The 57,671-nt window shown below is 37.0% G+C and carries 47 protein-coding genes (1 of these 47 running past the window's edge); 21 read left to right on the top strand and 26 right to left on the bottom strand.

The annotated features are described in order from the left end of the window. The 3 genes from treZ to B154_RS0111095 form a co-directional block, all read right to left on the bottom strand. On the bottom strand, window positions 1-1,578 hold the 5' portion of the coding sequence (gene treZ, locus B154_RS0111105; RefSeq protein ID WP_018614228.1) for a malto-oligosyltrehalose trehalohydrolase. Its footprint begins 264 nt before the window's first position; 1,578 of the gene's 1,842 nt are visible here — the first part of the coding sequence; the start codon lies at window positions 1,576-1,578; its stop codon lies off the left edge, out of view. After that, window positions 1,575-3,710: a glycogen debranching protein GlgX gene (glgX, locus tag B154_RS0111100; protein WP_033411617.1), complete on the bottom strand. Its 2,136-nt coding sequence runs from the start codon at window positions 3,708-3,710 to the stop codon at window positions 1,575-1,577. The genes treZ and glgX overlap by 4 nt, the downstream gene beginning before the upstream one ends. Window positions 3,711-4,149: 439 nt before the next feature. Beyond that, window positions 4,150-4,350, bottom strand: coding sequence for a hypothetical protein (locus B154_RS0111095; RefSeq protein ID WP_018614224.1), 201 nt, complete (start codon window positions 4,348-4,350; stop codon window positions 4,150-4,152). Between the two features lie 315 nt (window positions 4,351-4,665). Between B154_RS0111095 and B154_RS0111090 the strand changes: the two genes are divergently transcribed. Both B154_RS0111090 and B154_RS28320 read left to right on the top strand, forming a co-directional pair. Continuing rightward, the gene (locus B154_RS0111090) at window positions 4,666-5,979 is read left to right on the top strand and encodes an ammonium transporter (RefSeq protein ID WP_018614223.1); all 1,314 of its coding nucleotides are present in this window, start codon (window positions 4,666-4,668) and stop codon (window positions 5,977-5,979) included. A gap of 753 nt (window positions 5,980-6,732) precedes the next feature. Next, the gene (locus B154_RS28320; protein ID WP_018614221.1) at window positions 6,733-9,948 is read left to right on the top strand and encodes a CBM96 family carbohydrate-binding protein; all 3,216 of its coding nucleotides are present in this window, start codon (window positions 6,733-6,735) and stop codon (window positions 9,946-9,948) included. A gap of 26 nt (window positions 9,949-9,974) precedes the next feature. On the opposite strand, the gene B154_RS0111075 is transcribed toward B154_RS28320, so the two are convergent. Beyond that, window positions 9,975-10,991: a glycosylasparaginase gene (locus tag B154_RS0111075; protein WP_018614220.1), complete on the bottom strand. Its 1,017-nt coding sequence runs from the start codon at window positions 10,989-10,991 to the stop codon at window positions 9,975-9,977. A 341-nt stretch (window positions 10,992-11,332) separates the two neighbouring features. Between B154_RS0111075 and B154_RS0111070 the strand changes: the two genes are divergently transcribed. Further along, window positions 11,333-11,854, top strand: a complete 522-nt coding sequence (locus tag B154_RS0111070; RefSeq protein WP_018614219.1) for a GNAT family N-acetyltransferase — start codon at window positions 11,333-11,335, stop codon at window positions 11,852-11,854. Here the strand turns inward: B154_RS0111070 and B154_RS0111065 are convergent. From B154_RS0111065 to B154_RS28315, 5 genes are all read right to left on the bottom strand, one after another. Beyond that, entirely contained in the window at window positions 11,851-12,606 is a 756-nt protein-coding gene (locus tag B154_RS0111065; RefSeq protein ID WP_018614218.1) for a CHAD domain-containing protein, read from the bottom strand. The genes B154_RS0111070 and B154_RS0111065 overlap by 4 nt on opposite strands. Before the next feature lie 122 nt (window positions 12,607-12,728). Then, window positions 12,729-13,202: a CYTH domain-containing protein gene (locus B154_RS0111060; RefSeq protein ID WP_018614216.1), complete on the bottom strand. Its 474-nt coding sequence runs from the start codon at window positions 13,200-13,202 to the stop codon at window positions 12,729-12,731. A gap of 111 nt (window positions 13,203-13,313) precedes the next feature. After that, window positions 13,314-13,979, bottom strand: coding sequence for a porin family protein (locus tag B154_RS0111055; RefSeq protein ID WP_018614214.1), 666 nt, complete (start codon window positions 13,977-13,979; stop codon window positions 13,314-13,316). A gap of 349 nt (window positions 13,980-14,328) precedes the next feature. Further along, on the bottom strand, window positions 14,329-15,204 hold the full coding sequence (locus tag B154_RS0111045; RefSeq protein WP_018614211.1) for a hypothetical protein: 876 nt from the start codon (window positions 15,202-15,204) through the stop codon (window positions 14,329-14,331). Window positions 15,205-15,551: 347 nt separating this feature from the next. Further along, complete coding sequence (locus tag B154_RS28315) at window positions 15,552-16,703, bottom strand: MFS transporter (RefSeq protein WP_018614209.1); 1,152 nt, start codon at window positions 16,701-16,703, stop codon at window positions 15,552-15,554. Between the two features lie 424 nt (window positions 16,704-17,127). Here B154_RS28315 and B154_RS0111035 point away from each other — a divergent pair, with 424 nt between their 5' ends. From B154_RS0111035 to B154_RS0111025, 3 genes are all read left to right on the top strand, one after another. Further along, window positions 17,128-20,196, top strand: a complete 3,069-nt coding sequence (locus B154_RS0111035; protein WP_018614207.1) for a PVC-type heme-binding CxxCH protein — start codon at window positions 17,128-17,130, stop codon at window positions 20,194-20,196. A 44-nt stretch (window positions 20,197-20,240) separates the two neighbouring features. Next, a complete protein-coding gene (locus B154_RS0111030; RefSeq protein WP_018614205.1) occupies window positions 20,241-21,137 on the top strand; it encodes a hydroxypyruvate isomerase family protein in 897 nt (298 codons plus the stop codon). A gap of 83 nt (window positions 21,138-21,220) precedes the next feature. Further along, a complete protein-coding gene (locus B154_RS0111025; protein WP_018614202.1) occupies window positions 21,221-21,646 on the top strand; it encodes a hypothetical protein in 426 nt (141 codons plus the stop codon). Window positions 21,647-21,721: 75 nt separating this feature from the next. Here B154_RS0111025 and B154_RS0111020 read toward each other — a convergent pair whose 3' ends face one another. Together B154_RS0111020 and B154_RS0111015 are read right to left on the bottom strand one after the other, a co-directional pair. Next, window positions 21,722-22,654 (bottom strand): c-type cytochrome, encoded by a 933-nt coding sequence (locus B154_RS0111020; RefSeq protein ID WP_018614200.1) that lies wholly within the window; start codon window positions 22,652-22,654, stop codon window positions 21,722-21,724. 246 nt (window positions 22,655-22,900) lie between these two features. After that, window positions 22,901-23,917, bottom strand: coding sequence for a LacI family DNA-binding transcriptional regulator (locus B154_RS0111015; protein WP_018614198.1), 1,017 nt, complete (start codon window positions 23,915-23,917; stop codon window positions 22,901-22,903). A gap of 241 nt (window positions 23,918-24,158) precedes the next feature. Here B154_RS0111015 and B154_RS0111010 point away from each other — a divergent pair, with 241 nt between their 5' ends. Continuing rightward, window positions 24,159-25,040 carry an inositol oxygenase family protein gene (locus B154_RS0111010; RefSeq protein WP_018614196.1) on the top strand — a complete coding sequence of 294 codons (882 nt, stop codon included), beginning with the start codon at window positions 24,159-24,161 and terminating at the stop codon, window positions 25,038-25,040. A 295-nt stretch (window positions 25,041-25,335) separates the two neighbouring features. Beyond that, a complete protein-coding gene (locus B154_RS0111005) occupies window positions 25,336-27,021 on the top strand; it encodes a sodium:solute symporter family transporter (RefSeq protein WP_018614194.1) in 1,686 nt (561 codons plus the stop codon). Window positions 27,022-27,260: 239 nt separating this feature from the next. On the opposite strand, the gene folP is transcribed toward B154_RS0111005, so the two are convergent. Further along, window positions 27,261-28,085, bottom strand: a complete 825-nt coding sequence (gene folP, locus B154_RS0111000) for a dihydropteroate synthase (protein WP_018614192.1) — start codon at window positions 28,083-28,085, stop codon at window positions 27,261-27,263. A 235-nt stretch (window positions 28,086-28,320) separates the two neighbouring features. Here folP and B154_RS0110995 point away from each other — a divergent pair, with 235 nt between their 5' ends. The 3 genes from B154_RS0110995 (at window position 28,321) to B154_RS0110985 (ending at window position 31,007) form a co-directional block, all read left to right on the top strand. Beyond that, entirely contained in the window at window positions 28,321-29,442 is a 1,122-nt protein-coding gene (locus B154_RS0110995) for a BT_3928 family protein (RefSeq protein ID WP_018614190.1), read from the top strand. A 33-nt stretch (window positions 29,443-29,475) separates the two neighbouring features. Then, on the top strand, window positions 29,476-30,522 hold the full coding sequence (locus B154_RS0110990) for an ABC transporter permease (RefSeq protein ID WP_018614188.1): 1,047 nt from the start codon (window positions 29,476-29,478) through the stop codon (window positions 30,520-30,522). Window positions 30,523-30,596: 74 nt separating this feature from the next. Then, a complete protein-coding gene (locus tag B154_RS0110985) occupies window positions 30,597-31,007 on the top strand; it encodes a CBS domain-containing protein (RefSeq protein ID WP_018614186.1) in 411 nt (136 codons plus the stop codon). A 19-nt stretch (window positions 31,008-31,026) separates the two neighbouring features. Here the strand turns inward: B154_RS0110985 and B154_RS0110980 are convergent, their stop codons facing one another. Together B154_RS0110980 and hemW are read right to left on the bottom strand one after the other, a co-directional pair. After that, window positions 31,027-31,308: a DciA family protein gene (locus tag B154_RS0110980; protein ID WP_018614185.1), complete on the bottom strand. Its 282-nt coding sequence runs from the start codon at window positions 31,306-31,308 to the stop codon at window positions 31,027-31,029. A gap of 155 nt (window positions 31,309-31,463) precedes the next feature. Beyond that, complete coding sequence (gene hemW / locus B154_RS0110975) at window positions 31,464-32,588, bottom strand: radical SAM family heme chaperone HemW (RefSeq protein WP_018614183.1); 1,125 nt, start codon at window positions 32,586-32,588, stop codon at window positions 31,464-31,466. 36 nt (window positions 32,589-32,624) lie between these two features. Between hemW and B154_RS0110970 the strand changes: the two genes are divergently transcribed. From B154_RS0110970 to B154_RS0110960, 3 genes are all read left to right on the top strand, one after another. Then, on the top strand, window positions 32,625-34,418 hold the full coding sequence (locus B154_RS0110970) for a POTRA domain-containing protein (RefSeq protein WP_026260113.1): 1,794 nt from the start codon (window positions 32,625-32,627) through the stop codon (window positions 34,416-34,418). A 79-nt stretch (window positions 34,419-34,497) separates the two neighbouring features. Further along, window positions 34,498-35,538, top strand: coding sequence for a DUF4271 domain-containing protein (locus B154_RS0110965; protein WP_169337659.1), 1,041 nt, complete (start codon window positions 34,498-34,500; stop codon window positions 35,536-35,538). Between the two features lie 2 nt (window positions 35,539-35,540). Next, the gene (locus tag B154_RS0110960; protein ID WP_245542587.1) at window positions 35,541-36,371 is read left to right on the top strand and encodes a uroporphyrinogen-III synthase; all 831 of its coding nucleotides are present in this window, start codon (window positions 35,541-35,543) and stop codon (window positions 36,369-36,371) included. Between the two features lie 194 nt (window positions 36,372-36,565). Here the strand turns inward: B154_RS0110960 and B154_RS0110955 are convergent, their stop codons facing one another. From B154_RS0110955 to B154_RS0110920, 8 genes are all read right to left on the bottom strand, one after another. After that, complete coding sequence (locus B154_RS0110955; RefSeq protein ID WP_018614174.1) at window positions 36,566-37,639, bottom strand: phosphotransferase enzyme family protein; 1,074 nt, start codon at window positions 37,637-37,639, stop codon at window positions 36,566-36,568. A 121-nt stretch (window positions 37,640-37,760) separates the two neighbouring features. Next, window positions 37,761-39,707 carry a pyrroloquinoline quinone-dependent dehydrogenase gene (locus B154_RS0110950; protein ID WP_018614172.1) on the bottom strand — a complete coding sequence of 649 codons (1,947 nt, stop codon included), beginning with the start codon at window positions 39,705-39,707 and terminating at the stop codon, window positions 37,761-37,763. A gap of 46 nt (window positions 39,708-39,753) precedes the next feature. Beyond that, entirely contained in the window at window positions 39,754-41,835 is a 2,082-nt protein-coding gene (locus B154_RS0110945) for a glycoside hydrolase family 20 zincin-like fold domain-containing protein (RefSeq protein ID WP_018614170.1), read from the bottom strand. A 57-nt stretch (window positions 41,836-41,892) separates the two neighbouring features. Beyond that, on the bottom strand, window positions 41,893-43,101 hold the full coding sequence (gene nagA / locus B154_RS0110940; RefSeq protein ID WP_018614168.1) for an N-acetylglucosamine-6-phosphate deacetylase: 1,209 nt from the start codon (window positions 43,099-43,101) through the stop codon (window positions 41,893-41,895). Window positions 43,102-43,155: 54 nt separating this feature from the next. Further along, window positions 43,156-44,481: a sugar MFS transporter gene (locus B154_RS0110935; protein ID WP_018614167.1), complete on the bottom strand. Its 1,326-nt coding sequence runs from the start codon at window positions 44,479-44,481 to the stop codon at window positions 43,156-43,158. Between the two features lie 84 nt (window positions 44,482-44,565). Beyond that, complete coding sequence (locus B154_RS0110930) at window positions 44,566-45,315, bottom strand: glucosamine-6-phosphate deaminase (protein ID WP_018614165.1); 750 nt, start codon at window positions 45,313-45,315, stop codon at window positions 44,566-44,568. A 173-nt stretch (window positions 45,316-45,488) separates the two neighbouring features. Next, window positions 45,489-46,799, bottom strand: a complete 1,311-nt coding sequence (locus B154_RS0110925; RefSeq protein WP_018614163.1) for a dienelactone hydrolase family protein — start codon at window positions 46,797-46,799, stop codon at window positions 45,489-45,491. Between the two features lie 469 nt (window positions 46,800-47,268). After that, entirely contained in the window at window positions 47,269-47,769 is a 501-nt protein-coding gene (locus B154_RS0110920) for a response regulator (protein WP_018614162.1), read from the bottom strand. A gap of 781 nt (window positions 47,770-48,550) precedes the next feature. Between B154_RS0110920 and B154_RS0110915 the strand changes: the two genes are divergently transcribed. Genes B154_RS0110915 through B154_RS0110885 form a run of 7 tightly spaced genes read left to right on the top strand, consistent with a single transcriptional unit; the run spans window position 48,551 to window position 54,468 of the window. Continuing rightward, window positions 48,551-48,877 carry a HesB/IscA family protein gene (locus B154_RS0110915; RefSeq protein ID WP_018614159.1) on the top strand — a complete coding sequence of 109 codons (327 nt, stop codon included), beginning with the start codon at window positions 48,551-48,553 and terminating at the stop codon, window positions 48,875-48,877. A 30-nt stretch (window positions 48,878-48,907) separates the two neighbouring features. Further along, window positions 48,908-50,353: a Fe-S cluster assembly protein SufB gene (sufB, locus tag B154_RS0110910; protein ID WP_018614157.1), complete on the top strand. Its 1,446-nt coding sequence runs from the start codon at window positions 48,908-48,910 to the stop codon at window positions 50,351-50,353. 20 nt (window positions 50,354-50,373) lie between these two features. Further along, window positions 50,374-51,141 carry a Fe-S cluster assembly ATPase SufC gene (sufC, locus tag B154_RS0110905; protein ID WP_018614155.1) on the top strand — a complete coding sequence of 256 codons (768 nt, stop codon included), beginning with the start codon at window positions 50,374-50,376 and terminating at the stop codon, window positions 51,139-51,141. Window positions 51,142-51,144: 3 nt separating this feature from the next. Next, window positions 51,145-52,461 (top strand): Fe-S cluster assembly protein SufD, encoded by a 1,317-nt coding sequence (gene sufD, locus B154_RS0110900; protein WP_018614153.1) that lies wholly within the window; start codon window positions 51,145-51,147, stop codon window positions 52,459-52,461. Window positions 52,462-52,464: 3 nt separating this feature from the next. Then, a complete protein-coding gene (locus B154_RS0110895; RefSeq protein WP_018614151.1) occupies window positions 52,465-53,718 on the top strand; it encodes an aminotransferase class V-fold PLP-dependent enzyme in 1,254 nt (417 codons plus the stop codon). Between the two features lie 13 nt (window positions 53,719-53,731). After that, window positions 53,732-54,157 carry a SufE family protein gene (locus B154_RS0110890; RefSeq protein ID WP_018614150.1) on the top strand — a complete coding sequence of 142 codons (426 nt, stop codon included), beginning with the start codon at window positions 53,732-53,734 and terminating at the stop codon, window positions 54,155-54,157. A gap of 5 nt (window positions 54,158-54,162) precedes the next feature. Further along, a complete protein-coding gene (locus B154_RS0110885; protein WP_018614147.1) occupies window positions 54,163-54,468 on the top strand; it encodes an iron-sulfur cluster assembly protein in 306 nt (101 codons plus the stop codon). A 233-nt stretch (window positions 54,469-54,701) separates the two neighbouring features. Here B154_RS0110885 and B154_RS0110880 read toward each other — a convergent pair whose 3' ends face one another. From B154_RS0110880 to B154_RS33845, 4 genes are all read right to left on the bottom strand, one after another. Further along, window positions 54,702-55,643 carry a DUF3078 domain-containing protein gene (locus tag B154_RS0110880; RefSeq protein ID WP_018614145.1) on the bottom strand — a complete coding sequence of 314 codons (942 nt, stop codon included), beginning with the start codon at window positions 55,641-55,643 and terminating at the stop codon, window positions 54,702-54,704. Window positions 55,644-55,797: 154 nt separating this feature from the next. Next, a complete protein-coding gene (mscL, locus tag B154_RS0110875; protein WP_245542586.1) occupies window positions 55,798-56,223 on the bottom strand; it encodes a large conductance mechanosensitive channel protein MscL in 426 nt (141 codons plus the stop codon). Window positions 56,224-56,376: 153 nt separating this feature from the next. Beyond that, window positions 56,377-56,751: a DUF2784 domain-containing protein gene (locus B154_RS0110870; RefSeq protein WP_018614142.1), complete on the bottom strand. Its 375-nt coding sequence runs from the start codon at window positions 56,749-56,751 to the stop codon at window positions 56,377-56,379. Between the two features lie 439 nt (window positions 56,752-57,190). Continuing rightward, on the bottom strand, window positions 57,191-57,493 hold the full coding sequence (locus B154_RS33845) for a T9SS type B sorting domain-containing protein (protein WP_425423102.1): 303 nt from the start codon (window positions 57,491-57,493) through the stop codon (window positions 57,191-57,193). Window positions 57,494-57,671: the final 178 nt, after the last annotated feature.

Genomic DNA, 57,671 nt, shown 5'->3' with positions numbered 1-57,671 from the left:
ATGATCTCGGTTTAGATCACTTAACGCCAGTTGTTGCTTCCGAAGTGCAATAAGAGTTTTATAAAACTTCAGCGTTGTTTCATGAGGTTCCTGTTTAACAAGTTGCCACTGCAGCTTTGACTTTTCAAACGTGCTTTCAGCAACAGGATCGGGTGCTTCACCCTCTGCATGAAAAGCAGCAAATTCAGCTTTACGTCCTTTTCTTACTGCTTCTGCAAGGTCGGTATCAGTGTGGCTTACAAAGTACAGGAATGGATGTGGTTCGCCGTATTCTTCTCCCATAAACAGCATGGGCAAATAAGGGCTCACCAATACTGCACCTGCCATTAACTTCTGCATTTCTAAACTAACTAGTTTGCTGGTTCGTTCACCGAGCATTCGGTTACCTACATGATCATGATTTTGAGAAAAAACAATAAATTGTTTTCCAGGATTATTATCTGCTTTTACACCAAAAAATTTTTTCCGGTGAGGCGAAAATTGGCCATCAAAAACATAAGCATCTTTATAAGCTTTTGCCAGGTGACTCAAACCATTAAAGTCTGAATAATATCCGTTCCTCTTTTCTCCTGCCGTTACCCGTAACGCATGATGAAATTCATCTATCCACTGAGCATCCATTCCGAAACCCTGTTGTTCGAGTGGATTTATAAAACGATTATCATTTAGATCTAACTCTACTATAAGGTAGTGTGTACGGCCTGTTTCTTCCATCAGTCTGTTTACCTGCTGCTTTATCTCCCTCAAAATATGTACAGGACTAAAATCTTTAATGGCATGAACTGCATCCATACGAAGCGCATCAATATGAAAATCGCGAAACCACATTAATGTATTTTGAATAAAATATTGTCTTACTCCATCGCACCATGTGTCATCAAAATTGATAGCCTTACCCCATGGAGTGTTGTATTTATCGGTGAAATAAGTGCCAAAAGCACTCAGATAATTTCCTTCAGGACCAAGGTGGTTGTATACGACATCAAGTATTACAGCAAGTCCTTTTTCATGACAAGCCTGGACAAGATGCGAGAGACCTTCCGCACCTCCATAAGAATCCTGAACCGCGAATGGGAAAACACCGTCGTATCCCCAATTGCGACTGCCGGGGAATTGTGAGACAGGCATAATCTCAATAGCATTTACTCCCAGATCTTTCAGGTAATCGAGTTTTTTTTCTATACCTGAAAAAGTACCTTCAGGAGTAAAAGTGCCAGTATGAAGTTCATAAATCACATACTCTTCAAGAGGAAGATTATTCCAACCAGTATCATTGACTGTAAGAGTACGAAGGTTTATGGCTTTTGAAACATCATGTACACCATTGGGCTGACTTAGAGAAGCAGGATCAGGATATTCTTTTTCATCTAATTGAATTTTATATAAATCTCCAGCTTGTATCTCATCTGTAAGTGTTGTCCAGTAGCCCAACTCATCTTTAACAAGCTTAATTGTATTTTTCTTGTTAACAGCAATAGCAACATTCTCTGCGAGAGGTGCCCATATAGAAACTTCCGCAAGGCCGTCTTTATTAAAATTAATTCCTATCGATCGTTTCTTAACATCTATTTGATTCATAATAATAAAGGATCTTGTTGTTTTAACAGAACAATGGAGCGACCCTGTACTATAATTGGATCCTTAGCAGAATATCTACCCTCAATTTTATTTACCGTATTCTCATAAGTATCTAAAATTTTAGTCCACTGTTTACCATATTTTTTTTCAGGAAGTATATACTCCAGTTCATCATGATAAGCGTTGAAAATAACATAAAAGCTATCATCAATTATATGTTCACCTTTCGGACCTTTTGATCTTATGCCATAACCATTTAAGAAAACGCCGAGGGATTTTGCAAAATCATGTCTCCAGTTTTCTTCTGTCATTTCTGTGCCTTTTGGTAAAAACCATGCAATGTCTTCCAACCCGGAATGAAAAACAGGTTCTCCCTGGAACCAGCCACGCCGACGAAAAACAGGATGATTTTTACGGAAATGAATTAATTTTTGAGTAAAAGCTAACAAATCCTCATCTGCATTTTCCCAATCCAACCACGATATTTCATTGTCCTGGCAATAAGCATTATTGTTTCCCATTTGTGTTCTGCCCAATTCATCTCCCGCTACTATCATCGGTACGCCCTGAGACAAAAACAGTGTGGTCAGAAAGTTTCTTTTTTGTTGGTTTCTAAGTGCTATAATATCGGGATCATCGGTTGGTCCTTCTACACCGCAATTCCACGAACGGTTATGGCTTTCTCCATCATTATTATTCTCTCCATTCTCCATATTGTGCTTTTCGTTATACGATACCAGATCGTGCAGTGTAAAGCCATCGTGGGCGGTAATAAAATTGATACTTGCAGTAGGTTTGCGATAGTCATTCTGGTATAAATCAGGACTTCCGGTAAAGCGTTGCGCAAATTCTCCCAACATACTCTCTGCACCACGCCAGTAATCTCGAAGACAATCCCTGTATTTACCATTCCACTCAGCCCAACCCGGCGGAAATTTCCCTACCTGGTAACCGCCTTCTCCAATATCCCACGGTTCGGCTATAAGTTTTACCTGTGAGATAACCGGATCCTGGTGAATGATATCGAAGAAAGATCCTAGTCTGTCTACTGCGTGTAGTTCACGCGCAAGGGTAGAGGCAAGATCAAATCGAAATCCGTCGACATGCATCTCCAAAATCCAATACCGTAGGCTATCCATAATTAGCCGGAGCACATTGGGCATCATCGCATTTAAGGTATTACCCGTTCCGGTGTAATCCATACAATAACGACGGTCGTCTGTAAGCCTGTAATAGGATGCATTATCGATACCGCGAAAACAAATAGTAGGTCCCAAATGATTTCCTTCACCAGTATGGTTATATACAACATCGAGTATTACTTCAATACCCGCTTTATGTAATTCTTTAACCATAGTTTTAAACTCGGATACCTGTTCTCCATGTCCTCCTCCTTTAGAGTACCTGATGTCCGGGGCAAAAAAGCCAATGGAATTATAGCCCCAATAGTTAGCGAGATTTCTTTCTGCAAGATGCCGGTCACGAATGAAATGATGAACAGGCATTAGCTCTAAGGCCGTGATGCCGAGATCAGTGAGATACTTAATCGTAACAGGGTGAGCTAACGCGGCATATGTTCCTTTTATTTCATCTGGTATCTCGGGATGTGTTTGGGTAAACCCTTTAATATGTGTTTCGTAAATAATAGATTTATGATAAGAAGTCTTCGGTGGTTTATCTCCCTCCCAGTCGAAGTTAGGATCAATAACAACGCATTTAGGAACAAATTGGGCACTGTTTATTCTGTTAAATGTTAAGTCTGCATCATTTGCTCCTAAAATATAACCAAAAAGAGAGTCGTGCCACTCAATCGTTCCGGCAATAGCTTTCGCGTACGGATCAATCAATAGTTTAAAAGGATTAAAGCGGTGACCATTTTGGGGGTCGTAAGGACCATGTACCCTGTACCCATATAGCTGGCCTGGCTTCAGATCAGGAACGTAAACATGCCAGATCTGGTGAGTTCGCTCTGTCAATTCTATTTTTGCCGTTTCTTCACCGCTTTCATTAGAATCAAAAAGACATAGTTCAATACCTGTTGCATTATCTGCATACAGCGCAAAATTTACTCCGTTACCATCCCAAGTAGCGCCTAGCGGATAAGGGTGTCCGGGATAAACGGTAATATTCATCTGGTTATACATTTAGATCAATTGTTGAGTAATTTTCCCAACGAGGTTTTTTAAGTTATTGGTTTAGATATTTTAGCCTCTAATTTCTATTTTTTTTATTAATAACAAATTATAATTCACTGGTAATCTACATTTTACTGCTTTTTAAATGTTTTTAAATTCAATATTCTTGCCAACAGTAAAAGTTTTAAAAATACCGTTGCAGAAAAAGTAATGATAATTTGTTTTGATTACTATAGTTGTGGGCTTAATGCAATGCGGTATTGAAAAAAATTAAAGCACGAGAAATATTACAATACGCTTATTATTAGTTTGACCACAGGCGCATTAAATGGAAAAAGCTTGGCGAAGTTAGTAAAACAAAAAACGCCGGGCATTTAGTCCGGCGGTTTTTTAAATATAAAAATTGTAAAACTATTTTTTATAAACATTTATAAAATCATTTTAGTCTTTTACCTGCTACAGCATCTAGTCTGCTATACTTAGCCATGCTGTCGATATACCTGTTCTTTGCAGTCGTGTCACCTTGAAGTTGTTTCATCCACATACTGTCTGCAAATTTCCAATATATTCTTTTGTTATCCTGAGCTTTGACTTTCGCTATTGTTACAGCAAATAAGATAATTACTATTGTTTTCATTTGTTTCGCTTATGCCATTTAATAAATTCGGTTACCGCGGCAAAGTAGGGTTTTAAGACGAGCAAAACCTTGAAAACGCTTTTCTTTTAACTTCAGTTTTTATTTTTACAATTCATACATATTATGCCTTCCTAGGTAAAAGTAAAAGAGATCCTTCCGTTTAAAACCTGTTCCAAAATGTAATTTAATTTCTTGCGATTGGTCAGCTCTTCGTTAATGAGATCTGGTATTTCTTAAAATTTATTTGCTTCAGTATTATTTAAAGTCTTTTATTTACAGCAATCCTTTATAAATGTATTAAAACTGTTTTTAATTATGGTTTCCCGTTCGATTGTGTTCCCGGTTATTGTCATGTTTCTTCTTGTTGTTTTAATTGTAGCCTTTTCAGGTAATGTTGCACAAGTGAAAAGCATCAGTCAAATAAATGGTGCCGATACTGCATGGATGCTAACATCCTCAGCCTTAGTACTGGTAATGACACCCGGCCTCGCTTTTTTTTATGGTGGAATGGTTAACAAGAAAAATGTTATTTCTACAATGCTGCAAAGTTTTATATGCATGGTTGTAATAACGGTATTATGGGTTTTAGTAGGTTTTAGTCTTGTTTTTGGCGACTCAGTTATAGGCATTTTTGGCAACCCCAAAACTTATTTTTTAATGCATGGAGTTATTGAGGGAGCACCCTGGAAAATGGCTCCTACTATACCTTTTGTACTGTTTGCTTTTTATCAATTAAAGTTTGCTATTATAGCTCCTGCATTAATAACGGGAGCTTTTGCAGAACGAATTCGATTCAAATCTTATATTGTTTTCATTGTTTTATTTAGTTTATTTATTTATTGCCCAATTGCGCATGCTACCTGGCATCCTGACGGTATTTTAGCGAGGTTTGGTGTGCTGGATTTTGCGGGGGGAACAGTGGTGCACATGAGCGCTGGCTGGGCTGCCCTTGCTTCTGCTATTTATTTAAAATCGAGAAATAGTATGACACATAAACCAGCACGTATAACCTATGTGATATTAGGAACAGGGTTGCTGTGGTTCGGCTGGTTTGGGTTTAATGCTGGTTCGGCTTTTGGTGCAAATAATATTGCAGCAACTGCCTTGGCAACAACCATGACATGTTCTGCAGCAGCAGCTTTTGCGTGGATTATATTTGATGCTATGCGTGGTCGCCTTCCCTCAGCAATGGGAAGTTGTATAGGAGCTGTTGTAGGTCTCGTCGCTATTACTCCTGCGGCAGGTTTTGTCAGTATTCCACATGCTTTGGCCATAGGTATTGTCGCAAGTATTATAAGTAATATGATGGTTGAATGGCGTACACGTACTTCCGTGGATGATACGTTGGATGTCTTTCCTTGCCACGGTGTTGGCGGAATTGTGGGAATGTTATTAACAGGTGTCTTTGCGAACAGAAATATAAATAGTGCTGTAGTAGATAACGGACTTCTTTTTGGTGAAAAAAAACTTTTCTTCATTCAATTAATCGCAATGATTGCCGTGTCGGCGTTTTGCTTCGGCGCTTCTTTTATTTTGCTTAAAGTGACAGATTTAATAACACCTTTAAGAGTAACTGAAGGTGAAGAACTTCAGGGATTAGATTTAAGTCAGCATGGAGAGAGTTTATAAAAAGAATTTTTACTGCACAATTGTTACGACCTCCATTATTAAAATAAAAACGCTTCTATTCGTTTTATAATTGAAGGAAGTTTATTAAAAAAAGCCGCCTGTCTGGTATTAGTAAATACCAACCAAGCGAAACAAATCAAATCAAATCAAATAAAAAATTATGGGCTTTTCTTCTAAAACGAAGGTACTTGGTTGAGGAACCGAAAAACAAAAAAGCTCAATTGTAATTTAAAGGCATTAAATGCTCATCTTCTTAAGCATAGCACACCCTAATTTTGCTGTTTTATTTTAAAAAAAATTACAACTGATTTAAAAACTTTTTTTGAAAAAATAATGCCTATTGCATTTGCAAAATCTATAGTTTATATTTATACTACTATTTTAAATAGTTCCATCCCCCGTGATTTTTGTGCAAGCCTATTAATAACAGCATCGTTTTTACTTTCTGCTTTATCCTCCATTTATTAAATTAATAGGAAAAGAAAAGTATATGAAGAGATTTATACTTTCATTTATCTTAAAAGGTTGTTTCGTTGTATTTGTTTTTGAAAACATGAGCTCCCCGGCTTTAGCTCAGTCAGCCACGCAGTCTATATTATTAACCAATCTTCAGAGACGGCAGAAGTACAACAAGGAGGTTCTCAGAGTCTGTCTGAGTACATTGTAACCACTGACAAAAATCCAGTCAGTGCAAAATTAAATGCTGTTGATGGCTCTGGTAATATACCAATATGGCTTACAGTAAATGGTAAAATGCTTAATGGTATTGACTATGTTACAGGATCTGAAATCTCTTTTAATTTTGATGCCGCAAGCCTTGCGGTTGGTACTTATTATGCTGTTGTAACTGCTTCTGCATCGGAGTATGATAGTGCAGTTCTTAATATTCAATTAAATGTAATAATAACCACAACAGGTAGATTGGCAAATTTTAAAGTTAATTTTCAAGATTCTGCTACAATACCTCCTGACGGTTGGCTTAGTGATTTCGGCCAACCATTTGGCTTACGCAGTTCTGCGTATCAAGGCAATGGAATGGCTTATGGGTGGATAAAAAGATTGGATAAAACAACTCTCGACCTTACTAAAAATACCCGTAAAAGGATTTCTCCTCAAGATACTTTGTTATCAACTTTCATACATATGCAAGGCGAGGATTTATCTTCCTATGTATTTAAAGGAACCCGTATTGAAGGTATATGGCAAGCAAGGGTCGTCAACGGAAATTATGAAGTAACTGTTTCTGTCGGGGATGACATAAGTACCAATAGCAGACATTCAATAAATGTTGAAGGTATAAACGCCATTAACAGTTTTATTCCAAACTCAACCACCAAGTTTAAGTCTGCAACTGTTATTGTATCGGTTTCTGATGGGTTTTTAACGGTTGATGCAATAGGAGGCAGCAATACAAAAATAAATTGGATTATTGTAAGACCTTCCAGGATCAAAAGGCCTTCAGTTGTGGCGGTAAATCCTGATAACAGTTCTGTAAATGTCAGCGAAAATACTTCTATATCAACAAGTATTTTAAAACTGCCAAACGGTGGAATAAATAATGCTACCATTACAACAAGTACTGTTTACCTGACCGAAGAAGGGACTGGAGCTGTAGTACCATCAAATGTTAATGGTACGGGTGGGGGAGATGCAATAACTTTAGTGCCCGCTAATCCACTAAAAGTAAGCACAACATATAGATTCACTATAAGCGCAGGGGTAAAGGATTTATCAGACTCTTCATTCATTCCTTATTCGAGCACCTTTACAACTGGGGCAAGTTCGGGAGGTGATCTAACTGCCGTTAAATTTGACAGAAACGAGCTGCCTAATGCTTCAGGTCAACACACAAGTCTTACTATTGGCCCTGACGGAAAATTATATGCCTTAACAATTGACGGAGTAATTAAAAGATTTATTATAAACCCTGATGGTACACTTACAGCACCAGAACTATTGTTCTCTTTGCAGGACGCCTACGGCAGCCGCATGCAAAGGCTTGCTATTGGTTTTGCTTTTGACCCTTCCTCCACCGCGACTAACCTTGTAGCCTGGGTTACCCATAACAGCTACGTATTTATAAACGGACCCGATATGGATGGAAAGTTATCAAGACTTAGCGGTCCTAACCTTGAGACGGTTGAGGACATATTAATTAATCTGCCAAGGTCGAAAAAAGATCATCTTTCCAACAGCATCGCTTTTGGTCCTGACCTGGCTTTGTATTTTACTCAGGGTAGTACATCCGCTATGGGGTACAGGGACAAGACCTGGGGATATAGGGATGAGCGCCTGCTTTCCGCTGCTGTTCTTCGGTTAGATGTTTCCAAACTCGGCCATACTCCACTTGATGTGCGTACTGCTGAAACAGGAGGCACTTACAATCCTTACGACCCAAATGCCCCTTTGACCATTTATGCTTCCGGTACTCGGAATGCTTATGATCTCGTTTGGCATAGTAACGGCAGTCTTTACGTACCAACCAATGGCTCTGCTGCTGGAGGCAATACGCCTGCTTCTGTAAATGGTATTCTTCGACCTGACGGTTCTGTTTATAATGGTCCTTCGGTTCCTGCATTGACAAATGTTCAGCAAACGCAAAAGGACTTTTTATTCAGAGTTGTAAATGGAGGATATTACGGTCATCCCAATCCTTTAAGGGGAGAGTATGTAATGAATGGAGGCAATCCTACGGATCCCATAGATCCCGCACAGGTAAGAGATTATCCCTTAGGGACAGCACACGATGCAAATTATCGTGGATATTCTTATGACTTTCAAACAAATGCATCTCCTGATGGCGTGATAGAATATAAGAGTAATAGTTTTAACGGAGCGTTGAAAGGAAAATTGCTGGTAGTACGTTATAGCCAGCATGATGACATTATAACCCTTACGCCGGGTGGCCCGAATAATGATATTGTTAGCGCCACAGAAGGTTATTCAATAGAAGGCTTTTCGGGTTTTAATGATCCTTTAGATATGACTGAAGATACAACCACCGGAAATATATACGTTTCTGAAATTGGAGGAGATGGCAGGATTATGTTGCTAAAGCCAAGAAAGGTAATAATAGCGGCAGTTAAAAAAACATTACTACCGATCGAAGATGCTTATACACGTGCAGGAGATTCTGCAGCTAAAAATTATGGTAATGCAGATTCTTTAATTATAAAAGGTTCTACTGCTATTCGATTTAACCGGTCAGCTTACCTTTCATTTAAACTTCCCGATACTATAAAACATGTTTATCGTGCTATTCTGCAATTGTATGGTAACAACATTGAAAGCTTTGGGATGGTGAACATTTCAGCCTTTGCAGTAGAACAGCGTTGGACGGAAAATGGCATTACATGGAATAATGCTCCTTCCGTTACGGGAACTGCTCTAGGCTCTGTGGCTTGCAACTATGAAAAAAAATATTACGAAATAGATGTCACCCAGTTTGTAAGAGATCACTTGGCCGGAGATAAAATTGTAAGCCTGTCGCTACAAGATGCAACTCTTGGAGATAAAAAAGTAAGATTTAATAGTAGAGAAAATGCACTGAACAAGCCTCAATTGCTTTTAACTATTGACACAGTAACAATAGCTTCTGCCAAAGCATTAATTAGTTCTGCACCTATTCAAAATTCTCATTCCAGGCCATCCTGTGACGACCCTTCAGAAGTTATCACAACTGATAATACAAAACTGGCTTTTACTGGTAATTATAGAAGTCCGAAGGTTTTTCCAAATCCAGTTCATAAAAGATTTAATATTTATTTTCCTGCCAACTATTCAGGAAACCAGACAATGCAGATTGTTGATGCGGTTGGTAAAATATCTCAAATAGGCACCTACAAATTAGCGGCAGGCGGAACAAATATCGACATCAACCTGGCAGACCTAGCTCTGAAACCAGGGGCCTATTTTCTTAAAATAACTTCTGAATTAAAAGTTGAGTTGATTAAATTGATAGTTCAATAATGCTTATATAATATTTCAATGATTATTTAATAAATGCTTTTAGCATTATATACTTTTTCTCCCTGAAAACTTCTCACACCATAATCAAATTTTTTCATTATTGAGTAACCGCCATATTCTCCCTTTTTGTTTAGCGCAATAAACCCTACCTGTATAGTTTTAGCATTTATACCGTTTCTTTTTACAATGCGTTCAACAGCTTTTTTGCATGCTTCTTCAGGTGAAAGGCCTTGTCGCATAAGTTCGACAACTGTATGCGACCCACAAATTTTTATCACTTCCTCACCAACTCCTGTAGACGTAGCTGCTCCGACCTCATTATCTACAAATAAGCCGGCCCCGATGATGGGAGAGTCTCCAACTCGTCCACTCATTTTGTACGCCATTCCACTTGTGCTGCATGCACCGCTAAGGTTTCCTGCCGCATCAATTGCAAGCATCCCTATCGTATCATGATTATTAATTTGCCCTTTTACTTCTTTTGGCTTTTGTTTGTTGATTTCTTCTTCTATATTATCAACAGTGATCATTGGGTCGTAGTGAGAGGTCTTCAACCATTCTCTCCAAGCTTTTTCGCTTTCCGTCGTCAACAAATTTTCTTTTTTAAATCCCTGTGAAAGTGCAAATCGTAAAGCTCCTTCACCTGTTAACTGGACATGCGGTGTCTTCTCCATTACCAATCGCGCAACAGAAACAGGATGCATTATATTTTCGAGAGCAAACACAGCACCGCAATTGCCATTTTCATCCATTACACATGCATCTAGTGTTACTTTACCATCCCGGTCTGGTAAGCCGCCATATCCAACGCTTTGGTCCGATGGATCTGCCTCTGTCACCCGCACACCTTTTTCCACAGCATCCAGCGCTCTGCCGTTTTTTTCCAATACAGTCCATGCGGCCGCATTTGCTTTTACGTTTGGTGACCACGTTGATAAAACAATTGGCCCTTGAGAACTTAATTCGCCAAATTTGTATTTATTAACTAACAATGATGATGATCCAAGAAAAGACGATTGTAAAAATCTACGGCGATTGAGCATAAATGATTTTCTTATCAGTAAAATAATTTCTTATGTTGATAGTAAGTGCCCTACAAAGATGCGGGAATTTTAAAAATCAGAACAGGAATAATTTGATTTATTATAAATGTTGAAAAGTAATATTCTATCCCTAGAATATGTATTTATTTATAATTTTTATAAAGGTTTATAAAGTCGGCACATTCTTTCTTATAATCATTTTAAATACTTCCGAGCTGATTTCAATTATTTTTTAGTAAGCCGTTTCAGACACTTAATAATTGAAATTAAATGTTGCAAAAACTGAATAAAAAGATAGATTTGATTTTGCCCTTTCTTTGCATACGTTTCGCTTAATCATTATGAACATTTCTAAAGCCTCAAATAAAGATATATCGCAAATATGTGCCCTCGTTAACAGCGCTTACCGTGGCGATACTTCCCGAAAAGGATGGACAACAGAAGCAGACTTATTTGATGGTATTCGTATTGATCAACCTACACTCACCACTTATTTAAACGAAACGGATTCGGTTATGCTTACATGCACAAATGAGAATCAGGAGATAATTGGATGTGTATATTTGAAAAAGGAGCGGGAACATCTTTATTTAGGTATGCTTACAGTGGCGCCTAATGTGCAGGCAAAAGGAATAGGCAAACTTTTGCTAAAGGCTGCTGAAGAAAAGGCTATAAAAGAGGGTTGCAAGAGTATTGTAATGACAGTCATTACGAGCAGGCATGAACTGATTAACTGGTACAAAAGACATGGATATTATGAAACAGGTTTAAGACAACCTTTTCCAAAAGATGAGAAATTTGGTAAGCCCAAACTCCCGCTGGAGTTTATGATTCTTCAAAAGGATATTTCGATGAATAATTAAGAAACAGCTTTTTCATTAATGGAATTCGTTAAAGTAACGAGTTCTTCCAGTTGCATTTGTTTTTTATTGTCCAGCAACTGATAACCTGGATCATTAGCAGGAAGCATATTAAGAGCAATAATTGTATCGTGCCATTTTCCTATTTTATCCTGCAGTTCATCAAAGTATTTTTTATCAAAATTTATTTCTTGCTGCAGGTTTTTTGGTAGTGCGGTCAACGCAAACAGAAGTCTTTTAATTATTTTCCTGCTCTCATGCCAAAGATCTTCTTTTATTGGTGGTAAAAAATTTCCCTTCAATTGTTCAAGGCTTTCCTGGTAGTATGATTTAATTCTTCTGTTCTTGATTTTAACTGAACGCAATGAAATACTTTTTTTCAATTTTTTAATATTCCTGCTATAAGTCTTTTTTCTTTTGCACAATTCATCTGACTCTCTTTCAATAATTACGTTTTGTTCTTTTTCAAGATTTTCATTTTGTATATTATTTTCATGTAAAGCTTCTACGTTTAATTGTGCCGTTCTTATCTCACCTGCATGATCAAATAATTCTTTAAGTTTTTTTATTGAAAACTTTCTTTTCTTGGACGAACAGTTTTTTAGTAAGCTAACAACCGCCTTTGTTTTCTTAGCATTCAACCTAAGATTGTGCAGCTTTTCACCGTTCCACGATATGCAGAGATTATCTAAGTTATTCCTCATTTCATCCCATTGCAGATTGAGAAATTTTTGTATTTTTTTTGTTTTTGCCATACTTAATAAATCAACAGCTTATCCTTTTCGTACTAAAAGACTTTGTGCAATGAATATAATAATAAAAGCTCATTAACTAATTTAAAGTTGTGATAGATTGGTAATTTATAAAAATGTTCCTTTTATTTTCTCCATTCTTTAAATGGATGGACCGACAAGTAGGAGTTATAATATTTTTCTTCACCGGTAACTTCTTTTGTAATCCAAACTGGTAAATCAAATGCTTCATCAATATCGGCAAGTTCAATTTCGGCGATGATTAATCCTTCATTATCTTCTAAAAATTCATCTACTTGCCAAAACTTACCGTTATAAATTATGTTGTTTCTTATTTTACTGATAGCAGATGTGCAAAAGTTATCAAGCAGTTGTTTGGCGTCATCTTCAGGAATTTCATATTCAAACTCCGGTCTTGATGCACCTGTTGAAACTCCTTTTATAGTAATGTACCCTTTGTTATCAGTGAGCCTTACTCTAATGGTTTTACCGGGGCTATTGATAATATAGCCTTGCTTTATAAAGTGTCTGTCGTCTTTAATAAGTTTATCCCAGTTATTCTTATTAACTAAATATTTTCTTTCAATTTCAACTCCCATATGTTATTTAATTAAAGTAAGACAATATTTAAATTTATGGAAAGTTCGGGTATGATTATAATATAAATAGTCTCCGGTCTTGCGACCGGAGACTGCTCTTTTTTTACATTATTAAAACTTAAAGCCTATACCTACTTTTATTGACCGGTTGTAAGAGTTAACGTTGCTGTTTGCGTCTACCTTAGATAACCCATAATCGTAAGCGGCCATTACATTTATACCATTTGTAAAACTATATCCAATACCACCTGTAACACCTGCGTCCCAACGGTTAAATTGTGATGATACATCTAGTTTTCTGTTTAATATATTTATACCAAGGGCGCCTGCTGTTGTTTTTAAATCTGCCTGTACAAGGTATGACAATTGCGGACCTGCAAATACCTGGAAGCCATTAATATTGGCTTTGAGCAAAACAGGTATATCAATGTATTGGGAATTCAGTTTTGCTTTAGCGTTAGCGCCAAGAAAGTTAAGTCCTTTTATACTAAAAGCGCCTTTTAATTCATAGCCTTTTTGCGAATAATACAGTGCAGGCTCAACTGAAAATACGGGACCAACAGGTATAGTTGCATAGGTGCCGGCGAAGAAACCTGTGTGATTCACAGTAGTTATGTTGCCATTTGCTAAGTCAAGAGTACTTTTAAGACTATTAACCGCATCACCTCGCATACCTGATGATGAAAGACCTGCACGTAAACCAAAAGTAGGTGTTACCTGTGATATGGCCAGTGATGAAATAGCGATAGAAACGAATAGTAATAGTTGCTTTTTCATATGCTTTAGACGAACGGATTTTTGTTGTCGTTCTGTTCGATGCAAAAGCAAAATGATGCCCAAAGAGCTTAGCTGTGAGATAAGCTTTTGTTAAAGGAATAAATATCCTGATTTGATAAATAACATTGATTTTTGGCCGCACTAAAGTGCCTGCTTTGATATTATATAAGTAACGATAACAAATTCTTTAAATGCCAGGTTTTCCATTTATTCTATTGCCTTTTGTTGTTCGGATAATTGATAAAAAACAGCAACAAAAGGCAATAGAGGATTTTCTAATTACAAAAATGATAGTTTAAAAAATAGTGATAGAAGTATTCGTATAAAAAAATGAAAGCACAACTTCCTGTCAATCTTCCCACACCGCTATTTGTGGTATTATAGGATGTCCATCTGCATCATCAGGATCAGGAGGAAAAGTTTCATCTATAAATTCATAATGCGGGCCGGTAGCTTCTTCAACAGATGTGACTTTCAATGCTTTTTGTTCGCCATCTGGCGTTTTCAATATAGCACTAACCCTATACAATGCTAATGGAAAGTTTACAAGATACTTGCCTGAATACAAGTCTTCAACACTGCAATCTATTTCTTTCGCAGGAGCGGGGCTACCATCGAGACAAGGTCCCTGGGGTGTTAATATAAATGTGACCTTCGCACCGGGATACTTAACTTTAAGATTTGTCCAATAACCGTCTGAAGTAAAAGAACCGGCACCATCGCCGACCCATATATGACCTCCATAATACGCGTTTGCATCTCCCGGGTCTCCATCTTTTCCAAGCCCGAATAGTACCAATTTAAAATCTCGATTGATACCTGGTGCAGAAGCGAAAGTAATGTTGCCGCCTTTGCCATCAGTAGGAGCGAGGTCAATGCAAACTTTCCGGCCATTAAGAGGCATATAGGCCCTTACATGATAAGCATAAACACCATTAGCTACTTTAGATTCATAATGACTGTTTTCATCCATGTTTATGTTATAAGCTTGGTCATCATTACCAATTCCACCCGGCCCCCAAATGTGAACAATAACTTTCGATCCGGAGATTTTAAATTTGTTTCCCGCGGCGTCATAAATGTTACCGGATACAACGTTGGCCTTTGCATTCCCTGTATTATCTCCGGAATTTTGTGGTGTTCCATCTACTCCCTTTTTACAAGCCATTAAAATGCATGAAGCAAACAAACAGCCCATTATAGTTTTGATTGTCGCTGATTTCATATACACAATTTTTATACAAATTTGTAAATTATACGAGGCGTTTGCAATTGCATAAATATGTTAATTTGAAAAATATTTTAAAGAGAAATTTCATTAATGCATCACATAAATGAGTTACTATTGTTGCAGTTACTGCTAATAAAATTTGCATTCAAAACCTTCTGAATAACCAATCGGAGTATTATGTCCTTCGCGATAAAATCAAGATCTTTCAGCATTAAATAACAATATTGTTTAGAACTGCTAATATTGTTGCTGCATGAAACGCTTGTATTAGCTATAATGCCAGATGACACTGCACTTATATTATTATTGCAACAAGGCTATTACAAAAAGTATTACTTGGCTTAATACTGTTTCTTCATACAAATACCGATACCAATAATAACTATTCCAAGAAAGGAAAGTATAAGAAATGAAATTTTAAGGCTTGTTACGCCAGCTATAAAACCGATCATTGGTGGACCGATTAAAAGACCTATGAAGCCTATGGTTGATACAGCTGCTATGGCAATGGCTGGCGGCAACGTTTTTGATTTTCCTGCTGCACTAAAAACCAAAGGAACTACAGGTGAAACACCAATGCCTGTAAAGAGCATTCCGATGGCAGCAGGATAAAGATGAGGAAAGTATACTGCCAGCAACAATCCGGCAGTAGTAAAAATGCCGCACGCTATGATAATTTTTTTAAAACCGGTTCTATGTGTGACCCAGTCTGTAATGAAACGTGTTGCTGTCATCGAAATCATAAATGCGGTGTAGCCGACACCAATGTATGCAGGATCAGTTGTTACTACCTTTTTAAAGTACACACCGCTCCAGTCAAACATTGCTCCCTGGCACATCATAGAACAAAATGCGATTATTCCAAGACTCAAAAATGCCTTATCAGGTTTTACAAAAAAGGGTCTTTTTTCATTGCTTCTTACATTGTTATCGTCAAGCAAATAAGGTGAGCAAATAATAAAGCTGAGAAGTGAAATCGAAGAGATCAATAAAAAATGCCATTTTACCGGAAAAGCTTTAGCTATAAGAAAAGTGCCGATTGTTGCAGCAAACAATCCGGCGAAACTCCACACACCATGAAAGGAAGAAATGATAATTTTCTTATATAAAACTTCCAGATCAATCGCCTGCGTATTGATGCCGATGTTCAACATATTGCCGGAAGAACCAAAAAGAAAAAGACATAGCGCGAGCTGCCATACAGATTGTGAGAAGCCGATTGCTATTAAAAGGCAACTGTAAATAATAGAGGCAATAATGACTACTTTTCGGCTTCCGGTTTTGGCTACAAAATATCCTGAAAACGGTACCGTTAAGAACGAGCCGACGGGCATAGCCAAAAGAACTGCTCCTAAGGCTGTTTCCGATAATTGGAGGCGTTGTTGAATATTGGGAATACGTGATGCCCAGGTAGCGAAGATGAAGCCGTAAAAAAAGAAAAATAAACTAATTCGAATTCTTCTTTCGCGAAGCGATACTTGATTTATTTCCATTTGCAATACAATTACAACCCGCTTCCCCGAAAGCTTTTTAATTTTTTTTATTATAACCGGTATCCGTTTTTATAGACACATCATGGCGTGTTTCCAGAATTTGTTTTGGTACCTCTGCGTGAACCTTTAAGTAGTTACTTAATCGCTACTTCGGTCACTCAACATGCACTTAGGCTGTATAAACGGGTTGCAATATTACGATGTGTACATATAGGAAAATCTCGCTAATAAAAAATTAATTATAAGAATAAAAAGAGAAAGGAAATAACAAAAAACAACAATATGGATAAAGGTTGTTTTGATTATGGCCTTTTGTATAAAGTTTTTAGCTATTCAACCTCATATTTCCTGATTTTATTTTAAAAATAAGTTATTACACAAATTTGTATATTGCGTCCCTATTATTTAAAAATTAACGAAAACGATGCATTTGAAAAAAGCTTGTCGCAGAAATTATTACTATTTCTATCTCTCAACTGTAGTGATTTTTCTTGCCTGGGTCGGACCTTCCACATTAAAGAAAATTGGTATTGACAGAAGCAAATTAACAGAAGAACAAAAACGGCTGCCAGAAAATGCGGTCAGTGCTTTAAAGGTAGCTGATGGTCTCAAAGTAGCTTTATTTGCAAGTGAGCCTATGATGACCAATCCTACCAATATGGATATAGATCAAAAAGGCAGGGTTTGGATAACTGAAGCTTATAATTACAGAATAAATCTTCATCCTGATCATCCGCGTAAAGCGGAAGGTGACCGCATCCTAATTCTTGAAGATACAAATGGAGATGGCAAAGCTGATACAAGCAAAGTTTTTTACCAGGACACTTCTATAAATGCCGCTCTAGGAATTTCAGTGCTGGGAAATAAAGTGATAGTATCATGCAGTCCATATGTATTTATGCTTACTGATTCAGACGGCGATGATAAGGCCGATAAAAAAGAAATTCTATTTCAGGGAATAGGAGGGGAGCAGCACGATCATGCTATTCATGCTTTTACTTTTGGCCCCGATGGTAAACTGTATTTTAATTTTGGTAATGCAGGAGACAGCATCCTTGACAAAAATGGAAATATAGTGAGAGATGTAGAAGGAAATTCTGTAAATAGTAGCGGTAAGCCTTACCGCCAGGGTATGGTCTTCCGTTGCGATATGGATGGTAGTAATTTCGAGGTACTTGCAAATAATTTCCGTAATAATTATGAAGTGGCTGTAGATGCGTTTGGTAATCTCTGGCAATCAGATAATGACGACGATGGCAACAGGGGCGTACGTATCAATTACATTTTAGAATATGGTAATTATGGCTATACTGATGAAATGACTGGTGCAGGATGGAGAGCAAGAAGAGTAAATATGGAAGATTCCATACCTATACAACACTGGCATTTAAATGACCCGGGTGTTGTGCCAAATCTATTACAAACAGGTTCTGGTTCACCAACAGGAATGTTGATATATGAAGGCAACATGCTTCCCGCTGTATTCCAGAACCAAATGATTCATAGCGAGCCGGGACATAATATTGTTCGTTCTTATCCCGTAAAAAAGAATGGTGCAGGGTATACAGCGCAGATCGTTAACATTGTGGAATCCATCGACGATGAATGGTTTCGTCCTTCAGATGTCTGCATAGCCCCTGATGGGTCATTATTTATTGCCGACTGGTACGATCCGGGAGTTGGTGGTCACCAGGTGGGAGATCTCAATCGCGGACGTGTTTTCAGAGTGGCGCCAGATGTTTCAAATTATGAAGTTCCATCTTTTTCTATCAATACTACCCTTGATGCTATAAAGGCACTTGAAAACCCTAATCTTGCCACACGGTACCTGGCATGGAAAAAATTGCACGAGCAGGGAACTAGTGTTGAAAACGATTTGGTGAACATTTTTAATAGTTCAGATAATCCTCGTTTTCGTGCAAGGGCCTTCTGGTTATTAACAAAGCTGCCGGGTAAAGGCAATGATTATGTAAATAAAGCTTTACATGATAAAAATGAAGATTTACGCGTAGCAGCATTTAAGGCAGCACGTGAACTTAAGTTAGATCTTATTCCACTTGTAAAAGAGGTTGTCAAAGACCCGTCACCACAAATACGCCGGGAGGCATTGATTGCTCTACGTCATAATACTTCATCCGAAGCCCCGGGACTATGGGCAGAGCTGGCGCAACAGTATGATGGAAAAGACCGCTGGTACCTGGAGGCATTGGGTATAAGTGCGGACAAACAATGGGACAGTTATTTCGCAGCTTGGAAGTCAAAAGCAGGTGACAACTGGAATACTGCGGCAGGAAGAGACATTGTATGGCGGTCAAGGGCAAAGGCAGCATTACCTTTACTGGCAAGTATTATACAAGACAGCAATATAGATCCTGAAAAAAATCTAAAATTCTTTCGCGCCTTTGATTTTCACACTGATCCATCAAAACAGGACATTCTTCTCTCTTTATTAAATGGAAATCATCCAAGTCAGAAAATAATTACCACATATGCCCTGTTGCAGCTTGATACTACAAATTTGGCAATGACCAATGATATAAAAAATGCTATCGATAGAAGTCTTGAGGCTTCAAAAGGTACCGGTCAATTCCTCGATCTTTTGGCAAGATATAAGATAAAAAATAAGAACCCTGAATTACTCACTATGGCCGTGAAGAATAAAAATGATGAATTAAGGGAAATGGCCGCAAAAATATTAATAGCTAATAATGGGGGCAGCCTGGTAAAATCGGCTGTTCATAAAGACACTGCGACTGCAATGACTCTTGTAGGTGCATTAGGTGGTTCTGAAGATCCGAAAGTAAAAGATATGCTGCAGTCTGTTTTGATGGATAAGAGCATCAATCTTAAAGTAAGACAAAAAGCTACTCAGATGTTTGGTAATGGTTATACCGGCCAGGAAAAACTTATGACCCTGGTATCGTCAAAGAAACTGCCGGTTGAGCTGAAGAGTACAGCACAAAAAGTATTATTAAAAGCCTGGAGGTCTGACATACAATCGCAGGCCAAGGCTTTCTTTAACCAGGGAGCAGGAAATACTTCATTTCAACCTGTAGCAACTTTAATAAAGCTGAATGGAAATAGTGATAATGGTAAGAAGATGTTTACGAATGTTTGCTCATCATGCCACCAAGTAAATAACAACGGAATTGATTTTGGGCCTAATCTTTCAGAAATAGGCGCTAAGTATGCAAGGGAAGGCTTGTACGAAGCTGTTTTGCATCCTGATGCAGGTATAGCTTTTGGCTATGAAGGATACGTATTTAAAACAAAAGATGGCAACCAGGTACTAGGATATATAACGAGCCAATCAAAAGAAGATCTATCAGTAAAAATGATGGGTGGCTCAGTATCGAAAATTAAAAAAAGTGATATTGTTTCTCAAAAGCCGTATGAGCATTCACTAATGCCAACCGGATTGGTAAGTGGAATGAAACAGCAGGAAGTTGTTGACCTAATTGAATACTTATCTGCTTTAAAAAAGAAAAGCTAATTGTTTTTGTAAAAAATTAATTCTCATATAAAAAATTATCTGCAATGCATCATCATAAAAACTCTTCAAGAAGAAGCGCATTAAAAAAAATGGCGGCTGCCACTGCAACAGCAATCGTAAGCAGTAGCCTGGTAAATAGAATTTCGGCAGCAGAAAATGCCGTGGATGACAAACTCAAAGGAGTAGTAAATCACTCGGTTTGTCGTTGGTGTTATGAAAGTATTCCCCTCGACGACCTTTGTAAAGCAGCTAAAAATATCGGCCTCTCTTCCATTGAACTGGTCGGGCCTGCAGAATGGCCTACACTAAAAAAATATGGCCTTACATCTGCATTGCCGTGGGGAGCAGGCATGGGCATTACAAAAGGATTTAACGATCCGCAATATCATGATGCACTTATAAAAAGTTATGAAGAAGTTATTCCACAGGCTGCAGCAGCAGGCTTTAATCAAATCATCTGCTTTTCAGGCAACAGAAACGGTCTTGATGATGAACAGGGTATAAAAAATTGTGCAATAGGTTTAAAAAAACTGATGCCGGTCGCAGAAAAATATAAAGTGACAATGGTAATGGAGCTGTTGAACAGTAAGGTTAATCACAAAGATTATCAGTGTGATCATACACCGTGGGGAGCAGCACTGGTAGAAAGTATTGGCTCAGACCGGTTTAAACTTTTATATGATATTTATCACATGCAGATAATGGAAGGAGACGTTATTGCAACAATTAAGAAATATAATAAATACATTTCGCATTACCATACAGGAGGTGTTCCCGGACGAAATGAAATTGACGAAACGCAGGAATTAAATTACCCTGCCATCGTCAAGGCTATTTATGAAACCGGGTACAAAGGTTTTGTTGCACAGGAATTTATACCAAAAAGAGAAGACAAGATTGCTTCCCTAAAGCAAGGTGTACAGATTTGTGATGTTGCGTGAAAAGTAAAAAATTAGAGGTGTTGCCTTATTTAGCGCTTCCAATTTTTACTAAAAAAAGGAAGCGCTTTTGTTATAAATAAAAAATGCTCAAGAAAAAACCAGAGGTAGATATTGTTAATGAAGTGTTGGAAGAATGCATTGTAGCTTACCCTGTTTCTTCATTTATAATAAGCTTATATAAGCAATATGGAGAACGGGGTAGCCTAAGTAAAAAACAATTGCAGGGACTGCATAGCAAAGCTTCAAAAATAAAGGATATAGCGCCGGGCAAACTTGCTACGTTAGAAGCTATCATAAACAAAATGCAGACGAGGGATAAAGATCCGCTGCCTCAGCCCAAACCATTATTTCAAAAAGAAGAAAGTACCGGCCAAATAATAGAGGAAATTTTAGCAAAATATCCGCAGCACAAAAGAGTGTTGTTTCTTAAATCGAAATACGATAACAACGAGGTACTATCTTCTTCTGAAATGGATGATTTAAAGAGATTCAAGCAATTGTTGAAATAAAACGAATTACCTACTTTTTTTATTAATTGCGTTCATCATTTCTAATAGTGAAACCGGCCTTTTTTAAATGTTTCTTTAAGCTGCAGTTGCTGTTTTTGCGGCTTTTAGCGTTTTCAGATACTTGTATATCGCGGTTAACTCATCGTCAGTCATTCTTTTAAATGAATTCCAGGGCATTTCGCTGTTTTTGATATTACCCATTCTGAAGCGTTTGATAAACATATCTCTTGTCCATTCAAAAATCCTGCTACTTGAGTCTGTTGTAAGGTTAGGGGGTGTATACGCAGGAAGATTTTCTGCCTTTTTCATTGGAGAGCCTCCTGCAAATGCTTCGCCAACTATAGCACCTTTCATATCGTGCTTACTATGACAACCACTACAATTACCTAAGCTGTTTACAAGATAACGGCCGTACAAAGCAGTAGTATCAGGGCGTACTTTTTGCGGTATTGATTCAGAGGGTCCAACGGGACTTATCATAAATGCCTTAATCATTTTTCCTGCTACGTTTAAGGAATGTGGCGGCACTTTATTTCGCACTGGCTTTTGGGTGCGCAGGTAAGAAATAACTGCCGTCATGTCTTCATCACAGACATTGTGAAATGGCATAAAATCATACATGACAGTACCATCAGGATGCACTCCATAGCGTAAAGCCCTTGCTATTTCCGCATCAGTATATTTGCCAATTCCGGTTTCTTTATCAGGTGTTATGTTTTTAGTATAAATATTTGCGATAGGTAAAGCAAATAATCTTCCGCCGCTTAAGGGAACATCCAACCCTGATTGAATTAAAGAATCTGCATTGGCTGTACTATGACAATCTGCACAATGCGCAATACTAAAAACAAGATGTTTTCCTCTCGCTATTACAGCCTCATCAGTACTGGCTTTAATAGCTGGGTAAGGTGCAGTATATTTTACATTTTGACGTGATGCAGCAATAATTGTTACACCTGCAATAAGTGAAAGAATGATAAATCCGGTCCACTTTAGTATTTTTTTCATTTTGTAGTCAGTTTAATTTGTATAGCTTTTTATAAGCAGAAGAAAAATTAGCCTCACAAAACTGTTCAGAAATAAATGATAAAGGAATTGACTTTTGAATGAGCGGTGATTTTCGCAGGATGAATTGTAGAAGAGGATGACAGAAGAAAATTGACAGATGCAGAAAAGGGAAATAAAAATTATTGAAAATAAGGTGCGAGGAGCGAATTCTTTTTTAGAACCACGTTGGTATAAATGAGGTGAAAATTATTTTTTTATAGTTGAATCCCTTGGGATAAGAACAGATGGAAACAACTGAACTACTGTATCTAGTGGAAAGCTCTTTTTCTCAATAGATTTAAAGAGCAATGAGGCAGCGGTCTTGCCCATTTCGTAGGCAGGTTGTGTAATTGTGGTAAGTGATGGATTTAAAATTGCCGCAGTTTTTAAATTTGAAAAACTTATTACTGCTATATCTTTCGGAATTTTTAATTGCAAATGTTGGCAAACCAAATATATGTTAGTCGTTAATCTTTCAACACTTGCTATAATAGCATCGGGCCTGCTTTTGCTTTGCAGCAGATTTCGAATTACTGCATTGTTATACTCGTCATTTAAGGTGCACTCAACAATATAGGCTTCTTTAACTGGAATATTATTATCGGTCAATGCCTGGCTATATCCTTTCATTCTTTTACCAGAGATTGATAGGGTTTTAGAAATGGATAAATAAGCTATTTTGCGATATCCATTATCAATAAGATGTTTCGTAGCCGTATAGCCGGCATTATAATCATCGGTGCAAACCTTTGCTGTACTTATTTCATCACATATTCTATCGAAGACAACTATTGGAATTTGATGGCTTTGGAGGTTCGAGATGTGGTGGGTGCTAACTGTTTCAGCACTTACAGACAGTAAAACACCATCCACTCTTCCGCTTTGAAAATCCATAAAAATGGCTTTTTCCTTTTCAAAGCTTTCGTGAGTAAGATATATTAATACATGATACCCTTTGCCTTGCACAATTGCTTCGATGCCATTAATAGCTTCTGCAAAAAAGCTATCGTCTACTTCAGGTATTACAATCGCTATCGTTTTACTTACTCTTTTTCTTAAACTGCTTGCATAGGGGTTAGGAACATAATTTAGTACAGAGGCAAGGTGTAATACCCGTTGTTTTGTTTCATTGCTTATTTCATGGCTGTCTCTTAAAGCTTTTGAAACAGTTGCAGTAGAGAGATGAAGCTTATCTGCTATAGTCTTTAGATTTACGTTTTCCATTTATAAAAGCAAAGCAATGATTGTTACGAAATCGGTTAAGTAAATAAACCCACGAAAAAATTATGTACGGTGTAAGAAAAAACAGAAATTTACTATTTAGCATTTAGTTTGCTGTTTCCCTTAAAATCTGGTTTCTATACAAATCTAAAATCCAATTAAAATTAACCCCTTCAAATCTATTTTGAGTTATATCCTGATTTAAAAATCCAAATTAAAAAATCTTTCCAAAAAAGTTAATGCCATGAAAAAAAATATCAGTGAAGCTGAAATCAATCCATTATCTTCTTTAAATGTCTGGGAAGATGATTTGCTTGATCGCTACCCTGACCCTGAAAACATTACTGAAGGTAAAGCTACAGAAGAATTTAGAAATTACGATAAACCTGCACGCGATAGCGTACGGGAGTTTTACAGGTTAAATCATCGTTACCAGACCTTTGAGTTTGTAACAGAAAAGAGAAACGATTATTTAAAGTTTGATAAGAAAGAAATGCCGGTGTGGAGCGCTTTTGATTTTTTAAACACGCTTGTAGATGACTCTGACCCGGATACAGACCTCGATCAGTTTCAGCATTTGTTGCAGACCGCTGAAGCAATACGTGCCGATGGACATCCCGACTGGATGGTCCTTGCCGGATTATTTCACGATATGGGTAAAGTATTGTGCCTGTTTGGCGAACCGCAGTGGGCAGTTGTTGGTGATACATTTCCTGTTGGTTGTGCCTTTTCAGATAAAATAGTCTATAGTGAATTCTTTGAGAATAATCCTGATTATTATAATCCAAAATACAATACAAAATATGGTATCTATTCACCTAACTGTGGTTTGAAAAATGTACAGATATCGTGGGGCCACGATGAATATATTTATCACATGATGAAAGATTACCTGCCAGAACCGGCTTTGTATATGCTGCGGTATCACTCTTTTTACGCACAGCACAGAGAGCATGCGTATGATCATTTGATGGATGATCACGACCGCGAAATGTTTAAATGGGTTAATCTTTTCAACCCTTATGATTTATATTCAAAAAGTCCTGTTCCACCGGACTGGAACGAGTTGAAGCCTTACTATCAGCAACTGGTAAGTAAATATTTGCCGGCAACTCTAAAGTTTTAAAACCAAAAAAATGAAGTTGATACTTTAATAATAATTCTAGCTACGAATCCCCCTGACAGGCAGTAAGAAGCATTATTAATACTAATGTCTTTTTAGCTGCCTGATTTTTTTTATCTGTTAAATGTTGTTAGCAACCTCTTCCTGTAGATAGATTTTTCAATCTTTGATAAAATTAAATAAATCGAACTTTTTCTTCTTTTCATCCCTTTTAAAAGCTGTTGATGTTATAATATTCCTTCTAATGCTTTATTTTACAAAGCATTTGTCGAAAGACCTATCTTATTAACGATTTTATATGACTAATCAACTTGCTTTTATTGACTACGTTGTCTGCATTATATATTTTTTATTTGTCGCCAGCTATGGCGTGTGGATATATAATAGGAAAAAGAAAAAAGCAACCGACACCAAAGATTTTTTTCTTGCTGAAGGTTCGTTAACCTGGTGGGCAATTGGTGCTTCTATTATTGCTTCGAACATTTCTGCCGAACAATTTATAGGCATGAGCGGTGACGGATTTTTTGCCGGGATAGCAGTTGCAGTTTACGAATGGTTGGGTGCTGTTGCACTAATCATTGTAGCTGTTTGGTTTATTCCTGTGTATCTTAAAAATAAGATATACACGATGCCTCAATTTCTAAAAACCAGGTACAACGAGACAGTCGCTTTAATCATGTCGATATTCTGGTTGTTTCTATATGTATTTGTAAATCTCACTTCCATTTTATATTTAGGAGCTTTAGCGATCAATGGATTATTAGGTGGCCAGTACCTTCACATTGTTATGATCGGACTGGCAATTTTTGCATTAATCATTACTTTGGGAGGAATGAAGGTGATCGGGTATACAGATGTTATACAAGTAACAGTGCTGGTGTTTGGTGGATTGGCCACAACTTATATGGCACTAACGATGACCAGCGAAAAGTTTGGGCTGGGAACAGATGCAATTGCAGGTTTTAAAGTTTTATTGAGAGAAGCTCCTGATCACTTTCATATGATATTTAAAAAGCCGGGCGTCAACGCGCCGCAGGAGCAGCTAAATAAATATTTGATTTTACCGGGGATATCTATGTATTATGCGGGTATTTGGATCAATAATCTCAATTATTTTGGATGTAACCAATATATCACGCAGCGTGCATTGGGTGCCGACTTGCACACTGCCCGCACAGGTATTTTTTTCGCAGGTTTTTTAAAGCTTTTAATGCCCGTTATTGTAATGCTGCCGGGCATTGTTGCTTACGTGTTGTATAAAAATAATCATTTGCCTCAGTTGGTCAATGGTAAAGACGGCGCTTATTCTGCAATACTTACTTTTCTGCCCAATGGTCTCCGAGGCTTATCCATAGCTGCGCTTACGGCTGCTATTGTAGCTTCCCTGGCAGGAAAATCGAACAGTATTTCCACCATTTTTACCCTTGATATTTATAAAAAATATTTTAACCAAAATGCTACTGAAACAAAAATGGTATGGATGGGAAGGCTTGCCATTGTAACAGCAATGATAATTGCTATAGCTTTTACCTGGAACGACGTTTTAGGTATTAGCGGCAGTGGAGGTTACACTTTTATTCAAAAATATACGGGATACATAAGCCCCGGTGTATTTGCCTGTTTTATTTTAGGCATGTTTTGGAAGCGAACAACAGGCGCTGCAGCGCTGGCAGGTATTATTACCGGTTTTGTTTCGTCCATTTTTTTCGGACAGTTAGCGGTCAATGTCTTGGGCACAGAAACATTATTATATACAGCCTTCCCAACTGGTACAGGTAGTTATGAAATTCCTTTTTTAATTTGTATGGGATGGTCTTTTGTAATAACGGTAGTAGTCATGGTAGGGATCAGCCTTGCCGGACCGAAGATAAATGCAAAAGCTCTTTCACTAAATTCTGAAATGTTTAGTATACGACCTTCATCCATTGCACTGATAGCTTCTATTCTGCTCATACTATCGGCCTTGTATATAAGGTTTTGGTAGTGAACTTTTATAAGAACCTGTATAAATAAAAACAATTGGGGGTAACTGCAAAACGAAGAAATGTTTTTTATAACCAAAGCATGCCAATAGAGGCATCGACACACCTGGTGGATAAACGGGGAAAATAAAAACTATGCAATTACAAGTATTTATGGCAAAAGCAAACTGCCTTCATTAAGCCTCAAATCTTAACAGGTTCAAAAAAAACTAAATTTGGTTAATATATCCTGGAGTATAATTTATACGAGTTCCCCAAATAACTTAACAACTTCCAAAGCTTCCTTTACATCATGTACCCTTAGTATATTAGCTCCGTTTTGTAATGCAACTGTATTTAGTACTGTAGTTCCGTTCAAAGCTTCCTCCGGGGTAATTCCAAGCGTTTTGTACACTGTAGCTTTTCTTGAAAGGCCGGCCAATAAAGGTTTTTGAAGAATTTTAAAAACCGAAAGATTTTTTAATAAAGTAAAATTGTGAGCTATAGTTTTTGCAAAACCAAACCCGACATCAACAATTACATCATTAATTCCTGCTTTGCGGCATTCTTCTGTTTTTTTAATAAAAAAGTCAAGAACTTCCAGCGTTACATTTTCATACTTAGCAAATTGCTGCATTGTTGCAGGTGTCCCTTTCATGTGCATAGCAATATAGGGTACACCTAAAGATGCAACAACGGGAATCATTTGTTCATCGAGTGTTCCGCAACTTATATCGTTAACCAATAATGCGCCCGCATTTACTGCTTCATCAGCTACTTTAGAATGATAAGTGTCAATTGAAATAAAGGTTCCGGGGAAACGTTGGCTAATTGCATCAATAGCCGGAATTACCCTTGATAACTCTTCGTCGATGCTAATGTCTTTACTTCCCGGTCTTGTGCTTTGACCGCCGATGTCAATAATAGCAACCCCTTCGCTTATCATTTTTTCAGCCTGCCGTAATACATCATCTAAAATTTGTTTTCTGCTGCCACTATAAAAAGAATCAGGTGTTACATTTATAATTCCCATTATAACAGGTCTATCAATAACTAACAGTCTGCCTTTACAGTTGAGGGTAAACATTGGCGCCTTTCCTTTATTTTTGACAAAGTTAAGTATGTAGTTATTAGGGGTAGGGGAGGATATTATTATTAAGTAAATGTTGAAAGAATGTGTTTAAAATTCATGTTAATACTTACTTCAATTTTTTATCTGTTTTCAACCAATTTTCCAAATAACTGACTTAATGTTTAATTTCACTCAAATAATTAATTATTAGATTTTAACTTATAAAAGAGGCAAGGGAAAAAGTAATCCTATGAAAATTCCACTTTATATAATACGAATTATTGTTGGCGTTTTATTCATTTTTTCGGGTCTTATCAAGGCGAATGACCCAATGGGCCTTAGCTACAAGATGCAGGAATTTTTTGAGGTGTGGGGATTGCAATCATTAGACAGTTATACATTGGTTTTAGCAGTAGTAATGAATACTTTTGAGATTGTTGCGGGTGTAGCAGTTTTAGTAGGCTGGCAAATCAGAATTTTTAGCAGACTTCTACTACTGCTGATAATATTCTTTACTTTTCTTACCGGGTACGCATTGTTTTCGGGCAAAATAAAAACATGCGGTTGTTTCGGGGATTGCATACCTCTTACACCAAAGGAATCTTTTATCAAGGATCTTGTGCTATTAATTTTAATTGTTGTAATATTTATTAAACAAAACACAGTCTCGCCTTTCCTTAACAGGTTTGCGGGTTCTGCGTTTATGACATCCGCAGTTTTGTTTTGTATCGTTTCTCAATGGTACGTATTAAAACATTTACCAGTGATAGATTGCCTTGCGTACAAAAAAGGTAATAATATTATCGATAAAATGAAAATACCCGACGGGGCGGTTGCCGATAGTTTTGCTATAAAGTTCAGATACAAAACAGCTGGCAAAGAGGTAGAATTTGGAAGCGATAATTTCCCTGATGATTTCAACGACAGCACTTACCAATTTGTAGATCGGGTGCAGGAGTTAGTAAGACCTGGCACTGCCACCGCCGCTATAAGTGACTTTATACTATACGGAGAAAGCGGGGAAGATACCACGATGGCTATTCTCAATCAGCAAGGTTACTATGTGATGTTGTTAAGCAAAGACGCGAATGAAGCCGAAACTGACTGGAATAAAAATGCAGTTGACGTTTCGACTGTTTGTGTTACAAAGAAAATTCCTTTTTTTATTGTAACTGCCACCACTGAAGCCGCTGAAAAACAATTACCTGCAACTGAAAATATTCATTATTTAAAGTGTGATGCTACCGTTATAAAAACTGCAGGACGTGTAAATCCGACCTACTTTATAATGAAACAGGCAAATATAATAGGAAAATATGCAAACAGCGACTATGAAGAAGTAATTAGGCAACTAAGCAATATAAAACAGTAATTGTTTGTATAAACCTTCAAAACCAATTAGTTCATGCTCACATATGTTGTAAGAAGGTTAATATATGGAATGATGGTTTTGCTAGGAGTTGAAATAATTGTTTTCTTTTTATTCCAGGGTTTTGGCGACCCGGCAAGATTGGTGTTGGGCCAGACGGGAGACAGCGCAACCATTAGCAATATAAGAAAAGAACTGTACCTGGACCAGCCAAAATGGAAGCAATTTATTTTTTATCTTAATGACGTTTCTCCTGTATCTGTTTACAAAAAAAAGGATATTGAAAATAAAAAGTTGCATGGGTTGTTTATAGGCCGCGATACAAAATTTGTTTTAAAAGTTCCATATCTCAGGCGGTCGTATCAAAGTAAAAGAGATGTATTAGATGTATTGACTGACGCTCTGCCGGGAACAATGATACTTGCCTTCTCAGCGATGCTTATTGCTACAGTTGCAGGAGTATTGTTAGGTGTACTCGCCGCAGTCAGGCAAAATACCTGGTGGGATACTTCATCTGTTTTTGCCAGCGTTTTGGGCATATCTGCACCGTCTTTTTTTATAGGCATCGTTATAGCTTATGTTTTTGGTTTTGTCTTAAGTCATTATACAGGTCTTAACATGACTGGAAGCCTTTACAACATTGATCCATTCGAGGGCAGGCAACTGCAGTTGCAAAACCTAATTCTTCCGGCCATAACATTAGGTATCAGGCCCATGGCTATTATTACCCAACTTACCCGCAGCGCCATGCTTGACGTGCTTGACCAGGATTATATACGAACTGCTTATGCGAAAGGGTTGAGCAAGAAGGTGGTGATATTTAAACATGCTTTACGTAATGCATTAAACCCTGTAATTACAGCTATTACAGGATGGTTTGCAGAGTTGCTTGCAGGAGCATTCTTTGTAGAGTATATTTTCGGCTGGAAGGGAATCGGAAAAATAACCGTAGATGCGCTTGAAAAATTAGACTTCCCGGTGGTAATGGGGAGCGTTTTGATAACGGCTACTTTTTTTATTGTAATAAATATGTTAGCAGATATTCTATACGGTATCGTAGACCCGAGAATCAGGACCAAATGAATTATTTTTCATGATAAAGGTCAGTTTTTTATTACGTAAAAGGGATAAACTTTACAATATCTAATAAAAATCAAATGAGTACAGTAGCTGAAATATTACAAAAAAAGGGACCTGTTTTCAACTTCGTAGAAGCTGACACTTTAGTTATTGATGCATTATCTTTAATCAAAACAAGAAATCTAAGTTACCTGGTAGTTCAAAAAAACGGAGAATATGCTGGGTTAGTTTCAGAAAGAGATTATGCGCAAAAAGTAATTTTAATGGGCAAAGCATCTGCTTCAACAACGGTAGAGGAAATTATGACTACAAACCTGCCCAGCGTCACCAGTAGCACCTCTGAGGAAGATTGCAGGCTCACGATGAATTCTTATCAAACGCGTTATTTACCTGTAATCGATCATTTTGATTTTAAAGGTGTAATCACCATTCATGATTTGATGAGAGAAACCTTGCAAAAAAGTGCAGAACGTCATGATGTTTATTAAAAATAACAATTAGGATTAGTTATTGAATAACCACTTCTCTAATAACCTTTTCACCTAAAGCTTCATTTACTCTTTCAATTATTTTTTCTTTCTGGTACATCAGTTCCTGCTTTAACGGGCCAACGTTGGTATGTATAAAAAGGGTATGATTTATTATTTGTATCCTGTCAGTATATTTTGCTATTGTCTTTCCCATAATGGTTTCCCAGACCTGCTCGATCTGTAAAGCTTGTATGCCTGTTTTTAAACGACTTTTTTTTAAAAAAGCTTTTATAGCGTCACCAATTGAAATTTCAGCCATAAGGTTAAAGGTAAAATCTTATTTAGAAGTAAGAAAGATTGTGGATAATGAAAAACGTTTTACTTTCTTTTTCTGTATCTAATAACTTGTTTTAAATTAATTGATTGTTTTCGTCAGAATAATCTTTGCCTGTCAACTTGGCCCCCCGAAAAATCTTATAATACAAACAAATCCGCGGCAATGCCATCCGCTAATAATTTACCCTTAGTTGTTGTTTTAAGATAATCATTTTCTATTGTAAGATGATGGTGATTAAGATGAGGCCGGGCAGTATTAATGAGATATTCGTATTTATCTTTCCCAAAATTTAGTTTTACTTTTTCCAGTGAAATACCTTCTGTAGTGCGCAGGCTTGTCATTATATATTCGTTCAACTGCTGTTCCCTTGTCAATACTTCTGCCTCAAAAGGTACAAGTCCTTTTTTGATACTTTGAATGTATAAAGCATTATTGGCAACGTTCCATTGGCGGCTTAACCCGTTGAAAGAATGTGCTGATGGTCCTAATCCTAAGTATGGTTTTCCCTGCCAATAGCTGCTGTTATGTTTACTTCTAAAGCCAGGTTTTGCAAAATTTGAAATCTCATAATGCTCGTAACCGGCTTCTTGCATCCAATGCATCAACAACTCAAAATGCCTTGCCTGTTTTTCTGTATCTATATCAGCAAGCGTTTTTTGTTTTATCAGCTTTTCAAGAGCAGTTTTAGGCTCAACGGTAAGTGCATAACATGAAAGGTGAGGAACCTGAAGATCAATAGCAGTCTTCACATTTTTCTCCCATGCTTCATCAGATAAAGTTGGAGTGCCATAAATTAAATCGATAGTCAGATTATTAAAACCAGCTTTTTTTGCAAGTGCAATGCAGTCAAAAGCCTGTTGAGCAGTATGCGCCCTGTTCATCCACAAAAGGTCCTTCTCAAAAAAGGATTGTATTCCAATGCTTAGCCGGTTTATGCCAATTTCTTTCCATTCGGCCAGTTTCTCTGAGGTGATATCATCCGGGTTAGCTTCTAAAGTAATTTCAGCAGTATTTTCAATTATAAAACTTTTTTTCAGGGTGAAAATAATATTTTCAATATCTGCCGAAGGAAAAATAGATGGCGTACCACCACCAAAATAAATCGTAGTTACCGGTTCTGACAGATACGTTTTTTGTAATTCAATTTCCTGTAGTAGGGCATTTACAAAACCTTCCCGCAACTGTATAGTAGTGGAAAAATGAAAGTTACAATAGTGGCAGGCTTTTCTGCAAAAAGGGATATGAATATAAACACCTGCCATATAAGCCGAAACTTTTGTAATGTTGTTTTAATAAAGATGGCAAAATTAACCAGATATATATTGATAGCAGCGTTAAGCATGTTAATGTCTTGCACCTTTTTTAGCAGGGTTTATTGTCAGAATAATTATCGCCTTATTATTCATTGTATTGATAAAGACAGCTTATTTGTTGCACATAATCTCGTTTTAAAATCTTCATTTAGCAGTGCTTTAGATTGTAGTGATTATGTAAATAAGCTTCCGTTTGTTTTACAGCAAAAAGGGTACATCTCTTCTTCAATTGACAGTTCAATTGAGGTTGAAAATCAAACTGTTATTTATCTTTTTTTAGGTGAAAAATATGATTTACTTAATCTTCATATTCACGAGCAGGATAAGAATTACCTTCAGCAGGCAGGGGGGGAGTTGAAGATAGGAAAAAAAGAAAAATTTAATTTCGAAGATTACAGGAAAACTACAGATAGACTCCTCGATTATTTTGAAGCCAATGGCTTTCCTTTTGCCAAAATAAGTCTCGATAGTGTTTCCATCACAGGAAGTGAAATAGATGCAACTCTTAATATTGACCGAGGTTTTCCTTACCGTATAGATAGTATTAGGTTGTATGGACCTGCTAAAATTTCCAGAAACTTTATTCATCATTATCTTAATATAGAGAGGGGCTCACCTTACAATAAAAAAAAACTTGAAAAAATTAATCAGCGATTACTGGAATTGCCTTACCTGGAGCAGGTACAGCCCTGGGACGTAACTATGCTAAATACCGGCAGTCTTGTTAACCTTTACTTAGCGCCTAAGAAAAGCAACCAGGTAAATGTGCTCGCAGGTTTTCTGCCATCTAACCAGCAATTAGGTGGAAAATTGTTATTAACCGTTGATGCAAATTTGCAGTTGCAAAATGCATTTGGAGGAGGTGAGCATATGGGGCTAATGTGGCAGCAGATACAACCCAAATCGCCCCGCCTTAACCTGCAATTTACCCAGCCTTACATGTTTAATTCATCCTTTGGTATCGATTTTTTATTTGATCTGTATAAAAAAGACTCTTCATTCTTAAATATAAATAGCCAGTTAGGATTGCTCTACATGTTATCACCCAACAAGGCGGGAAAGGTTTTTTTACAAACTCAACGAACAAATGCGCTCCAGGTAGATACACTAAATATTAAAGCTTCGAGAAGATTACCCGATGTCGGAGATGTAAGTTCAGTAAATTTTGGAGTTGACTACGATGTTGCAAATACAGATTACAGGTTTAATCCGCGCAAGGGAAATGAATTGAACATTTCTGCGCTAGCAGGAAATAAAACAATAAGAAAAAATACAGCTATTACCCAGATTAAAGATTCTTTCTTTGATTATAGTACATTGTATGATTCGATTAAGTTAAAGGCTTACCAGTTAAGGGTGAGAGCAAAAGCCGCGCATTATTTTAAGATGGGGAAGCAAACAATTGTAAAGACGGGAATAAATGCGGGTTGGTATGAAAGTCCAAGTTATTTTAGAAATGAATTGTTCCAGATAGGAGGCTATAGGTTACTGAGAGGTTTTGATGAAGAAAGTATTTACGCAAATAAGTATGTTGTTGGTACTGTAGAATATCGTTACCTGGTTGGTTTAAACTCGAATTTTTTTATATTTAGTGATGCAGGCTGGACCAGTAATCCAATTATAAAACAATCAAATACATATTTAGGAGCCGGGGTAGGGCTGTCGTTTGAAACGAAAGGAGGCATTTTTAATGTCAGTTATGCTGTAGGAAAACGAAATGATCTCAGTTTCGATATAAAGCAATCTAAAATTCACATCGGCTATGTCAGTATTTTTTAAGTAATAGAAAAATTGTGCGGAAGTAATTATTTTTTTCCCTCTCATCTCGCTAAGATATTTTTGCCCATTAATAATGCTGTTGAAAAAAATCCTTTTCATATTTTATTTTTGCTTTGTATCTTTTTGTGCCTTTGCCCAAACAGACACAGGTAATGCATCTACAGATACGCTGTCGCGTGCATCACGATCTGTTACTGCCAAAAAAGTAAAAAGGCGCGCTGTTACAGATTCTGTTAATAGATATGCTGTTTCAGATACATCTGGTGTAGTTGACAGCGTGCCCAGAGTTGATTCTTCGGTGCCTGTCTTTTCTGATACTGGCAGGCGACCTGTTGATACTGCTAAGATTTCCATTCCGGTGGTATCAATAAAAAGGCCATTTGATTCTATTTACCGAAGGTTGCTGGATAACCCATATATAACTAAAGCTAAACCGATATACCTCGTAATAAATGTAAAACAAAGGCATTATAAAGATGAAGTTTTTTATCTTCTTTGCGGATTACTGCTTTTTTTAGCCTTTATACGGCTTGTCTTTAACCGGTATTTTAAGAATATTTTTAAACTTTTCTTTCAGCCATCTTTTCGCCAAAAGCAAACCCGGGAGCAATTGTTGCAAAATAATTTTCCATCTCTTTTACTCAATTTGTTCTTTATTTTTTCGGCGGCAACATATACTACATTTCTTCTTCAGTATTCTCACCTTACCAATATTGGTTTTTGGTGGCTGTTGTTATATACAAATGCAGCTTTACTAGCACTATACATTGGAAAATATATCTTACTAAGCTTTGCCGGCTGGGTTTTTAATGTAAAAGAAGCTACTGAAGCATACATTTTTGCAGTCTACCTAATCAATAAAATTCTTGGCGTCGCCCTAATTCCGTTCATCCTATTGCTGGCATTTGCGCAGCCAGCTATAATTAACATTTCTATCACAACTTCGCTATTGATTATTTTTCTGTTGTTTATATACAGGTATCTTGTTTCTTATGCTCCTATACGTCGCGAGGTTAAAGTGAGTATGTTGCATTTTTTCTTCTATATTTGTGCTTTCGAAATTATCCCCCTTTTACTCATATACAAGACGTTAATAATTTTTTTAGATAATAGTCACTAATTTTGAATAAAATATTGAAGCAACGCATGGTAAAAAACGGGGCAATAAACGGAATAAGCAGTAAGGCTGTGAAGAGAGTTCTCATAACCCAACCTAAACCGGAAAACGAAAAATCGCCATATTTTGAATTAGCGAAGAAATATAACATCGACTTTGTTTTTCATCCTTTTATAAGACTTGAAGGCATACCTGCAAAAGAATTTCGCAAGCAAAAAATTGACATTTGCAGTTTTTCTGCAGTCATTTTTACTAGCCGAAATGCTATTGACCATTTTTTCCGTGTTAGTGAAGAAATGAAAGTTACTATTAGCCAGGAAACAAAATATTTCTGCATAACTGAGGCAGTGGCCTTATATCTTCAAAAATTTATTTTGTACAGAAAGCGAAAAGTTTTTTATGGAGCGGATGGTACAAATAAGAGCATGTTTGATGTTATTAATAAGCATAAGGATAATGAAAAGTTTTTATACGTTTGCAGTGAAAACCAGCAGGACAATGAAATTGTAAACTGGCTGAAAAACAATAAGTGCGAGTTTGCTCTTGCATTTATGTACCGCACTATTAGCAATGAAATTGCTCCTGTGATGGAAGCACAGTATGATGTTATTTGTTTCTTTACTCCCACAGGTGTAAAAAGCCTCTTTGACAATATTCCTTCATTTCAGCAATTAGAAACAGTAATAGGCGCTTTTGGAAATAACACTTCTAAGGCAGTGGAAGATGCCGGCCTCGTGTTAGATATAAAAGCTCCCGCACCTCAAACTCCCAGTATGGTTGCTGCTTTAGAGCAGTTTATAACTTCTGTAAATAAAAAGGAAAAGAACAGTATTTAACAAGCACAAGCCTAAAGAATAAATTTCAACGAGAAGAATAAGGTCTTTTGAAAGATACGGGAAAGGAGCTAAAAGCACCTTGCAAAATTTTCTGGAAACTCATTTGATAAAAGTTTACTGAGGCCTTTTCATTAAACTTTTTTTCTTTCGTATTGCTGACAGTGGCTCTCCTGCAGAGCTTGTTTCCATCATATTTACTTTTTGGACATAAAAATGTATTTATGTTGTTTTGTTCTTTGTAAAAGGGATTCTTCTTTTTCCTCCAATCGCTGCAAAAGATTTAACTGATTTATTGCACGGTTAAAATTTTGTCCTTCATATTTTGCGCCGTAGTACACGTCATTATTAAAGTAATCAGACAGAAAACGAATGCATTGCATATAGATCATAAATTTCCCGGAATATATAAAACCTTTCTGTTCTTCTTCTGTAAGGTCTGACTTCATCTCAGCCAAATAACCTTCTACAATAGCTACGAAATAATCATCTCTTACCTCAATTTTTGAAAAGTCTTTTTCTTCTTCACTCACTGGGCATAAATACGTACGCATCATATCTCCTACATCACTTATGAAGAAACCAGGCATTACTGTATCAAGATCAATTATACATAATCCGCAATTTTTTTTATCAAAAAGTACATTACTGATTTTCGTGTCGCAGTGCATCACTCGTTTTCTGAATTGTGGACTCTTTTTTATTTGCTCAAATTCATCAACAATGTACCTGTATTTTTCTAACTGCTTACTTATATTTGCAGCTATAGAAAGGCGTTCTTTATTTCCTTGCTGTAACGATTCTTCAAATTGCCTATAGCGCAAACTGAGGTTATGAAAGTTAGGTATTGTTTCTTTCAATAACTTCTCATCAAATTCTGCAAGAAGATGCGTAAATTTTCCGAATTGCCGCGCTGCTGTAAAAGCAAGTTCGGGACTTTCAACAGTAGTATAAGTAACTGAGTTTTTTACAAATGGAAGTATTCTAAAATAGCCATCATCGTTTTGTACTATTTCACGGCCATCTATAGAGTGGATGGGGGTAACGAAAAAGTAGTCAGGAAAATGTTCTTGCAGGTAATCTCCAACCAAACGAATATTGTTAGAAATTGCATAAGGGTCTTTGAATACGTTGTTATTTATTCGTTGAAGAATATATTGTTCGTCATTTTTTTTTAATAACCACGTATGGTTTATCAGGCCTGTACCAAAAGGCTCAGTAATCCATTCTTCCGGTTTAAATCCATAAATTTCTAATATTGAAGCTAACATGTAAGGTAGTTAATGTTAAAAAGTAATTTGCTATTCATTATCATTCTTAATCGGTTTTGAACTATTCCTATTTAAACAACTGGTTTCTTTTCCAACCCTTTAAAATAATCTTCACCTTCACTTATGGTAAGGCAAATGCTATATAATAATCGCCGGATTTAGTTGCCATTTTTCCGCCACCGCCTGCAGCAATTATTATATATTGCTTACCATCAACCAGGTAAGTGCTTGGTGACGAATAACCTCCTGCAGGAAGCTTTGTTTCCCACAATATTTTTCCCGTTTGCTTATCAAACGCCCGAAATTTTTCGTCTTTTGTCGAAGCAATAAATACCAGACCACCTGCAGTAACTATGCTGCCTCCCAGGTTTGGTGATCCTGTTGGGGGAATACCTTTTTTGGTAAGTTCATCAAATTCACCTAGGGTAACCTGCCAGGCAAAATCTCCCGTATTCAGATTTATAGCAGTTAATGAACCCCAGGGAGGTGTAATGGCGGGGTATCCCTGAGGATCCCAAAAGCGATTGTATCCGGTATTTTTATAAGGATAAGGTTTTCCTGATTCATTATGGATTAATCCTATATAACTTGGTAAATCATTTGAATTAACATACAAAAGATTTGTCTCAGGATCAAAAGATGCTCCGCTCCAATTTGCGCCACCTAAAAGGCCGGGCATAATTAAAGTAGGCACATTGCTGATTGGAGTAAATTGAGGGCCGCTCTTACTTTTTTTGAATACATCTATAGCAAATGTATGAGCTTCAGGATTCAAGTTAGTCATGTCATTTACAGTTAAACCGGTGCGTGCAAAGGCTTTAGGTTTAATGGGAACGGGTTGGGTGGCAGAAGTATGCTCTCCAGGAATATTAGAAGCAGGTACGGCTTTCTCTTCTATTTCAAACAAGGGTTTACCTGTTTCCCGGTTGAAAAGATAAACATAGCCCGTTTTGCTTACCTGCGCCACCGCATCTATTTTTTTTCCATTATGTTTTACAGTTACTAAATTGGGAGGACAGGGAACATCTTTATCCCAAATATCATGATGAACAGTCTGAAAGTGCCACATTCGTTTACCTGTATTGGCGTCGAGAGCTACTACGCAATTTCCAAATAAATTATTTCCGGGCCGATCCTGACCATAAAAGTCCCAAGTAGGAGAGCCCGTAGCTATAAAGGCTATTCCACGTTTTTCATCAAGGCTTATACCTGACCATGCATTCACTCCTCCTGCCTTTTTCCACGAATCGTTTCCCCATGTATCATTTCCAAATTCGCCCGATTGCGGGATCGTATGAAATACCCAATTTAATTTTCCTGTCTCAATATCAAAAGCCCGAACAAATCCCGGTGCTGCAGGTTCAGGTCCTTCTCCTACAGTTGAACCCATAATTAGATTATTTTTGTAGACAACTCCTGGTGTCGTAGAGTTATAATGCATACCCTTTATATCCCGATTAAGTCCTTGTCGCAAATCAATTTTACCATTATTTCCAAAGTTCGAAATTGGCTTGCCCGTTTGCGCATTTAAAGCAAATAAATAAATCCCTGCGCTGTAATAAATTCGTTTGTTTTTGCCGCTTTCCCAATACTTCACTCCACGATTTACCCAATAGCCTGTTCCGGGAGTAATGTCTATTTTTTCTTCCGTACGCAATTTTTGTAAAACTTCCGGGGGTAAAGGGTCAAAACGCCATATTTCTTTGCCTGTTGCAGCTTGTAGAGCTACCAGTTTTAATGTTGGAGTAGATGCATATACAACTCCATTCACTGCAACAGGATTACATTCAATTGTTGTTTTTAAATCATCTGAATAATCACCTGAGCGATATGTCCATGCCACCTTTAACTGACTGACATTTTGCTTGTTAACCTGGCTAAGAGTTGAATACCGGCTTTTAGTGTTATCTCCTGCATAATCATTCCAGTTTTTGCCTGCGTAGTTTATAGTGCTTCTGTTAGAAATGGTACAAGCCGAAAGCATTAGTTGTAATAATACAACTGATACAAATAAAGTTTTGGGCTTAATGAACATACGATCTACAAATGTAAAAGATGCTTTTTTCATATTGGCAAAACCCACTATAGTTTATCCTTAAAGTTGAAAACTTACTTTAATTACTTGTAAACCAATCATTAATTTTTGAATTCATTGCTAATTCATACACATACATCCAATCAGAATTATTTGTGCCATTTGCCAGGTGATCATGATGATTTTGGTCAAGAATATAATCAGCCGGATTTGCAATTATACGTGTCTTTGAAAATATTTGTTCGTAATTGTTTCTTATTGTACTGAAGTTGTTTACATAACTTTTTATACCATCTTTTGCAGCAGATTTACCAGCGGCCGATGCATTATCATACTTTTCTAATAACACCAGCAGCTTTGCAGGATATATCTGCAATTCATTTATCTGGTTCATAACTGCTAAAGTATATTCATTGTGGCGGGCAAGTTGAGTCGCTTTGGCTAGTTTGTTTTTAATTTCCTGGTACCTGAGAACCTCTTCCTTAGCCTTTTGAATTTTTGTCTTATATTTTTCACTCCATGCATTATTATTCTTCTGATCAGGCAATTCTATTAAGTGAATTTTTCTTGGATAGTTACTCCTGTCGCCTTTATCAATCAGCGCTGACTCCCAAAATACCAAAGCCTTCTCTAAGGAATCCTGAAACTCAAAAGATGCAGTAGCCAGGGCAGGTGCATAGAACCTTTGACGGAACATAGAGTGAACGTTATCTGCTGTAGCATCTGTATGATTCCAACTGAAAAAACCAAAATCATATAAACCACGCCAATAAGTTTCAAAATGAGGAGAGCAATCATCCCATGCCGTGCATAAAATTCCATCCATCTTCTTTTCAGCAGTTATTCTACAAAAATCCTTAATAGGTTGAAAATTAGATTTTTCACGTGGAAGCATTGGCCACATGGTTTGAGCAGCAGTAGCAGCCATAGCTTTTAAATGATGAGACTTATACCAATCTATCGCTTTATGATTGCCAGGTATATCAGGGCTGTCGTAATTCCAACGCATATACACACATTCCTTTGGGAAGAGTCCAATGTTTTCTTCTAGCCGGTGTGCATTTGCCTGCCATATTTTGTTTACCTCTTCTGCCGGAACTTTTGGATCCCATGTAGTTTGATAAAGGTCAGAAAGTTTAAAAACCATATCATCCCAGAAAATAGGTATTCTGTTATGGGCTGTGGCAAATTCACAAACTTTTTTCAGCCATTGCATTTGTAATTGTATCGGAGTTAATCCTGACTTTTTTGATAATTCTGACATGCCTAAGTTGCCTACTTCATCACCGCCAACATGTAAATATTTTCCATAAGGAGTTGCCGCTATCGCATCTTCGTATAGAGAAAATTGCAAATCGTACGTTTGTGGATTCATAGGATCAAATGACCAGTCAGATGTAACAGTATCGCGCAGGTTTTTATACTTATCGTGTTTTAAAATAAAGGAAGCATGTCCCAATCCCTGCACCAACGGACTGATCTCAATGTTTCTTTCTTTTGCATAACGGCTAATTGCGGCGAACTCATCGACAGAAATAGCATGAGATGCTCCTACTAAAGGAGCTTTGCGATAACGCAGCTTATCTTCAAATTCAACAATAATGGCATTTACTTTTACCTGTGCCAACCGGTCGATCATGTCATAATAGTACCGTCCTGCATCAAGGTGGTGCTTTAAGTCAAGGTGTATAGCACGGTAAGCAATATCAGGATAATCGGTTACTGTGCATGCCGGTATTTCTATTTGTTGAGCATCTGCATCCTCCAGCAATTGTAATAAAGTCTGGCATCCGTAGAATAAACCTGCCTGGTCAACAGCATTAATAACAACATGATTATCATTTATTTTAATTGTATAGCTTTCAGGAGACGCAGCAGAATTTTTAGATGTTGTAATATTTAATTCAAGTACTCCTGCACCTGCGGTAGAAGTTAGCGGTAAAGATTGTAAAACTCCATACAAAACCGGTTTTACAGTTGTTCCCTTTAATAAAACTGATCGAAGTGTATTAGCAGAAATTCCTTTTCCTTTTATTAATTCAATTTTTTGTGGCTCGGGCATCAACTTAAAATGCTTGTCAAAATCTTCTTTATCAAAAGCATAAAGGTGCAACGATATTAAGCTGAAGAGAAAAAGGCAAAGACACTGTAAAGGTTTCATGAAAAGATTGTTTGTAATAAATCAGTGAATAGTTTTGATAATAGTATAGAGTCATTATTATTTTGAGATACCAGATGTTCGCCTGTTGTAAACTATCCGTCCTTTTATAATCGTCATTTCTATTTCGATGTTGTTATTAAAAAGCACGATATCTGCATCTTTACCTGCCACCAATGCACCCTTTTTATCAGACACTTTCAATATGCGGGCAGGTGTAGCTGTTATCATTCTTATTGCATCTATTAAAGGTACGTCAGCCATAAAAACCATGCTTCTTACTAAACGGTCTGCTGTTGCTACACTTCCTGCAAAAGAACTTCTGTCAGGCAACTTTGCTACGCCATCCTCTACTATTACCTTTAAGCCGTTATGAATGTTTCCTAAAACACTTTCTCCTTCGGGCATTCCTGCCGCACGCATAGCATCAGTAATCAATGCTGTTTTGTCTGCCCCTTTAATTTTATATACAAGTCTGAGCAAAGGTGGAGGAAGATGGATACCATCTGCTATAATTTCCACATCCATTTCATCAATTATAAATGCGCTCTCAACTGCTCCGGCATATCGGTAAGCATTCTTGCGAGTCACTCCAGACATAGCCGAATACAAATGGGTAGCCAGCGTATAACCATTTTCAAATGCAACTATTACCTCCTCGTAAATAGCATCTGTATGTGCCAGCGCAGTTAAGATGCCTTTTGATTGTAAACACCGTCCAAACTCAATAGCTCCTTTTAGTTCCGGTGCAGCACTCCATCGTTTTATGGATGAAGAACGAGAAAGTATGTCATTATATTCAGCAGGGTCAGGATTTCTGATATAACGCGGATCCTGAGCTCCACGCTGACTCATAGCAAAATAAGGACCTTCGAGATGCATGCCGAGAAATTGAGATCCATTTATATTCTTTTGGTTTGTACTCTCATATATTTGCAGGGTTTGCAATAATTGTTCATTTGTGCTTGTAAGGGTAGTGGGCAACATAGACGTAGTTCCATATTGCGCATGGGTTTCTGCAATTTTAAGGAAAGCAGTTTCATTTCCATCCATAAAATCATGACCACCTCCGCCATGCACATGTATATCAATAAAACCTGGAGCTATATATTGTCCCCTGGCATCTATTTCAAGAGCATTTTTTACTTCTATATTCCCTTGCTCAATAGCTGTAATAACGCCTTCTGAAACAATCACTGTTCCATTTGGAATAATTCTATAAGGCGTAATAATATTTCCGTTATATATTTTTAATTGTTGTTCTTTCATCTGGTATTTTACCGCAAGCCGCTGTTATTTTAAATTGTTTAGAAAGCCTTTAAATTAAAAACTCCATTTTCTTATTTTATGTCCGTAAAAGGCATAAAACGCCAGGTACAGGTAACAGGGAAATAATACCCAATAAGCGTATCGAACATTATATAAATCTGCAAAATAACCGTAAAAAAGAGGCAGAATAGCATTGCCGCACAAGCCCATTATCATTATTGAAGCACCAAGTTTAGTAAATCTTCCGAGGCCATCTAAAGCAAGCGGCCACAACCCTGCCCAAACTAACGAATTTGCTAACCCCAGTAATACCACAAACCAAATTGAAACATCTGTAGTATGGTTAAAAAGAGTTACCTGGCCATGAGCATAAATGATAAGTATTGTAAGGAATGTTCCTAGTACTGTACACGCTCTTAAGGCATTTACCTGTGTTATGTATTTGGGGATAAAAGTAATACCGAGTATATAACCACAGATAGTGGCAAAGAGTGTATAGGAAGGAAAAACTTTCGCTTCCATTAAATCTATTTGCATAGAGTTCGCATATCCAATGATCGTGTCAATTGCAATTACCTGGGTACCCACATGCAGAAAAATACCTAATGCGCCAAGTATCAAGTGTGGAAATTGAAAGATGTTTTTTTTTGCGTGATTAGCTGTAGCTACTTCAGCAGTTTCCTCTTCGGTATTTATTTCAGGCAGGGGAGAGTATCGTACCATTAACCCTAAAAAAAATAAAACAGCGCCAACACACGTATAAGGAAGTATCACCCTTCTTATCAGTTCGTCTAATGCGGCATTTTTTGCCATTTCGTTCATAGTTCCCAGCTCGCGAAATAAATCATTATCAGTGGCTTTTAAAACAACTGCAGCAAATAAAATGGGAGCAAGAATGCCAGCTCCTTTATTGCAAATGCCCATAATGCTGATGCGCCTTGCCGCGCTTTCCTTCGGACCTAAAACAGTTATATATGGGTTGGCCGCGGTTTGAAGAACTGCAAGGCCGGCGCCAATAGTAAAAAGACCTAACAGGAACACTTCATAAGTTCTTGTAAGAGCGGCGGGCACAAAAATAAAGGCACCTGTGGCCATTACCCAAAAGCCTGCCATCATCCCTTTTTTAAATCCTACCTTTTTTAATAAATAGGAGGAAGGAACAGACATTATGAAGTATGAAATATAAAAGGCAAAGGTTACCAGGTATGATTCGAAATTTGTTAATTCGCACGCGATTCTAAAATAGGGGATCAAAATAGAATTAACCCACGAAACAAAACCAAAAATAAAAAACAGAAGGCCAATAATGAGAATAGAAATAAAGGAGTCACGCCTGGTTAAGGAATTAATATCTATGGTGGCTGCAATCGTTTTACTCATCGTATTTATTTAATAACTACTAATTTCTGACAGTGCATGTACTTGTTTGAGGTCTTGTTTATGGTAAGTATTCCACGATATCAATCATGATACAGTATTGGCCGAAAGTTGAGCTGCAGAACCTTTATCAAGATATAAAGTGCAATCAGCATGTTGTTGCAGAATGCTTGCCGGATATAGATTGCTTACTCCTTGCTCAACTGTATTTTTTACAGCCATTGCTTTTCTTTTATCAGGCACTGAACATATAATATGTTTTGATTTCAAAATTTGTTTTACCGACATACTTATTGCCTGCCGCGGTACTTCATCAATTGATGTGAACCAGCCTTCACCTAACTGTTGTTTTCTGCACGCTTCATCTAACTCTACAATTAAATATGGCTGCTCTGTTTCAAAATTTGCCGGTGGATCATTAAAAGCAAGATGACCGTTTTCTCCAATGCCGACAAGGGCAACATCAATCGTAGATCTACTTATCAGTCGTCCTAAACGTTCACATTCTTCTTTTGGATCAGCTTCACCATTGATTAAATATGCGGCGTTTAATGCCGGTACTTTTGATATGAATCTTTCCTGCAGGTATTTTCTGAAACTTGCGGGATGAGTGATGGGTAAACCGATATATTCATCAAGATGAAACATGACTACTCTGCTCCAATCAATACCTTCTTCAGATATAAGTTGATGTATTGTTTCAAATTGGCTGGTACCAGTGGCTAATATAATGTTGGCATTTCCGTTTTCTTCTATTGCCTGCCAAATGATTGCTGAGGCAGCAGCCCCTGCAACCTTACCTAATTCTCGTGCATTTTCACTTATGCTAACGTTCATTTTTACATTTTAATTCAATTATTCAAAGATTTTCTGGCAGCCACTAAGACGTTAAAATTGCAGGAAAACTGCAAATTTATTTCCCTGATGAAAGTTTCATTAGTTTCTTTATTACATTCAAATGAACCGGGTACGAATATTTGAAAATAGGAAATAATATTTCTTTTGTTTCCTCAGGCTTTTAGCCATCGGTCAAACCAATTAAAAGCCTCGATCTGCATTTGGGAGTCAAATTTGTGCGGGCCCGGATAATAGGAGCATTTGAAATTGCCTTCTGCTCCTGCTTTTTTAAATACTTCAGTCAATATGTTTTCTGCCCTGTTCATTTCAGGTAGAGTATACAACTGATCCTCGCTATTATTTAAAACGAGGGTTGGAAGAGGCGCACGTAAACCCAATATTTCAGGAAAGTCTAATTCGTTGGGCAATAAAGGCACATAAGTCATCCAGGTATGAGTGAACGATTTATTAAGCAGAAAGTCTTTCCAAGTAGTCATAAATCCTACGTCAACGGTGCACTTAATCCTTGGGTCCAATCCCGCCATAAAAACGGTTCGTATTCCTCCTCCGGAAAGGCCTCCGCAACCCACTTTGCTGGCATCAACATCTTCCCTTGCACATAAAATGTCAAGTGCTTTTCGATCCTCTGCAAAAAATACCGCTGGCCATGTTGTTCCTGCACAGAACAAGGATTTCGCCATTACATGTTCGTGTTCACCAGCCCAGTCATTATACGCTTTTATGTTCTCAGGAGTTTCAGTATTTTCGGCTTTTCTTCCATTGCGTATACGTTCCGGCACGTCCTGAAGCATTACTCTTCTGCTTCCAAATGTAAAGGCATCAGGAACCAAAACAACATAACCCCGTTTGGCAATTTCATTGGCCCATGCGAAACCTGAATAATAAACCTCCCGGTGTTCTTTCATCAGCGCAAGTTGATCATCTGACGTTTTTGTGATCTTTTTGCAGCCAAAATATTTGTTTCCGCCATGATCATGAAAAGCCAGGACTGCAGGTAACTTACCTTTTGCGTTTAGTGGTTTCAGCAGAATTGCTTCTGTTGCTCTCCCGTAGGGCAACTGCCAGGTCACCTCTTCTATATGCAGACCGTCATAAGCATATTGCTTTTTCACAGTAACTTTAGGAAGGCCCCCAATATCAGGAATGGCTAACCTTTCAGTAAGCCGTTGTTTTGCAGAATTTCTCCATGATTCCAGGTTTTTCCATTCTTCTCTGCGAAAAGAAAAAGAGGGTAGCTTAGTTTCATTCAGTGAATTAGCCCATGATCCATAAAGACCGATGATGCTAATGTCGTTATTCGTATAATCGGTGTTACTCACGGCAGCAGTGGTGTTTATTAAATTATTCTTTTGATTTTTTTCCGGATTATTGTGTGACGCATACCCGTTAAGGATGTTGCCTCCAGCTACACTAATGCCTGTAAGGCTTGCAAGTTTTAAAAATTCCCTTCTTTTGTTAGGCATTTACACATTTTTTTGAATCTTTATAATATATTATTTGATTTCACACATTCACTCAAACTTTCTATTTATTCAAATCAGGTAAAACAAATAGCTGAATGAAAAAATCAATCAGTAAAAGTGAGTGATATTCCCGCATTGTTTGATTATGAAGTACGGATATTTTCAGTAATAAATATTATTAAAACGCATTGCAAACGTTTGCGCTAATTTTATGAAGGTGCATCTACTAATTCTTGTTAAGCATTAACCAGCTGTTTAAAAAGGAAGAATTTTTGTAGTTATATTTTTTGTAGGATGTACGCTGATCTTATACCTTGTTACTAACGATCACAGCAACGTTTGGCATTCGATCTTTTTTATTTTTTTATAGACTACTTTACATGATTGGAAAGAGTACTTGTACTTTAGTAAAAATTAATTTTTAGGGTGAACAAGGTGTTTTCACATGACAGGATTTGCCCCCCCTTATTTAATTTAAAATCGGCCAGTTTGTGTAGGAATCATTTGTCTCGAATGGTTCTGAGGGAGCAACGCCTTTTAGTACGAAATTGCATTTAGTTAGTCTTTCACTCCTGGGTTGGCCCAATAGTGAAATTGCTCTTTTAATAATTTTATTTAATTCTTTTGAAGTTGTCGGTTTTACCAGATAAAATGCAGCGCCGTATTCATAAGCGTCATTAATGTCCTTAATATTTGCAGAACTTGCGTAAGTGATAACAGGAGTAGCCGGAAGTAGTTTAAGATTATAAATATCCTTCAAACAATTAATTCCATTTTTTAAAGGCATATCAAGGTTAAGAAATACGAGGTCAGGATTATCATTGTTTTTTATATATCTTAAAGCAGCTATTCCATCTGGCATAAATACACATTTGCATGACGGTAAAATATCCTGAAGTGCTTCTGTTAGCATCAACGCAAATTCTTTTTCATGCTCCGCAATTAAAGCATTGATTGAAGATGAATTCATAAATATTAGATTTGTTTTATTAGGGGTTTTAGTATCTATCGCAAGATAACGTTAAGCATTAATTTTAAATATGTATGTATGAGAAACTTCTTTTTTAATAAAAAAACTTTAACAAAAATCACAATTCGATGAGTTAAAGTAATTTTATGGTTGAAAGAACGGGTGGCATTTGCTCATTGTGAGAGTTTAAGCAGAAGATATTTTAGAAGATAACAAAAAGTATACTACAATTATTACAACCTATAATTTTATTATGTTATTTTATTTAACAGTTTACAGCCTTAAAATACAAATACTCCCGTTAAACCTAGGCATAATCTTCTTGTCTTGATCGATTGAGTTGTTAGCATTTGTGTTTTATCGGTGCTGAAATTATAGTTGCATAAATCCAAAGTAGGTAAGCATATAATACTTGTATTTTTAAAATAATATAATAAAAGCACATAATTCACGCGCAAAAATGTCCGGATTTAAATTTTTTTACAATTATAACACAATACTCCGCTTATCGAAACTGTCAATAAGGCCAGCAAGTATTACCTTTGCATTTGGGGGAAGTATTAATGGACAGTTGAAGAACTGCAATTTTGAATGAAGGGAATTTAGCTAATTGAACTCTGAAAAGAAAATTACAATCATTTCCATATCTTCTATTTGTTCAAATCGATAAGAAAGTTATGCATCAGTATGCAATAACTGCAAGTCTATACCTCCCCGGCATGTGAGTTGAATTTATTAAAAATTAATAAAGCTAGTAGAAACATTATTAATATAAAAGGTTATGATTAAAGTTTCAGAAAGAGCAAAAGAATACATTACTGAATTAATGGCTGCAGAAAATGCAGGCTCCGAAAGTTTTGTGAGAGTAGGAGTAAAGGGCGGAGGATGTTCAGGATTGGAGTACCAGTTAAAATTTGATACCGAGCTGAAGCAGGGAGATGAAGTCTATGAGGATAAAGGAATTAAAGTTGTAGTTGATTTTAAAAGCTTGCTTTATTTGTTCGGAACAGAATTAGACTATTCAGGAGGCCTAAATGGCAAAGGGTTAGTATTTAATAACCCGAATGCAACTAAAACGTGTGGATGTGGGGAAAGTTTTTCGGTTTAAATTATTAATGTCAGTTAAAGAAACGAGCACATGGAAACAAACGATCAGATAATTCAGGATATAACGTCGCAGGAATACGAGTTTGGTTTTATCACGGATATTGAGATGGATAGGGCTCCTGTCGGTCTTAATGAAGACACTATTCGTTTTATTTCTCAGAAAAAAAATGAACCGGAGTGGATGCTGAATTGGCGCTTGAAGGGTTATGAGGCTTTTTTGAGACAGGATATGCCTATATGGCAGAACTTCAAATTACCGCACATTAATCTCCAAGGCATATCTTATTACGCAGCTCCTAAGACAAAAAAGAAATTTAATAGTCTTGATGAAATAGATCCGGAACTACTGGCAACATTTGAAAAGCTGGGAATTCCACTAAATGAACAAAAAGCGTTGTCAGGAGTTGCAGTTGATGCAGTTTTTGATAGTATTTCAGTTGCGACAACTTATAAAGAAAAATTAAGTGAACTGGGAATAATTTTCTGTTCATTTGGAGAAGCCGTACAGGAACATCCGGAACTTGTAAGAAAATACGTAGGTTCTGTTGTACCTCATTCTGATAACATTTTTGCATCTCTGAATACCGCCGTTTTTTCAGATGGTTCCTTTGTCTATATCCCAAAAGGAGTTCGCTGCCCTATGGAGTTGTCAACTTATTTTCGTATCAATGCAGAAAACACTGGCCAGTTTGAACGAACACTAATAATTGCTGATGAGGGCAGCTATGTAAGTTACCTTGAAGGTTGTACTGCTCCAATGCGCGATGAAAATCAATTGCATGCCGCAGTAGTTGAGTTGATAGCACTGGAAGGTGCAGAAATTAAATATTCAACCGTACAAAACTGGTACCCCGGTGATAAAGAAGGCCGCGGAGGTATTTACAATTTCGTAACAAAAAGGGGTGTTTGCCGGGGCGCTAATTCTAAAATTTCCTGGACACAGGTAGAGACCGGATCTGCTATTACCTGGAAATATCCTGGAGTTATTTTACAGGGAGATAATTCGGTAGGTGAGTTTTACTCTATTGCCGTTACAAAAAACAAGCAAATTGCTGATACTGGTACCAAAATGTTTCATATCGGCCGCAATACAAAAAGTCGCATTATTTCAAAAGGTATTTCTGCGGGACATAGTAACAACAGTTATCGCGGGTTAGTACAAGTAGGACCTAAAGCTGAAAATGCACGAAATTTTACACAATGTGATTCTTTGCTGTTGGGAAGTGAATGTAGTGCCAACACCTTTCCTTATATAGAAACAAAGAACAACACAGCAATGGTGGAGCATGAAGCCACTACTTCAAAGATTGGGGAAGACCAGATTTTTTATCTAAATCAGAGAGGTATTAATACCGAAAAAGCTGTGGCATTAATTGTGAATGGATATGTGAAAGAGGTCTTGAACCAGTTGCCAATGGAATTTGCGGTAGAAGCCCAAAAATTATTATCCATTACACTAGAGGGAAGTGTAGGTTAAACAATAAATTATAAAGAACAATGTTGAAGATTAAAAATTTGCATGCGCGGGTAGAAGAAAAACAAATTCTAAAAGGCATTAATCTAGTGGTTAACGCCGGTGAAGTGCATGCTATCATGGGCCCGAATGGTTCAGGCAAAAGCTCTTTAGCGTCGGTACTGGCCGGCCGCGAAAATTATGAAGTATTGGAAGGAGAAGTTGATTTTGACGGAAAAGACCTTTTAGATATGTCACCTGAGGACCGTGCGCGTGAAGGATTATTTATGGCGTTTCAATACCCAATAGAAATTCCAGGCGTATCAAATATAAATTTTTTAAGAACGGCTTTAAATGAAATTCGTACTTACAAAAAATTACCGGCGTTGGATGCAAAACAGTTTTTAAGGTTGAGCAAGGAAAAACAAAAACTGGTAGAATTTGATGCAAAATTGGTAAACAGATCTTTGAATGAAGGTTTCTCAGGTGGAGAAAAGAAAAGGAACGAAATTTTTCAGTTAGCCATGTTAGAACCAAAGCTTTCCATTCTTGATGAAACTGACTCTGGCTTGGATATAGATGCTCTACGTATCGTGGCAAGTGGTGTTAATAAACTTCGTTCAAAAGATAATGCTTTTATTCTTATAACACACTACCAACGCTTACTTGAATATATTGTACCGGATTTTGTACACGTACTATACAATGGGCGTATCATAAAATCAGGTACGAAAGAATTAGCATTAGAATTAGAAGAAAAAGGATATGACTGGCTAAAGGAAACTTTTCAGGAACAAACGGTTCAATTATAATTAATGACGAAACAAATTACTATACCATTATACGAGGACTTGTTAAATGGTTTTAATAACACAAGTATACACGGAGAGAATGAAACCATACAAGAAGCAAGAAGAAACGGATTTGAAAGTTTTAAGAGATTAGGTTTCCCTACCCGCAAAAATGAAGACTGGAAGTATACCGGTATTACTCCGTTTTTACAGGAGCAATATCATATAAACGGTATTGCAAAAGAAGCGGAAATTTCTGCAGCTTTGATTAACCAGGCCTCTATTCCATCTTTAGATAGTTACCGATTGGTGTTATTAAATGGTCAGTTACAGACCCCTATTGATACATTGCCTGATTTTATCAGGGTAAAATCTATCAGGGAAGCGAAAGAGAATGTTGATCTTGTAAAATATTTTGGGAAGAATACAGACGTAAATTCATTTCACTTTGCAGCTTTAAATACAGCGCTATTCTCTAACGGGCTTTTTCTTGAGATAGATGCTAAAGCTATTTTAGATAAACCGTTGCATATTGTGCATGCCTTTACAGCTACCGGTAACCTATTTATTCAACCGCGGCATTTAATTGTAGTGCATTCAAATGCATCTTTAAGTGTGATTGAAACCGTTGTTTCTGAAAATCCGCTTTCTAAAATTTTTGTAAATAGTTTAACCGAGGTAGTGGTGGAAGAAAATGCCTGTTTTGATCACTATGTAATGCAAATAGCTCAAATTGGAACAAGGTTAGTTCATCAAACAGATGTAAGCCAGAAACGCCATAGCGTTTATAGTAATTACACATTTTCTATGCCTAAAGCTGACTTGATCAGGAACAATTTGCATGTCTCATTAGATGACGATCAGACTGAAACCCATTTGTATGGTTTGTATTTAGGTGAAGGCCAGCAATTGATCGATAACCATTCTTTTATCAATCATAAAAGGCCTAATTGCAATAGCAATGAGATCTACAAAGGAGTACTGCTGGATAAAGCAGTAGGTGTATTTAACGGAAAGGTTTTTGTGCAGCCGGATGCACAAAAGACAAATGCATTTCAACAAAATAATAATTTACTGCTAAGTAACAAGGCAACAATTAATACAAAACCACAGTTGGAAATTTTTGCAGATGATGTGAAGTGTAGTCATGGTGCAACTGTAGGACAGTTAAGTAAAGATGCAATGTTCTATCTAAGGTCAAGAGGTATTGGAGAAGAAGCTGCAAGAGCTTTGCTGGTAAACGCTTTTGCGTTTGACGTAACTGAAAAAATTAAAATACCCGCACTAGAGCAGCATGTCAATCATCTTATTGCTCAACATATTCCGGTTAATAAAAACTAAGAGATGTTTAACGATAATGATATTATAACAAAGGCAGCGAAGCTTGATATTGAAAAAATAAGAAGTGATTTCCCTATTCTGCAAACACTGGTTTATGGTCAACCACTTGTATACCTGGATAACGCTGCTACCACCCAAAAGCCAAAGTCTGTTCTAAAGGTAATGGATGAGTACTATAAAGAATACAACAGCAATGTGCACAGGGGTGTTCATTATCTAAGCCAGAAGGCTACAGATGCGTTTGAAGTGGCGAGAAGAAATGTGCAGGCTTACATTAATGCGAAACATGAACATGAAGTAATATTTACAAAAGGCACTACAGAAAGTATTAACCTGGTAGCAAGCTCTTTTGGAAAACGCTTTGTAAAGGCAGGCGACAGCATCATCATATCTGCTATGGAACATCATTCTAATATTGTTCCATGGCAACTAATGTGCGAAGAGAGAGGTGCTACATTAAAAGTAATTCCTATCAACCAAAAAGGGGAATTATTGATGGACGAATTTGAACAGTTACTGGATGAAACGGTGAAACTTGTTGCTGTGACCTTTGTGTCGAATACTTTAGGAACAGTAAATCCCGTAAAAGAAATTATTGATAAAGCTCATGCTCAAAATATCCCGGTATTAGTTGATGCTGCCCAGGCAATACAACATATAGGAATCGATGTGCAATATTTGGACGTAGATTTCTTAGCTTTTTCAGGACATAAAATGTATGGCCCGACTGCAGTTGGTGTTTTATATGGAAAAGAAAAGTGGCTAAACGAAATGCCGCCCTACCAGGGTGGTGGTGAAATGATCAAAACGGTTTCTTTTAAAAAGAGTACGTACAATGTACTTCCTTTTAAATTTGAAGCAGGAACACCAAATGTAACAGAAGTCATAGGCCTTAGTGTAGCTATTGATTACATTAATGCAACAGGACTTGATTATATTCGTGAAAGAGAGCAGCAGCTAATACATTATGCAATTGATGGTTTGAAAAGTATAGCTGAACTTAGGTTAATCGGTGAAGCTAAAGAAAGGGCTGCTTCTATTTCTTTCCTAGTTGGAAATACTCACCCTTTTGACGTAGGTGAGATTCTTGATAAACAGGCTATCGCTGTTCGCACCGGTCACCATTGTACAGAACCTTTGATGGACATATTTAAAATTCCTGGTACGGTACGTGCTTCTTTTGCTTTTTACAACACTGAAGAAGAAGTGGATAAGCTTGTAAAAGGCGTAAAAAAAGCTGTAACGTTACTTAGTTGATAAATGGGAGATTATGACAATTAATGAGAAGCAGGATCAGATTATAGAAGACTTTGAGTTGTTTAATGATTGGATGGAGAAGTATGAGTACATTATTCAGTTAGGTAAAGATCTGCCATTGATAAACGCACAATATAAAACCGATGATAACCTGATTAAGGGTTGTCAGTCTAGGGTTTGGTTACATGCGGATTACCAGGATGGGAAGCTTTTTTTTACTGCCGATAGCGATGCCTTAATAACAAAGGGCTTAGTAAGTATGGTAGTGCAGGTATTATCAGGTCATACGCCAAAAGAAATAGCAGACGCTGATATTTATTTTGTTGACGCCATTGGGTTGCGAAGTCATCTTTCATCTACCCGTTCCAATGGGTTATTATCAATGCTTAAGCAAATGAAAATCTACGCGATAGCTTATCTTGCTAAAGCTTTGCAGTAAAGATTATGGAAGTAACAATAAAAGATAAGATTGAAGAAGCTCTTCAGACCGTTCACGATCCGGAAATACCCGTTAATATTTGGGAGTTGGGATTGGTGTATGAGCTTAAAATAGATAATGGGGTGGTTTGGATTACTATGACCTTAACAGCCCCTGCATGTCCCGTTGCAGGAGAAATTATACAAGAGGTACAACAAAAGACAGAAGCAATCGAAGGAGTAAAAGAAGTTCATGTAACACTCACATTTGATCCTCCATGGACAAAAGATATGATGAGCGAAGAAGCTAGGCTTGAGCTAGGCTTTATGTAATATTCCAAAAAAATCTTCATTTTGGTTTAGCTCCCCATTAGAAGAGGTAGAAAGCTTAAATCATGTGTTTTTTTTACATAAATTGGTTTCACTTAGTTAATAAGATTCAATATTTCTTTTTCAATAAAACTTACCTACAATATTATAAACATAAATCTATCCCTTTTAAACATATCCTCATTTAAATTGACTTTTTAAAGCCGATCTTTAAAGCCTATCGACAATCGAGAAATTCAAAATATATAGGCAAAGCCAATACCTAATAACTCTTTTAATTGTAATTTGGCACCTCCTGTAGATCCATCGCTTTTAACTGTTTTTATATTGTCATCATACATCATATCAACAGAGAGGCTCATGTTAACAAATTTTGTCACCTTAACAGCCAGAATATTTGTCCAATACAAGTTTAAATTCTGTGGTTTATCCAGATAGTTAGAAAATAAATCTAGCCGCGTATTATAGGTAGCAGTTTCACTTACCTTAGCTTTATAAGTAACTGAAGCGAAGGCGCCGACTTGTAGTTTGGATTTTTTGCCTGGATCTACACCAAAAGCGCCCGCTGAAGACAGGGAATCATCACGCACAATTATCCATCTCGCCGTTACAGGAGATAAAAACACAGAAAAATTATCGTTTGGTTTATAATCGAGGCCTTCTGATAGTAATACATAGGCTGGCGCCATAAAGGTAGAGGTAAGTACCTTGGAACCGGAAGATGGATAAGCATAGCCTTTTGCAAACTGGCTTCTAAAATTAAATAAGGTACTCACGTACCAATGTTTGCCAATATCATATCCATACTTTGAAATGAGATCAATACGGTCATCAGCCTTTCTTTGCCCGAGGCTTGTAGTGCTTACAATTCCGTACGCCAAATTGAGCGTATTATCCCATGAATGTTTTCTTTTTTTATAAAATGCATACAGGTTCAAAAAAGTTGACAGGGACAAGGAAGAGTTGTCTCCTCCTGCTGCCCAGTTGCTCAGAGCGGCCTGGTTAAAATTGAGATTATATAATCCTCCTGTCTTCCAAACTTTGGGAACGGTGTCGTTAACATCTTTTACAATAGTTTTAGACGACGCCTCATTTTTTAATCCCTGAACTGTAGTATCCTGTGCATTTGAATAAGCAGCAAGAAATAATAAAGCATAAACACCTAATACTTTTTTCATATAATAGAGTTAAAAGGTTTAGCTTAAGCGAAAACAGAAGGGCCATCTATTGCACTGCACCTGCCAGGTCTTACTATGTCATCATTGGTAACAGGAGCAATAGAATGAAAGAGATTAAACATTTCTTCTACTCTCTTTAATTTTAATCCGATAATTATTTTTTTACAGAATCTCTAATTTCCATCAGTAGCTTCTCCTGCAAGGTTAAGGTGGGGGCTTCTGGCGCAATTGGTGCTTCTTTCTTGCGTTTCAAACTATTAATTCCTTTTAGTACGATAAATAATACAATAGCTATAATAATAAATTTAATAATGGCGGCAAGTAAGTTGCCATATTTTACCGCTCCCCAGGTCAGTTTATTAAGATCTTTAGCACCTGCAGCATCTAATGCTGGTTGCAGCAACAAAGGAGTAATTACATCTTCTACTAACGATGAAACTATTGCACCGAAGGCAGCACCGATGATAACAGCAATTGCAAGTTCAACAACATTGCCTTTCAAAGCAAACTCTTTAAATTCTTTTACTAGTCCCATAAGTAAGTTTTTAGGTTTAAAAACTAAAATAAAAAAAATATTCAAATATTCCTATTTAATGATCAGTTAGTTAAGCACGAAACAATTGAATCTATAGGCAAAAATTCCTCTAAGTGTCCCTTTATTGAAATATGCTTCCTAAAAAATCGCGAAACTTTTAAACTTTCGAAATGACCAGGCTGTTGGTTTATAACCTTTTTATTTTACCTGTTGCCGGTCTTTTATATTATACCAAATGCTCATTGCGAAGCTGGTTAAGAACACAAATAAGGTTGTATTGTCAACAAGTTTTACGGGCAAGTTTGCATGTGTTAGTTTGAGTATAAGAAAATGAATATATGAGTTGGAATGATCGAAGTAACCTAGTTTTTCCCTTACTTGCCAGTGCCAGTCGGTACAAAAACAATATCCCCAGCCATACCAGGCCCCAAGTATGAACCAAGAAAAAGCAGTTAAAGAAAGTGTTATCAAATGTAGTTTACGTGTTTTTTTAAAAATCCAGCCTATTATATTAAATAAAGTAAATAGGGTATGAAATACAAAGAAAAAGATATTGAGAAACTGATACCACATAAAGTAGTTTGGAGACTAAGATACTCCCTCTGCAACCTAGACAAATTTTTCAAGCACGCAATTATAAAAAGAGTACGGCACTCATATAAGTTCGGCAAAAGCCTAAAAACCGTACTCTTAATTACCAAAACCGAAACAACGTTACAACATTTAGTTTTATTAAGAAATTGCCATTCGCGCTTTTTTCTTTTTACAAACTACACTAGGTCATCTGCCTCTTTAAATTTTAAACGTTGGCGTATGTATGGGCAATACTCCCAATTCAGTGAATTTTAATTTAGCTGCTGGGGAGTGGTAAGGGCGTCACGAGAAACAAATAAGGCGCCGCTAAATATAAATGTTTTTCGTTGCTAATTTGGTTTCTTTACTTACCATCAAAATAGGCAGGATTATTACTTTAAAGAGTTTCTAATATGGTTTCAAAATCATTTGTAAGAAGTCATTTAAGAAGAGTAAGCGGACCGCTTAGCGGTTTCTCTCCATTTTTTAAATCAATTAAGTAATAATATGTAGCGACAGGCATAGGCGAACCATTAGACGTTCCGTCCCAGGGTTGTTGGTACCCCTTCGAACTAAAAACTTTACTGCCGTAACGGGTAAATATTTCTACCGTGCAGTTATCATAATCTTTAAGTCCTTTAATAATCCATTTGTCATTAATATTATCTCCATTAGGGCTGAAGGCATTAGGAATTGTGAAAGTTTTAAAATGTTTACTAACCCTTTTAGACAAATAAAACATTGAATTATCTAATATAATTCTTCGGGTGTTTACTATAGCAGAAGCAATAGGAAAAGAACCGGTAATATTTCCCGGNGACTGNGCCGGGTTCCATAAAAAAGGTTTGTCCCATTTAGAATTTCTATAAATAGTTATATAACTATTATTGCGCATGCTTTTAAAAACTTCACTTTCGATA

Origin of the sequence: Segetibacter koreensis DSM 18137 (assembly GCF_000374045.1) — a bacterium.
GTDB lineage: Bacteria > Bacteroidota > Bacteroidia > Chitinophagales > Chitinophagaceae > Segetibacter > Segetibacter koreensis.
This window is presented reverse-complemented; position numbering and strand designations above follow the sequence as displayed.

Coding starts and splice junctions, on each gene's coding strand:
- glgX (WP_033411617.1), bottom strand. CDS start 3,710: ATGAATATTACCGTTTATCCCGGACACCCTTATCCGCTAGGCGCTACT.
- B154_RS0111095 (WP_018614224.1), bottom strand. CDS start 4,350: ATGAAAACAATAGTAATTATCTTATTTGCTGTAACAATAGCGAAAGTC.
- B154_RS0111090 (WP_018614223.1), top strand. CDS start 4,666: ATGGTTTCCCGTTCGATTGTGTTCCCGGTTATTGTCATGTTTCTTCTT.
- B154_RS28320 (WP_018614221.1), top strand. CDS start 6,733: ATGCTTAATGGTATTGACTATGTTACAGGATCTGAAATCTCTTTTAAT.
- B154_RS0111075 (WP_018614220.1), bottom strand. CDS start 10,991: ATGCTCAATCGCCGTAGATTTTTACAATCGTCTTTTCTTGGATCATCA.
- B154_RS0111070 (WP_018614219.1), top strand. CDS start 11,333: ATGAACATTTCTAAAGCCTCAAATAAAGATATATCGCAAATATGTGCC.
- B154_RS0111065 (WP_018614218.1), bottom strand. CDS start 12,606: ATGGCAAAAACAAAAAAAATACAAAAATTTCTCAATCTGCAATGGGAT.
- B154_RS0111060 (WP_018614216.1), bottom strand. CDS start 13,202: ATGGGAGTTGAAATTGAAAGAAAATATTTAGTTAATAAGAATAACTGG.
- B154_RS0111055 (WP_018614214.1), bottom strand. CDS start 13,979: ATGAAAAAGCAACTATTACTATTCGTTTCTATCGCTATTTCATCACTG.
- B154_RS0111045 (WP_018614211.1), bottom strand. CDS start 15,204: ATGAAATCAGCGACAATCAAAACTATAATGGGCTGTTTGTTTGCTTCA.
- B154_RS28315 (WP_018614209.1), bottom strand. CDS start 16,703: ATGGAAATAAATCAAGTATCGCTTCGCGAAAGAAGAATTCGAATTAGT.
- B154_RS0111035 (WP_018614207.1), top strand. CDS start 17,128: ATGCATTTGAAAAAAGCTTGTCGCAGAAATTATTACTATTTCTATCTC.
- B154_RS0111030 (WP_018614205.1), top strand. CDS start 20,241: ATGCATCATCATAAAAACTCTTCAAGAAGAAGCGCATTAAAAAAAATG.
- B154_RS0111025 (WP_018614202.1), top strand. CDS start 21,221: ATGCTCAAGAAAAAACCAGAGGTAGATATTGTTAATGAAGTGTTGGAA.
- B154_RS0111020 (WP_018614200.1), bottom strand. CDS start 22,654: ATGAAAAAAATACTAAAGTGGACCGGATTTATCATTCTTTCACTTATT.
- B154_RS0111015 (WP_018614198.1), bottom strand. CDS start 23,917: ATGGAAAACGTAAATCTAAAGACTATAGCAGATAAGCTTCATCTCTCT.
- B154_RS0111010 (WP_018614196.1), top strand. CDS start 24,159: ATGAAAAAAAATATCAGTGAAGCTGAAATCAATCCATTATCTTCTTTA.
- B154_RS0111005 (WP_018614194.1), top strand. CDS start 25,336: ATGACTAATCAACTTGCTTTTATTGACTACGTTGTCTGCATTATATAT.
- folP (WP_018614192.1), bottom strand. CDS start 28,085: ATGTTTACCCTCAACTGTAAAGGCAGACTGTTAGTTATTGATAGACCT.
- B154_RS0110995 (WP_018614190.1), top strand. CDS start 28,321: ATGAAAATTCCACTTTATATAATACGAATTATTGTTGGCGTTTTATTC.
- B154_RS0110990 (WP_018614188.1), top strand. CDS start 29,476: ATGCTCACATATGTTGTAAGAAGGTTAATATATGGAATGATGGTTTTG.
- B154_RS0110985 (WP_018614186.1), top strand. CDS start 30,597: ATGAGTACAGTAGCTGAAATATTACAAAAAAAGGGACCTGTTTTCAAC.
- B154_RS0110980 (WP_018614185.1), bottom strand. CDS start 31,308: ATGGCTGAAATTTCAATTGGTGACGCTATAAAAGCTTTTTTAAAAAAA.
- hemW (WP_018614183.1), bottom strand. CDS start 32,588: ATGGCAGGTGTTTATATTCATATCCCTTTTTGCAGAAAAGCCTGCCAC.
- B154_RS0110970 (WP_026260113.1), top strand. CDS start 32,625: ATGGCAAAATTAACCAGATATATATTGATAGCAGCGTTAAGCATGTTA.
- B154_RS0110955 (WP_018614174.1), bottom strand. CDS start 37,639: ATGTTAGCTTCAATATTAGAAATTTATGGATTTAAACCGGAAGAATGG.
- B154_RS0110950 (WP_018614172.1), bottom strand. CDS start 39,707: ATGAAAAAAGCATCTTTTACATTTGTAGATCGTATGTTCATTAAGCCC.
- B154_RS0110945 (WP_018614170.1), bottom strand. CDS start 41,835: ATGAAACCTTTACAGTGTCTTTGCCTTTTTCTCTTCAGCTTAATATCG.
- nagA (WP_018614168.1), bottom strand. CDS start 43,101: ATGAAAGAACAACAATTAAAAATATATAACGGAAATATTATTACGCCT.
- B154_RS0110935 (WP_018614167.1), bottom strand. CDS start 44,481: ATGAGTAAAACGATTGCAGCCACCATAGATATTAATTCCTTAACCAGG.
- B154_RS0110930 (WP_018614165.1), bottom strand. CDS start 45,315: ATGAACGTTAGCATAAGTGAAAATGCACGAGAATTAGGTAAGGTTGCA.
- B154_RS0110925 (WP_018614163.1), bottom strand. CDS start 46,799: ATGCCTAACAAAAGAAGGGAATTTTTAAAACTTGCAAGCCTTACAGGC.
- B154_RS0110920 (WP_018614162.1), bottom strand. CDS start 47,769: ATGAATTCATCTTCAATCAATGCTTTAATTGCGGAGCATGAAAAAGAA.
- B154_RS0110915 (WP_018614159.1), top strand. CDS start 48,551: ATGATTAAAGTTTCAGAAAGAGCAAAAGAATACATTACTGAATTAATG.
- sufB (WP_018614157.1), top strand. CDS start 48,908: ATGGAAACAAACGATCAGATAATTCAGGATATAACGTCGCAGGAATAC.
- sufC (WP_018614155.1), top strand. CDS start 50,374: ATGTTGAAGATTAAAAATTTGCATGCGCGGGTAGAAGAAAAACAAATT.
- sufD (WP_018614153.1), top strand. CDS start 51,145: ATGACGAAACAAATTACTATACCATTATACGAGGACTTGTTAAATGGT.
- B154_RS0110895 (WP_018614151.1), top strand. CDS start 52,465: ATGTTTAACGATAATGATATTATAACAAAGGCAGCGAAGCTTGATATT.
- B154_RS0110890 (WP_018614150.1), top strand. CDS start 53,732: ATGACAATTAATGAGAAGCAGGATCAGATTATAGAAGACTTTGAGTTG.
- B154_RS0110885 (WP_018614147.1), top strand. CDS start 54,163: ATGGAAGTAACAATAAAAGATAAGATTGAAGAAGCTCTTCAGACCGTT.
- B154_RS0110880 (WP_018614145.1), bottom strand. CDS start 55,643: ATGAAAAAAGTATTAGGTGTTTATGCTTTATTATTTCTTGCTGCTTAT.
- B154_RS0110870 (WP_018614142.1), bottom strand. CDS start 56,751: ATGTGGTATCAGTTTCTCAATATCTTTTTCTTTGTATTTCATACCCTA.
- B154_RS33845 (WP_425423102.1), bottom strand. CDS start 57,493: ATGTTTTATTTGTCTAAAAGGGTTAGTAAACATTTTAAAACTTTCACA.